The following is a 57,671-nucleotide window of genomic DNA, read 5'->3' on the forward strand; positions in this document are numbered from 1 at the left end:
ATTCTATGATCTGATATTGGTTTCCTTTTGAGGCGCCAATGTCTAAGATTACACAGTCAGAATTACCTTCTGTTAGAGCTTTTACACAATCTTCCACATTATTTTCTACCGATAATGAGATGTTGAAATTGCCTAAATAGTAGGAGAGTGCGCTTGCATGTTTCTCGTTTTCTTCTACAATTAAAACTTTTTGCGGAGATTTTTGTAGCGCTTCTTCAATCTTTTTGAAAACATCAGCCATCTGATCCAGCGCCATCGGTTTATTAATGAAATCAATAGCCCCTTTCATCAGGCTTTCCTTTTTCACATGTAAAACAGACATCATGTGAACCGGAATATGCTTGGTCTGTGGGTTTGATTTTAATTCATCCATCACTTGCCATCCGTCTTTTACAGGCAACTGAACATCCAATAAAATAGCTTCCGGATGATATTGAAGCGCAGTAGATAACGCATGGTCACCTCTTACCGCAACAACGCCTTTGTATTTTTGAAGACGAGCGTATTTCAATAATGCTTTAGCAAAATTAATGTCATCTTCAACAATTAAAATAACCTTGTCATCTTTAGAAATTGTATCACGGTCATCGGGTACATCTTCCGGAATTTCTAAGGTGTTGACAGGAAGGGTGTATTGAGCTTCACCATCATCAAGAATATTTTGAATTTCTTCTACATCTTCCCGAATCGTTTCCATTAATTGTTGATCAGTTTCAGGCTGAACGGCTTCAGAGATTGCTTTGATGGGAATAACCAGGCTAAACTCACTTCCTTCATTCACTTTGCTGGTCAACATTAATTCACCTCCTAATAATCGGGCGATTTCTCTACTTATGGAAAGACCTAAACCTGTTCCTCCAAATTTTCTTCGGGTAGAACCGTCTGCTTGTTGGAAAGCTTCAAAAATGATTTTTTGTTTGTCTTCTGCAATCCCGATTCCGGTATCTTTTACACTGAAAATAATGAAATCGTTATTCTTAGGATCTTTTTTAATGTTTAAATGAATGCTACCTTTCGTGGTAAATTTTGCAGCATTTGACAGTAGATTTCTCATGACCTGATCTACACGTAAACGGTCAGTTTCAATCGATTTTTCTACATTATTTTCTATTTCAACAGTAAATTCAATTCCTTTTTCTTTCAGAATAGGATTGAATAGGTTTTTTAAATCTTGTACCACTTCCTCAATCACGACATCTTCATATTCCAGTGTCATTTTACCTGACTCTATTTTTGCCAGATCTAAAATTTCATCAATCAAGGTTAATAAACTGCTTCCTGAACTCTGGATTACTTTAGCAGATTCTACTTGGTCTTCATTTAAGTTTTCATCAGGATTTTCAGCTATCAAACGGGAGAGAAGTAGAATTGAATTCAGAGGCGTGCGCAGTTCGTGCGACATATTCGCCAAAAATTCAGATTTGTACTTGGTGCTTAGGGCAAGTTCTTCTACTTTTTTCTGAATTTCATTGTTACGTTCTGCAATCAGGTGATTTTTATCTTCCAATAATCTTGAACGTTCTTCCAGTTCGGCATTGGCCTGCATCAGTTCTTCCTGCTGAACTTTTAATTCTTCTTCTGAAGCCTGTAGTTTTTGAGTCTGAGCTTCTAGTTCTGTGTTAAGATTCTCCAATTCAGAATGTTGAACTTGTAATTCTTCTGATTGTGCTTGGGTTTCTTCCAGTAATTGCTGTTCTTTTTCACGGCTTTTTCCAGCGCTTAAAGCAATCCCGATATTTCGGCTGCATTCCGCAAAATAATCAATTCTTTCTTCTTCAAAATTGGTTGTTGAGCCCAGTTCTAATACTCCGATTGTATTTCCATCTGCTACAATGGGAAGTAATAATATTCCGTAGATCTTTATTTTACTGCTGGCAAAAGTGACGGTGAAATCATCTTCGTGAAGATTGTTATACACCTGCATCTTTTCACTAACAAAGGTTTGTCCCACCATTCCTTCTCCTAGCTCAAAGGTCTTTTTCATATTGCTTTCCAGACCAAAGACGCTATTTAATTTTAAAATACCTTCATCAAAAAGATACAATGAACCATTGATACAGTTGCCGTATTCAATTAATTGAGCTAATGATTTATTGGCAACTTCTTTTACCGATTTATTACCAACCAAAGATTCATTTAATATCGCAAGACCTTTCTGGCGCCAATCGCTTTTGTTGATTTTGTCAAATGACTTTTTCAACGAGTCGGTCATATTATTAAGAGAGTCTACTAAATCACCCAAATCATCCTCAGAATGATCTGTGGCTCTTTGGCTGTAGTCTCCATTGGCCACTCTGTTGGCCACTTGCTGAATGGCACTTACACGTTTACTGATCTCTACATCTTTTGCTTTTAATTGTTTTTCAAGCTTATCTCTGCGGATCAAATCTGCTCGTAACTTTATATAGAAAAATAGAGTAACCACGATGGCTGCTAATGCAGAAAAGATAATGAATAAAACGGTTGTGTTAGAAGAACGGTTAAGATCTTTATTCTTGATAGCTAGCTGGGCTTCTTCATATTGCACAAAATCACGAACAAGCAAACGGCATTTATCCATGTATGTTTTACTCATCAACACCTGTTGCTGAGTCATCACAATACCTTTTCTCCTGTTTTCTACAAAAAGCTTTAGATTGCTAATATTGCTATCAACATTTTGCTGTAAACTATTTAAACGCTCTAGCTGCTGCTTATCTTTAAGATCTAATGCTTTGGCACGTTCGAAAGCTTTAGGATAATCTACTAAGCTACGTTTGTACGGATCTAAAAAACTTTCTTTCCCTGTCAGTTGGTAGCCTCTGTTTCCTGTTTCAGCATCTAAAAGAGCAATCAATACATCTTTTACAGCGGTCACAGAACGGCGGCTTTGGGATAAACTTTCCCTATGTTCCATCTGTCGTTGGATGCTTATATAGGAAGCGATTGAACTTGCGATCAAGATCAATAAAGATATGCCCACTCCAAACTGAAGATTTCTTATGATTTTTTTCGGCATGAAAATTAATTTAATGGTAACGTGAAATAAAATGTAGATCCTGCATCTACTTTACTTGATACTCCGATGTTTCCGTGGTGTTGCTTAATGATCTCTGAACAGATAAACAAGCCGATTCCCATTCCCTGAAACTGTAGCGAAGATTCTTCTACACGATAAAATTTATGAAATACGGCATCTTGTTTAAAATCTGGAATTCCGATCCCGAAATCTGTAATATTTACCTTGATTTCCTGTTCTTCTTCATCAACGAAGGTTGTTATAATGACTTGGTTGTTCTGAGGAGAATATTTGATTGCATTGGTAAGGAAGTTAATTAAAACCTGCTCGATACGGATCTCATCCAACGGAATAAGAATATCAGGCTTGATGCCGTGCCAGTCAATTTTTATCTGACGGTCTTCGTGCGTTTGTAATATGGTTTCAATCGCATTTTGGATAACATTCCCAATATTGGTAAGTTTTTTATTGATCTTTAGTTTGCCATTTTCAATTTTGGAAACATCCAATAAATCGGTGATCAAAGTATTCAGTTTTTCGATCTGATCCTGAACTTTAATCATGAAACCAGCCTCAGCACCTTCTTTGTCCAGCTTTAATTTACGGTCTAATAGTTGAACGTATGCTTTGATGCTGGTAAGCGGAGTTTTTAATTCGTGACTGGCAATACTCAGAAATTCGTCTTTTTCTTTTTCAACTTTTTTCTGATCATTAATGTCTGTAAAGGTTCCCACCCAGTTTTTTATCGTGTTTTCTTCATACACAGGCGTCACTCGGAGGAGGTGATAACGGTAATCGCCGGATTCAATATTTTTTATTCTGACCTCTAATTCCAGCGCTTTTGCTTTCTTTCTGCAACGCTCAAATTCTTCTTGGATATTGAAGTCATCGGGGTGTGTCTCGGGGAATTCCTGTTCAGAATCCGAATATTCATGCCACTTACGATTTACAAAATCTACAATTCCGTCTTCATTTAAAGTAAAAGCAATTTGAGGTAAAGATTCCAGCATCAGATGAAAATGATCGATCTGAGATTTCATCGTAACCTGAGATTCTCTTCTTCCTTTTACTTCCAGCTCCAGACTTTGTTGCGTTTTTTGCATCGCAATATTCTTTTCCTGAAGGTTATAGAAAGTCTTTACTTTAAGCAGTAGAATTTCCGGATCTATAGGTTTTGTTACGTAGTCTTTCCCTCCTGAAGCGTATCCGCGGGTGATGAATTTTTTTTCAGTATTTACGGCAGACAGAAATATGATAGGAATTTCCTTTGTTTTGCTGTAGTCCGCTAATGTTTCTGCAACTTCAAAACCATCCATGTCGGGCATTTGCACATCCAGGATGATGAGGGCGTAATTATTTTTTAGTGCTTTTCCCAATGCTTCTTCACCGGAACTGGCTATATCAACCTGAAAATCTTTAGATTCTAATAATTTTTTTAGGGAATAAAGATTATTTTGGTTATCATCAACAATTAAGATCATAGGAATGGAAAATCAATAATTAATTATGTTTACTCTTGTGTCAAAAATACTCACAAAATTCCGAAAAACATTTATTTTTTAACCATTTTATGCTTATGTACCACATATTTTGGGTTTTCGGTTAGATTTTCAGAAAAAAATTAATTATTGATTATGTAATGAATGGTTGTATTCCATTGGTATATTGCAAATAGTTTGAATTAAAACTATCGACATTAAAATTATGAAGGTTAAAATGCCGGAATTTTATATCTTTTTAGCGTGGTCGAGATGGAGTAGCGGGTGTTAATAAAGTAATAATAAAAAAATACCCCTTATTAAACTTTTATGGAGTTATATAAGAGGTACTATAGTAATAAAAATAGAGATTTATATTGAGTTTGCGATCAATTAGGCCAACCTTATCCTATTAAAAAAAATATCAAAAATCTTATGCTGCGAGCAGAATAATATAATGATAATAGCAGTGATTTGCGGTTGATGATCTCTGTAGAGATTTTATTTTTTAGTGAATTTTGATTTTGTAACTGATCCGTTATTATCTTCAATAGTGATGTAATAAACTCCAGTTTGAAGTTGGGTGATGTCAAAACTTTTATCTTTTAATTTTCCTTCTGCTACTTTTTGTCCTCCTGCAGAATAGATCTGAATTTTTTTAGGGTCTGCTTTGGTTACGAATTCTAAAGCTGTGTTTTTAGAGTTTACTACAAATTGGATATCTTTTGTAGTTCTAGAATAATCAGCAACCCCTAAAGTACTGGCATTGGCATTATATACTACATCTGTTACACTAACACTTGCAAATTTACTTGGTGAAGAGAATCTAACTGCAAAATATTGTTTAGTTGTAGCAGGAACCATAACCATCAAATGGTTGCCGGCAGTAGTTGAGGATGGGTTTGCTACAGTTCCAATAACTTGAAAACTAGTCATATCTGTTGGTGATGCCACTAGCCCTAAATCAACCGTTACGCCTGGAGGATTTCCTTGAGTTCCTATAACTCTAAAAGACAATGTTCCAGACCCGGTAGAAGGAACTACTTGTGGTGAGATTCCATAAGACTGAGTGTTGTCATTGTTAAAGGTGTCCAGATACAGGTAGTTAGCTCCTGATTGTTGTTCAATAGAAACAAGACTTCCTCCTACGGTTACTTTATTCCATCCTTTTTGTGGAATAGAGTTAGGTCCGGTTGTAAATGTACTGAAGTTTTCATTGATTGTACTTACTTGTGCACTTGTTGCAACAGCAGATAGTAATAGTGCACTTAAAAATAATTTTGATTTCATTTTTGTATGTTTTTAAAATTGTCTGACAAAATTAGAATTAAAGTTTTCAAAGATTAGAATCAATTTGATTAAAATTAAAATTATCTCATAAATAAAGCATTATTTATATTTTATAATTAAATATATTTTATTATTGTTAATTAATATAGTTTATTTTATGGGTTATTTTGTTTAATTATCAAGTTGGAATTGGTTTTTGTTATTAATAGAGAATATTTTTTCGTTTTTGTTTTAGTGATTGCTTGTGTTAGAGCTTGTGGTTTTGAAATTCTTATCTAGGTAATAGTGACTTGTTTTATTTTTTTATGATTTAAAATTGTTTTAGTTGTTTTATTTTTCATTTAAAGGCTGAAAATAAATTATAGAGTTTTTCGATAATCTTCAATTTATGTTGTTAATGTATTGTTTTTAAGTTAATTGAGTGTATTTCTATTCTGTTTAATTAAATAACTATAAAGTTGTTTAATTAAAAATTAATATTACCTTTGATCCATCGAAAACAAAAAATAAATACAATGAGTACTTTTACACTACCGCAGCTTTCTTATTCTTATGACGCATTAGAGTCTGTTTTAGATAAAGAAACAATGACTATTCACCACCAGCGTCATCACCAGGCGTATGTGGATAATTTAAATAAAGCACTGGAGCAATCTGATGAAAAAGATCCTGATTTGGAATCTATTTTACAGAAAGTAAGTGAGTATAGCCCGGCTGTAAGGAATAATGGCGGAGGGCATTTTAATCATTCTTTGTTTTGGGAAATCTTGTCTCCCCAACCTAAATTACATCCTGAAGGAAAACTGAGTGAGGAAATCATTAAAACTTTTGGGAGTTTAGATGATCTTAAAGCAGAAATGAAAAAAGCTGGTCTTGGGCAGTTCGGATCGGGATGGGTATGGTTGTATGTGAAGTTTAGTGGTTCTCTTGCGATCTGTTCTACTCCGAATCAGGATAATCCGATGATGGATATTCAGTCTGTTAACAGAGGTTTTCCTATTCTTGGAATCGATGTATGGGAGCATGCTTATTATTTATCTTATCAAAATAAAAGAGCAGATTATCTGGATCTATTTTGGTCGGTGTTAGATTGGTCTCCTGTTGAAACAAAATATGAAGAAGCGCTTTCAAAAATCAGATCATAAAATACAAATACTTTCTTTTAACATGAGTACTCCAATTTTCATCAATAAAGTAGAAACCTCTGGAATTATAACGATCGATCTTTTAGACTATAAACCTGAAATAGAAATTATAGCACTGGATATCAAAGAGTTTCTTTTCATGGGAATGATTGTCAAGGAAAAAGAATTTAAAGAATCGATGGCTGAGGCAGATTTTTCAATCTATAAAGGAAAAGCGGTTGCGGTCATCTGTTCTGAAGATGCAATTATTCCGCCATGGGCCTATATGATGGTAGCGGAAAAACTATACTTGCATGCAGTATATGTTGATGTAAATAGCCTGGATGGTATTTTGCTGGATTTCTGGAAGAAGAATTTGTTGAATGCAGATCTAAGCCAGTATAAAAATCAGAAAGTAGTGGTAAAAGCAAGAGCGGATATTGATCCTGCGCTTTATCTTTTGGTTTCTTTACGGCTGAAACCATGGGTTAAAAGTTTAATGTACGGTGAGGCAGGGATGCCAAAAGTTATCTTTAAAAATTAAAATAAATGAAAGCAATTATATTTAACGGAGCTTTAGAAAGAAGGTCACAGTCTACTTCGGGGATTCTCTCAAAATACTTTACAGATCAACTGGAAATGTTGGGGGTGGGCTATGAAATGTTTGCCCTTGCAGATTCAGGGATTCCGCTGTATGATATTTCTCTTACAAAAGTTCCTTTAGCAGTAGAAAGAATGGCGCAGCTTTTTCTGGATGCAGATATTCATTTCTGGCTGGCGCCTATGTACCACGGAAGTATTCCGGGGGTAATGAAAAACTGTCTGGATTGGCTGGAAGTGACCGCGGATCAGGATCAACCGTATCTTACCGACAAAACCGTGGGATTGGTATGTTGGGCAGATGGCTTGCAGGCGATGCAGGGGATTAATGCGATGGATGCTATTGCTAAATCATTGCGTGCATGGCCCCTTCCTTACAGTGTTCCTATGATCAGAACTTCATTGTTTGATCATGAAAATAAAATATCTCCAATGTATGCAGATAAGCTGGATAAACTGATCAATATTGCTACGACGAACAGGATTGAAAAAATAATTCACCATACGATATAAAAGAGATGTAAAAACTCATCTACGGTGTAATTATTGCTGGATAATATACTGAATAACAGAATTAAAAGATTGATGATATGGCCATAAAAATAACAGATGCCTGTATTAACTGTGGAGCCTGCGAACCTGAGTGTCCTAATTCAGCCATTTATGAAGGAGCGATTGATTGGCGATGGAAGGATAAAACAAAACTTTCAGGGAAAACAGTTTTTCCGGATGGTAAGGAAGTAGATGCAGATGCCTTTAATGAGGCGGTTTCAGATGATGTATATTATATCGTAGCCGGAAAATGTACAGAATGTAAAGGCTTTCACGAAGAGCCGCAATGTAAAGCAGTATGTCCGGTGGATTGTTGTGTAGATGATCCGGATCATCGCGAGACAGAAGAAGTACTGTTTAGCAGGCAGAAATTTTTACATCATGTATAAAATTATTTTTAAAATAAAGCGGGAAAGAGTCTGATTGTATGATTCTTTTCCGCTATTTTTATTAGTAAAATTGTAATCTGGGAACGCCGGTTATCAATCCTTAAAAGCAATACTATATTGAATTTTTAATATTCTTGTTATTTTTTTTCTATCGTAAGGCAATATTTTATGGTTTAAACTGTTTATGCTTATGACTGGATATTGCTTTGTAATTCATCACTGAAATACACTAACTTAAAACTAATATGAAAAATCTCAGACTAAGCGGGATTGTATCCAATTTTACTTTTCATCACAATATTATTGTTGATTTGCTTTCAGATCATACAATGATATTCTTTCCTATAAGATATACTTTAGCCGATGTTTTTACGTTTGATCACCATTTATAAGGCTACGACAGCTGGTGTATGGAATTTAATTTAAACATTTATTTCATTAACGAGCATTTCTTTCATTAAAAAAAGATTAATTTTTGATACCACACTACTTTTTATGATAAGTTGCTGTTATCTTTGCGCGCGGAGCTTCTGAAATAGAGGCTTAAGCGAAAAGAAAAGCTAATTAAATCACGAATTTAGGATTTTTCAACATAAGAAGTTTTTCATAATTTATTCCACATCCATAAACAGAAATTATTATAAAAAAAACTCTACTACATTAAACAATAAACTGAATGCAAACATCTTTTTTTAAAATCGCGGCTGCCTCAGCTGCGCTCTGTTTCAGTACTTTAGCTGTGGCGCAGCAAAAATACTCGGTAAGCGGAACGGTAAAAGACCAAAAAAATGGGGAATTACTGATCGGGGTGACGGTAAAAGTAGCTGAAGATCCTTCGATCAACGTGGTGGCTAATGAATACGGATTTTATTCTCTATCATTGCCTGAGGGAAATTATAAAATGATTATTTCATATCCCGGCTACAAAGATTTCGAACAAGATATAAAAGTAGATCAAAATATTAAGCTGGACCTTCCTTTGAATCAGGAAGATAAAAAAGAACGAACAGCGAATATTGATGAAGTGATTATTTCCGGAGTAAAAAAAGATAAAAATCTTTCGACTGCTCAAATGGGTACGGAAACATTAAGCATCAAAAACATAGAGAAACTTCCTGTTTTATTCGGCGAAAAAGATGTGATGAAAACCATCCAGTTATTACCGGGGATTAAAAGCAATGGTGAAGGAAGCAGCGGATTCAGTGTAAGAGGAGGCGCAACAGATCAAAACTTGATATTATTAGATGAAGCTCCTGTTTATAACGCTTCACATTTATTGGGATTCTTCAGTACGTTTAACAGTGATGCTTTAAAAGATGCAAGTATTATCAAAGGAAACAGTCCGGCACAGTACGGAGGACGACTTTCTTCGGTGATGGATGTTAAAATGAAAGACGGAAATAATAAAGATTATAACGTTAATGGAGGAATCGGTTTAATCAGCAGCAGGCTGAGTGTGGAAGGGCCTATTCAAAAGGAAAAATCGTCATTCATAGTTTCAGGAAGAAGAACGTATGCCGATCTATTTCTGAGAGGAACAGATGATTTCAAAGACAGCAAGTTATACTTTTATGATCTTAATTTAAAAGCCAATTATCAGATCAACGAAAACAACCGTCTTTACCTATCCGGATATTTTGGAAGAGATGTGTTGGGAATAGGAAAGACCTTTGCAACAGATTGGGGAAATACCACAGGAACGTTACGATGGAACAGCATTATCAACAGCAAATTATTCTCTAATACGTCATTGATTTACAGTGATTATGATTATAAAATCAGTCTGGAAAGCAATGACAATACATTTGGTTTAAATTCAAAAATTCAAGACTGGAACCTGAAACAGGATTTCACTTGGTTTGCAGGAAATAAACATTCGGTTCGTTTTGGTCTGCAGTCTATTTATCATACCATTACGCCAAGCAGCGCTTCGGGAACAAGCGTGAGCAGTTTTCCAAGAAATCCGAGAAAATCATGGGAAAATGCCGTGTACATCAATGATGATTTTAAAGCCACTGAAAAGCTAACCGTTAATTATGGGTTAAGACTTTCCGGTTTCAGTGTTTTAGGAGGCGATACATTTAATACCTACGAAAACGGAAATCTTACCGACAGTAGATTTTTAGAAAAAGGGAAATTTGGAAAAACGTATGTAAATCTTGAACCAAGAATTACGGCGAATTACAGAATCAACGAGGTCAGTAGTATTAAAGGAGGATATTCTAGAAATACCCAAAACTTACACCTTTTAAGCAACAGCAGCAGCGGAAACCCTACCGATCAGTGGATTGGAAGCAGCTATACCGTGAAGCCTGAAATTGCAGATCAGATCAGTGCAGGATACAGCAGAAACTTTAAGAATAACAATTACGAAGTGAATGCAGAGATTTATTATAAATCAATGCAAAATCAAATCGACTTTAAAAATGGGGCTCAGATCTCATTTGATACCGCTGCCGATGTAGAAAGTGAACTGCTTTTCGGTAAAGGAAGAGCGTATGGTTTAGAATTAATAGCGAAAAAGAAAAGCGGAAGATTAACAGGTTGGATTTCTTACACGTTATCTAAAACAGAAAGAAAAATTGATGGCATTAACGATAACGAATGGTACAATGCAAGAATGGATAAAACCCATGACCTTTCTATCGTTGCAACGTATGAACTGAATAAAAAGTGGTCGGTTTCAGGATTATTCCTTTACAGCACAGGAAATGCCGTTACTTTCCCTACCGGAAAATATGAGTTGAACGGACAAACGATATTCCAGTACAGCAACAGAAATGCAGACAGAATGCCGGCGTATCACAGAATGGATCTAAGTGCTACGTATGAACCGGACTCTAACAAACGTTTCAAAGGTTCGTGGTCATTCGGAATTTATAATGTGTATGGTCGTGAAAATGCTTACACCATTACGTTTAAAGATAATCCTGACAATCCTGGAACAACCCAAGCTATGCAGACCTCATTATTCCGTTGGGTACCAAACATCACTTACAATTTCAAATTTTAAATCATGAAGAATACATTTTTTATTATATTATCCCTGTTGGCATTAACGTCTTGTGAAAAAGAGATCGACCTCGATCTTGACGATAAAAGCGGAACCATTGTTATTGAAGGAAATATCACCGATCAGGCTGGACCTTATACCGTGAGAATCACAAAATCGGTGGCTTTTACACAAAATAATCAATATCCTGCGATTGCAGATGCTCAGGTTGTTTTAAGTGATAACACAGGACAAACCGAGGCCTTACATTATGTAGGTGACGGAAAATACCAGACGACTGCTTTTACGGCGGTAACAGGAAGAACTTACACGATGAAAGTACAGGCTGAAGGAAAGCAGTATACGGCGCAAAGCACGATGCCTGCGGTGGTAGCTTTTGAAGGACTTACGCAGGATTCTTTTGTTTTTGGAGGTGTAACAACATATACCCTTTTACCTGTTTTTACAGATCCTGTGGCATTGGGAAACCGTTATCTTTTTAATTTTACGGTTAATAATAAACCTAAAAAGACATTCAATGTATTTTCAGATAATGTAAATAACGGATTACCTAATCAGCGACCTTTATTCCTTCCTAATGATGACAGCGATAAGGCGGATGCCGTTAAAGTAGTGGTAGGAGATACCATTCATGTTGAAATGCAGAGTATTGACAACAATATCTTTACGTTCTACAGTGCGCTTCTTCAAATTACGGGAGACAATGGAGGTGGAGTTACGCCTTCCAATCCGCCAAGTAATATTAGCAATGGCGCTTTAGGATATTTCTCGGCACACACCTCAAGCACAAAAGATTTTGTGATTCAGTAGAAAATATTTCTCTTCAATTTTTCTGAATTGAAAAGCACACAATAATAAAATCCTGACTAAAGTTGGGATTTTTTGTTTTAAATAGGATAGGAATGGGTTGGGTAGAAATAGAAAATTCAATTTAATATTTTGTGGATACACATTTTATTTCAAAGATTAAAAGTTGATGAATAGTCCATTTTATCGACCTAGGAATCTGTAGCGTTAATAAAATGATTGCTGTGAACGTCAAGAAAATTCTTATGTTTGAAGCGCGACCTTACTGTTGAATCGGAGAACGAAATTAAATTTCGCGCAAGTTTTAGAATTTTTAGAGAATAGAAATTATTTTTAGTGAAAGATTCCAGTCTTGACTTTTTGGTCCGTTTGCGTCAAGGCAAAAAGACGATTAAAAAAGGAATTGTTAAGAATAAATTAAAGTATAAAATTAATTTGGAACGATTGGTTTAAAATGCATACATTTGCATCATGCCAAGGAATAAAGAATTTGACTATACAGAAAAATTAGAAGTAGTGCGTAACCTTTTTTGGGAAAAGGGCTATCACGCTACTTCAATGCATGATATTGTAGATGTTATGAAACTCAACAGAAGCAGTATTTATGATACCTACGGCAATAAGCATGATCTGTTTTTAAAGTGCCTGTCAAATTATGCCGAGTTTAAAGAAAATCAATACACAAAAGCTGCGTCTATTGAAGGGCGAGGAATTGAAGTACTAGAATATATAATTCATGATGTGGTAGACCAGACCTTAACGGATAATAAAGCCTGTCTTATTGTTAATACTATTTTTGAAATTGGCTCCAGCGATGATTCCGTGAAGCAACTTTTATTAAATACGGGAGCGTCTTTATACCAAATTTTAGAACATTCAATAAGGCAAGCTTTAGAAGAAGGAGATATTAAAAGTTCAAGTCAGCCAGCAGTTATTTCGCGGTATATTTTAACTTCTTTCAGTGCTTTTTGGAGTCATTATATATTAACCCAAAATAAAAAAGAAGTCATGGAAATGGTAGATTTTTTAATGGAGCAAATTAAGAAATAAATTTTTTTATCTTATTTTGGAACGATCGGTTTAATATAGGGATGATTTTTTACTTGGTGATGATCATAAAAAGGAAAACAGAAGAATATTTTTGTTGGAAATCGCAAAAGAAAATCCAAGATTTTCAGTAATACTTTAATGTCAAGCAGGACACGTTTTATCGAAGATAAAATCCTTGCACCTTAAAAGAAGTGTTTAAAATTAGCGCCTTTGCGATTTACTAACCGTATAACAATTACAATAAAATTTATTATAAAATGGAAAATAATAATGTATCTAAAGCTCAATCTTACTTTGAATTAATTAATAACGGACAGTTTAATACCCAGGCTTTTACTGACCTTTTCACAGTAGAAGTTGAAATATATTATCCGAAGTTTGGCTATGCTAAAGGAATGGAAGGTATCGCCAGATTTTCACAACACGTTAGAAAACTCATTAATGAGCTTCATTTTGAGATGGATAAATTTACGTACATCGCCAACGAAAAGTATGTGATTGTTGAAGGCGCAGAAAAAGGGATTACCCGTACCGGAATTCCGTTTCCTGATGAGATCGTTTCTCATGGAAAGTTCTGTACGGTGTTTGAGTTTGAAAACAACCGTATCAAAAGAATGCATTGTTATGTAGATCCTGACTTTGGGGGTGAAGATATTGAAAGAGCCCAATTACTCAATACAACAATAGAAGCGTCTCAAAAAGAAGATATTGAAACGCAAACCAGAAATATTGTCAACAATTTTTATGACATTCAGTTTGGAAGAACGGAAGGTAATCTCGAAGACTTATTTGCAGAGGAAATAGACTGGGATTTGCCCGGAAATACCGAAAAATTTGAGTGGGTAGGCAAGAGAACAAAAAAGAATCAGGTTGGAGAATTTTTTAAGTTATTGTATGCTAATGTGAAACCAGAAAAATTTGAGATCGATTTTATAGCGGTGAAAGGAGAAAATGCGACAGTAGTAGGAGAGTTATCTTCTAAAATACTAAAATATGACAAAGTGTTTACAACAGAATTTGTGGTTATTTTTAAAGTAGTGAATGGGAAAATTGTTAAATTCCATTTGTTAGAAGATGGCTATAAACTTAATGAGGAAATGAATTAGAATATTTCCAAATATCCTAATGATAAAAGCAGCCTTCAAAAAATTGAAGGCCGCTTCTCGTAACAATATAAATAGTTCGGAACTAAAATCCGGATTCCATTACTTTTAACAATTCTGTCTGCTGAATGAGATCATTTTTACTGCTGATGAGATTGTAATTCGCCTGCAACCAGCCATTTCGAACCAAAAAAAAAGTATAAGCATCCATCAAGCCTTCCTTGTATTTTTCTTCAGATTTCTGAAATGACAGTTTTTGATTTTCAAAATTAGCATCCAATAGATTATACTTCTCCTGAGCGTTTAGAAATTGAGCTTTAATTGAATTAATACTTTGTGTAAGTGTATTAATAACCATTTCTTTATCATAATTAGAATTAATGATATTCAGTTTGGTAATCTCTACATTGGTTTTCACCTGTAACTTATTGAAAATTGGGATACTGAGCCCGAAATTCAAAGACTGATTTTTATTTTGTGCCAACTGATCTGAGAAACTGGTTGTAGCAATATCATCTTTTCCCAATACTTTATTATAGAAACTCGACCAGCTATAACTCCCATTCAAAGTAGGCCAATAGCCAGATCTTGCGATATCCTCCTTTTTTTTCTGAGCATTGATTTCGGCGATGACCGATTGATACGCCGGATTTTTCGTTATTAAGTTTTGAGTGAAATTCGGATCCTGAAATTCTGTTTCTGAGAAAATATTTTCTTCATTGATGACAAAATCCAGAGAATCCGAACGAAGAGCGAGCGCATTGAAAAGATTGATTTTAGACAAATCACGTTGATTCTTTGCAGATACCCATTGTTCCTGTAAAGTTCCCAAATTAGCTTTGATGTCATACACATCACTTTTAGGTCGGCTCCCAATTTCTACTTCCTTTTCGGTTCGTTTGATCTGATCTTCAATTCCTGAAATTTGAGTTTGTAAAACATCCAGCCAGCTTCTGCTGTTTTGGTAGGCAAAAAACATTTGAATAACATTGAGTTTTACCTCATTTTGAGCCTGTTTTAGTTTGTAGGTACTTGTTTCTTTATTAAGTTTAGACAAAGAAATATTCAGGAAATTTTTCCAGTTAAGAAGCTCCCAATCTGCTCTTGCAGAAAACTGATCGTATTGGGTATTCAACGTTTCTCTTTGGTTACTCGACTGGTTAATGGAAGAACCGAAGCTGTAGCTATGATTTACGCCAGCTTCTACAGAAGGCAACAACATTCCTTTTGCGCCTGTGATCAGTCTTTCATTTTTTGTAACGGTAACGGTCGCCTGCTTGATCAACGGATGATTGGCCGAAGCATAATCGAGACATTGTTGCAGATTCCATGTTTGTTGTGCCGGAAAAAGGCCAACAAAAAATATGAAAATAAAATTTTTCATGAGTACGTTCTGATTTAAATAGATGAGTTGGTTTAAACTGTTAAAAAGATAACTGCATAAGGCACAAAAGCTTTTTGGAGATGTAATTATTAGAAAATAAAAATTCTCAAAAGAATACTATTTCACTCCGCTCAATACAATAAGATTTTACAGCTTATGTGATCTTATTTGCGGTCTGTTATTCAACTTAAAATACTAATATGTTAATCTTTTGTCTCTTTTGCGGTTAAAAACAATGAGGTCTATTATTCATACTTCAGATAGGTAACCAAGTTCACTTTTGTTGCTTTATAAGCTTTGATACTCACCACCGCAAACGTAAGAATAAGCAAGACACAGAAACTCACGATAAAAGGCCAGATTGGCATATCAATTCGGAAGGCAAAATCTTTCAGCCATTCATTCATCAGATAATAAGAGATCGGAATGCTTATTAACACAGCAGCTATGGTGATCCATAAGAATTGAAGTGTTAATCCAAAAATCAAAGTTCCGTCTGATGCACCTAATGTTTTTCTGATGGCAACATCTTTTAGTTTCTGTTCTATCATTAAAGAAGAAAGTGCGAAAAGCCCCAATAAAGCTACCATCAACACCATGGCATTCAGAATCGTAAATAAAGTCTGCTGTTTCTGGTATTCTTCAAAAGTTTTGGCAAATTTCTGATTAATAAAATAATAGTTAAAAGGATAGCCCGGTTCTGCTTTGGTTCCCCAGAATTTTTTAATTCTATTGACCGTAGCTTCAATATCATCCGGTTTTATTTTCACCTGAATATTGTATACATTAAATCTCATCCAATCTGTGTCTCTGTAGTGAAAAAATATCATGGGTCCTACCTCGTATTTAAGGCTCTTAATGTTGAAATCTTTAACAATTCCCACTATTTTATATTTTTTATTGTCAAACCCAGGCTGAAAACTACGTTGAAGAGTCTGTTCGTCTGTCCAACCAAATTTTCTTACAAAAGCCTCATTAACAATAGCATTGTTGATAGTATCAGAAGCTAAGGCAGGATCCAACCAGCGTCCTTTATGTAGTTTAACACCCATAAATTGAAGATAGTTGTAATCCATTGGTGCATTTTGAGCATTAATACTTTGCTGTTGGTAATCCATATTTGAAATACTGGTACGAACACTTGCTGCTACTGCTTCACAGTAAGAGGTCGCTTCTACGCCGTCAATCTTTGAAAGTTCAGTTTTCAGCCTTTCATATTTCAACCATGGTTTTGGAGTGTTTTCACTAAAATTGATCATCATAACTTGTTTTCCATTAAACCCAAGATCTTTATTCATCATATATTTGACCTGGCTGTTGACAATCAGTCCGCCAATAATAAAAAATGAAGAGATCATAAGCTGTAACGTAAGAATTCCGTTTCTAAGCCATATACCATGTTTGCTTCTTGCAAAATTTCCTTTCAATGTTTCAATCGCTTTAAAACTAGAAAGATAAAAAGCAGGAATTAATCCGGATAACAAAGTCACAATCATCACCATTCCTAATGAATAGGCGTAAACATGCCAGTCGTTCAGTTTTATGTCTTTATTGAAAAACTTATTGAAAGAGGGTAACAAGAGTTCAACGAGTGCCAATGCGAGCAAATAGGATAGGAGACAAATCATGAAAGTTTCCAGAAAGAACTGCATCATCAACGAAGATCTTGTTCCTCCGATAGCTTTTCTCACACCCACTTCCTTGGCTCTCTGTGATGCTTCTGCGGTTTTAAGATTGATAAAATTAATAGCGGAAAGAATAACAATTAGAACAGATAATGTAAATAAGATCATGATGGTTTTAAAATCTCCTGTTGCAAACCAAGATAATTTGGTGTGAAGTTTAAGACCTTCTAATGGAGTAAGTAACATGTCATTAGGACCATATAAATCCATATATTGCTGTACTTGCATTCCTGATTCCTTAGCCCCGATTGCTGCTCTTAACTGTAAGATATCTCTTTTAAATTTTTCCTGAACAACCAGAGGATCAGCTCCCTTTTTAAGCATAAAGAAACATCCAAAGTTATAAGTTCCCCAATTTTCTTTATCATTCTTCAGCTGTTGAGCAGCAGTGATCACAAATTCCGGTTTAATCTGGCTGTTTCCTTCCGGAAGCTCATACACTGCGGTAACAATATAATTTTTATTATCAAATTTTACAGATTCTCCGGCAGCATTGACTGTTCCAAATAATTTCTTAGCCGTCTGTTTAGAAATAGCAATGGAAGTATCTGTTTTTAAAGCATCTTTTGCTGACCCTGAAATAATAGTAAAAGGGAAAAAATTAAAGAAGCTTTCTGATGTCATAAAACCATTTTCCTGAAAAACAGAGGTATACTTTGTTGTCATTTTATATGCTGCATCAGGTTGACTGAAAAGAACATAGTCTTGTATTTCGGGAATTTTTTTCACGGCAGTATACGCCATGGGATAAGAAATATTTACGCCATACGATTTCTCTTTTGTATGATAGGTTTGAAATGCATAGATCTGATCTTTCTTGGGATTCCATTTTTCGTAGGATTCTTCGTCATTCCAATGCATGAGGATCAGCATAAATCCGGTAAGACCTATGGTGAGACCAAACAGATTGATGAGCGTAGATAATCCGTTTTTCTTATAGTTAATGAAAGCTATTTTGAGCCAGTTAGTGAGCATAATTGTAGTGTTGTAATTAATGATAGTTGATGAAATCCTGCTGATTTATTCAAAATCTTTGGCATCTGCTTTTGCAAATACATCCTTTCTTTGAGAAGCGTGCTCTTCATTAAAGATTTCGCCATCTTTCATATTGATAATTCTGGAAGCATATCCGGCATCGTATGAAGAATGCGTTACCATTACAATGGTGGATCCTTCTCTGTGAAGTTCTGCGAGAAGATTCATCACCTCATTTCCGTTGTTGCTGTCGAGATTTCCTGTAGGTTCGTCGGCAAGAATCAGTTTCGGTTTTGTTACCAATGCTCTTGCGACGGCTGCTCTCTGTTGCTGTCCTCCTGAAAGTTGCTGCGGATAATGTTTGGCGCGGTGAGCGATGTTGATTTTTTCCATAATCTCTTCAACTTTCCTTTTTCTTTCGGAAGAAGAAACGCCGTTGTAAATTAAAGGCAGTTCAATATTTTCATAAACGGTCAGTTCATCGATCAGATTAAAATTCTGGAAAATAAAACCGATATTTTTTTTGCGGACATCAGATTTTTTTCTTTCGCTTAATCCTATCATTTCTACTTTTTCAAATTGGTAAGAACCTGCAGAAGCAGAATCGAGGAGCCCTAGAATATTTAGAAAAGTAGATTTTCCACAACCTGAAGGTCCCATTATTGCTAGAAATTCACCTTCTTTGATGTTGAGACTCACTTCGTTTAAAGCATGCGTCTGTACATCTTCTGATTTATATATTTTTGAAAGAGTTTGTATATTGATCATTGTATGGTCTGTTTAATGGTTTTGTTTATTAAGTTGATAACAGCCTTTTAAAGCTTCATATAATAAAAGATTAAAAATATTATCTTTTTACTTTTTAATCGTAAGGATCTCATATTTTTTTAGATCCGAATAATCTGAAGTAATAACGGTCTCTCCGGCCTTCAACCCTGAGGTGACTTCATAATAAAGTGGGTTTTCTCTTCCCAAACTGATGGTTCTTTTTTCGGCTTTATTTCCTTTTACCACAAAGATCCATTTTCCGTTGGTGTCTTTGTAGAAATTTCCTTTGGGAATCATCATACTTTGGGTATCTGCCGAAAGCTTTAGTTTGACCCCGAACGTCATTCCTATTTTCAGGTTTTCAGATTTTTTATCTATAAAATTAAGCTCTGCTAAAAACTGTCCGTCTTTTACTTCAGGAAGAATTTTGGTAATGATCACTTGGTAAGGTTTGCTGTCGTTATCCAAAATTCCTTTGATTCCGTTTTGCAGTTTGTTGATGTAATATTCATCTACTTTAGCTACGAGTTTATACCCGTCCATTAAATCTATTTTTCCGATGCTTTGTCCACTTGTTAGATTTTGTCCAACCGAAATGGTAAATGACGAAAGTCTTCCGGAAGCCGGAGCGGTGATGAGAAAATTATTTTTATTGGAGCGTAGGATCTGAAGACTCTTTTCCATTTGTCCGATGGATCGGTTAATCGCCGACATCTGTGTATTTCTGGAATTCTTCTCATTAGAAAATCCTTTTTCTACAATAGATTTTCGCTGTTTTTGATAGGTGAGATTCTGCATGCTGATATCATAATCTGTTTTTTTACCAATCTCGGCATCATACAAACGTTTTTGAAGATTAAAGCTTTGTAATGCCGTATTGTAATCGTTTTGTGACTGTAGCAGTTCTTTATCCTGAGCCAATTCTTGATTTTTAAGTTCAAGAAGGGTGCTTCTCATTTGGCTGATCTGCTGCATAATCCCCGTTTCCTGATTCATATAATTGAATTCAGTATTGGGATTATATACCCTTGCAATAGGCTGACCTTTAGTGAGCATCTGCCCATCTTCTGCAAAAATTTCTTTAACAGCTCCGCCTTCCAGAACATTCACCAAAGAAGAATTAAGAGATTGGGTCTGTGCATTCACCATCAGCATGTCTTCAAAATTTCCTCGGGTTACAAGATCCACCTGGATGTCTTCTGCTGAAACATTATAGGTCTTTTTCTGATTGGTAATATAAGCACCAGACAATGCCAGTACTGCTATGAGTCCAAATCCGCCTACAACAAATTTTAGTTTTGATTTCTTTTTTACTATTTTCGTATCCATATTAGAGATAACTCATTTTATTACAATTAATTACACAATACGGATGCCAGAAGAATACAATCGCATAAGTGCCTGAAAATCTGGAGAAGTATTGTTCATGAGAAATTTGGAGTGTTCATTATCGGACACTTTCTGTACGGAAATGAACACTTTAATACCTATTTTTAATAAATAAAATAATAAGTCTGTTTAAACGAATTAAAAATTTAACCGCAAAAGAATCAAAAGCTATCGTTGATTTATTAAGGATTGGTTATTGAGAAAGGAAAAGTCTACAAAAGAATACTATTTCGACTCCGCTCAATATGCAAAGATTTTTAAAAACTTATGTGCTCTTATTTGTAGCTTAATACTCGACTTAAAGTGACTAATGTGTTAATATTTTGTCACTTTTGCGGTTGAAATAAAACATTTAAACAAGTTTAATACATCCATAAAAATAACAACATGCGTAAAAAAGAAGCTCATATTTTAATTGTAGATGACGACGAAGATATTTTGTTTTCTGCAAGGGTTTGGCTGAAAAAGTTTTTCTCAGAGGTCAGCTGTCTCAGCAAGCCTGCTCAGATCATGAAGTTTATGACTGAAAATCAGGTTGATGTCGTGGTATTGGATATGAATTTCAGAAAAGGGTTTGAAAGTGGCCAGGACGGTTTGTACTGGATGAATGAAATTAAAACGCTTGAACCTCATCTTCCTATTATTCTGATGACGGCTTATGGTGAAGTAGAGTTGGCGGTAGAAGCGTTGAAAAATGGAGCTTCGGATTTTATTTTGAAGCCTTGGAATAATGAAAAACTATACGCTTCGGTTAATCTTGCGGTAGATATTTCCAGAAAAAACAGAAAACTCAGCCAATGGGAAAATGTAAGTCAAAAGAATAATCAATATCAGTTGGACAGCCACTCCAAGAAAATGCAAGAAGTACTGGAGCAAATCCGAAGAGTAGCGCCCACCGATGCAAACGTATTATTGTTAGGCGAAAACGGAACCGGAAAATATGTATTAGCAGAATCTATCCACGAGCAATCGGAAAGGAAAAATGAACCGTTTGTGCATATTGATTTGGGGAGTATTTCAGAAAGTCTTTTCGAGGCAGAGCTGTTTGGTTATAAAAAAGGAGCGTTTACGGATGCAAATCAGGATTATTCAGGAAAGATAGAAAATGCGCAGAATGGAACAGTCTTTTTAGATGAGATTGGAAACCTGCCGCTTCAACTTCAAACCAAATTATTAAGCTTGATTCAAAACAGAAAATTATCGAGGCTAGGAGAGTCTAAAGAACGGATCCTTGATGTTCGCTTTATTTTTGCAACGAATGAAAACCTTAAAAAAGCGGTGGCTGAGAATCGGTTTCGCCAGGATTTATATTACAGAATCAATACGGTTGAAATTCAGATTCCTGCTTTACGGGAAAGACAGGAAGATATTGGGTTGCTAGCTCATTATTTTCTGGATCGCTATAAACAGAAATACCATCAACCCAACCTTGAACTCACGGATGACTTATTGTTGACTTTAAAAAACTATCCATGGCCGGGAAATATTCGTGAACTGGATCATTGTCTCGAAAGAAGTGTCATATTGTCTAATGACAACAGGTTGCAATTGTTGATGCCTCAGGTTGAAGAATACGAAAGCACTATTGTGAATCTCAATATCGAAGAAATGGAAGAAGTCCTAATTAAAAAAGCACTGAAAAAACATACCGGAAATATTTCTTTAGCGGCAGAAGACCTGGGACTTTCCCGCGCTGCGTTGTACAGAAGAATGGAGAAATTTGGATTGTAAAATTTCAACCACAAAAGTTTTATTTCAACACAAAAGTTATTTTTAAGTTAAAAACATACTGTTGAGAAGTTCTCTTAAGTTTTTTTGAAAATCTTTGATTTTCTTCTTATGTGAACTTTTATTTTCAAAGATTGTAAAAACTAAAGTATTCTAAAGTGATTAAATAAAGCTTTTGCACCTTTTGCGGTTAAACTAAAAAGCTTAAACCATTTTATTATAAACAAAATATAAAGGAAAATCATGATCAAAAATAAATATTCGTGGCTGATTTACAGTATCTTGGCAATCGCAAGTGGAATTATCGGATATCACTTTTTTTTAGAACAAAAATGGATCAATGTGATTCTTTTTGCTGCGGTCATGGTTGTTTTTGTAGCGTTAATTAATTCAGCCTCTGTTTATGAAATTTCAAAAGCAGAGAAGATAATTTCATCCATCCGAAGAAAAGATTTTTCATTATATCCAAAAGAAGAAGGGACTGAACTTCTGGATACCAGCATTGGTCTCTACTATCAAAGTAAGGAAGAGCAGTTTTCTTTATCTTCCTACAAATTGCTGTACGAAAGCATCCTGGATCATATGGAAACAGGCCTGATGATCCTCACCGAAAAAGAGGGAAGCTGGGACGTATTTTATGTGAATAATGCTTTTCTGGATATTCTGCAGGTTCCGAAATATAATGCATGGCAAATGTACGAATCAAAAGTTCCTGAATTTTATCAAATCATTGAAGATACTGGCTATAGCAGCTCTCAGGAGTTTTTTGATGTGTCTATCCGTGGGAATTCTACACAGTCTTTTTCTCTCAGAACTAAGAAAGTGAAAAGTACACAACATCAATTTTTCATTATCACGATGGAATCTTTGCAGAAAATTATTGAACAGAAAGAAAAACTGGCCTGGAATAATTTAATGAAAGTAATTTCTCACGAGCTTTTAAATACGCTAACTCCTGTGAACAGCCTCATCCAGAATCTTGAATACATCAGTAATCAGGAAACGATAGACGAGGAAGACCAACAGGAAATGAAGGAAAGTCTGATGATCATCAATTCTAAATCTAAGCAATTGTTGCATTTTGTAGATGATTATCGTCAGGTAGCAGAACTTCCTAAACCTGTGCTTGCTGCTGTATCGCTGAAAAAAACGATTGAATCTGCGGTCAGTTTTCTAAAAACTGAATTTGAAAAACAAGATATTCTGATGGTGTTGGAAATAGAGGATTTTATGGTTTCAGCGGATGAAAAAATGATCGAGCGGAGCCTTATTAATCTTTACCTCAATGCCATTTTTGCGGTTTCTGAAAAAGCAAAAAAGATCATCAAAACTACCGTAACTTCTCATAACAACAGAATTATTGTAAGTATTACTGACAATGGTTCAGGGATTACTTCGGAAATTAGAGATAAAATTTTTCTTCCGTTTTTTACAACCAGAGCCAATGGTTCCGGAATTGGATTGACCTTAACCAAAAGTATTATGGAAGCACACGGCGGATATCTTAATTACCAAGGGCTGGAAGAGGGGAGCAGTTTTGAATTGTGGTTCTTGAAATAGACTGAGTATTAAGGTTAAAGGACTGGAAGTTGGAAGAAGGGAGTTACTATTACCTTTATAACCTCCTCCTTCCTTTAAAATCTATCATTGCTTTCTTAAACGCTCTAACTCCAATACTTTATCCAAAGCTTGGTCTTTAAAAACTTCATTAGGATAAAAGCTATTATTAAAATCAGGATGTTTTCTTGGGTAATTCATTTCTATATTAACAGCAATTCCCGTTGCTTCATAGGCTTTTCCTTTGTTATCGGTATAAATTTCGTTGGAAAGGCTGAATTCCCAACCATTAGGAAGTTCTTTCCAAAGAATCTCTGAGAATATTCCTGAAGTTCTGCTTCCAATGCGGGTAATATGAGGATACTCCAGCGTGGCAAGAGCAAAAATTTCTGCAGCGCTTGCGGTGTTGGGACCGAGAAGTAAATATACGGGTTGGTCGTAGCTTTTTTTCGCAGGATACAACGTGTAATCTTGCTTCGGAGTAAATCCTGAACTGGTTTTTGCGGTAATGGAAATTACTTTCTTTTTAGATTTCACAAAATAACTTAACAGTTTTAAAGCAACCGTTTCATAGCCTCCGCCATTAAAACGAAGATCGATAACCATAGAAGTTGAACCCTCTAAATCATGGAGAACGGTTTTCATGATCTTTTCTGTTCCTGCTATTTCATCGTCAAACATTTGTTGAGGAGGTTTAGCTTCACTTATTTTATCGTACAATGCTCTGAATTCTTTTGAATTTTGCTGCTCTTCGGGAATATAATTGGCAAAATTATTCATATCGGAAATGATGATATAGCCCACTTTGCTGTCCTTTAAAAATCCCCATTGCAGAACACCTCCATTATATGATTTTAACCCTTTGATGTAGGTGTTTTTTACATCCGATAATAAAGCTTGTCTTAAATGTACAGTTCCTGTTGCGATTGCTATTGGTGCTGGTTTTTCCTTTAAATCATCAGGAAGATCAAGTCGGATATGTCCGTCCTTCATTTTTCCTACAATCTCTTTTAAAATTCCTGCAAATTCTTTATCGGTTTTAGCATTCTGAACCAACGGAAAGTATTGATCATAGATGGCTTTCCAATCGATTTTTCGTTCTTTGAAAAAGGCATAATTGTTTTGAAAGGTTTCCCAAAATACCTGAAAATTCTTAGGATAGGAGAGTTCCTTTTTCGTTTCTCCTGTACAGTTGGAAGGCAGTTGGTCAAGAGCGGTGAAATTATAATGAACGATTCCACCAGGGTTGACGATCAGTGCTCCTTTTTTCAAAGAAACTATTTTGAAACGGTCCTTAAAAACACCATCTATCATTGGTTTGCACGTAACACTATTGATATTGTAATAGGAATACGTGGAATCTTTTATGGTTAAAATCCGGTCATAGCCCTGCTGTAGCCAGACGGTATTGGATAATGATTTCGGAATCTCTTGGGCTGTTGCCGCACCTCCTGACAAAGCTAAGCTCAGTGAGAAGAAAATGTTTTTAGTATTCATAGGTTACTTAAAAGACAATTGGACGGACTTGGATGTTACATTGATTTTTAAATAATTAGCCCTAATCCAGATTTTTGATTAATTATTTTAATCTTACAACTTTACTGACAGACTGTTGTCACAACTCTCTATTACTTTTGTTTAAAATTATATAAATTATCAATGACTAACCCTATGAAATTAACCTCCTTAAGAATTATTACGAAAGACATCAAACCATGCGCTGAGTTTTATGAAAAAGCTATTGGGCTAACGGCGCAATGGTTTACAGAAGATTTTGCAGAACTTTCTACAGACACCATCACGATTGCGATAGGAAGCATTCGTACCATGAAGTTATTCGGTGAAAACCTAGCATCATCGGCAGGCACCAAAAATACGATTATAGAATTTCGTGTTGCCAATGTTGATGAAGAATATGAAAGAATTAAACAAATTACCACCGATATTATTCAAGAACCTACCACAATGCCTTGGGGAAATCGCTCGTTGCTATTTTCAGATCCGGATGGGAATTTAATTAACTTTTTTACGCCCGTGAGTGTGGAGGCGATTAAGAAGTTTAGTTAGAGTAGTAATTTTTATTTGAAGAATTTAATGAAATCTACTGCTTTAAGAGAAGCAGTAGGTTTTAGTTTTTGTGACGTTATTAATTCTGTATATTTGAAAGTAAGGAAATTACTTTTCTTTAAAAAACGAATCTAACCATACAATCTATTCACTCATGAAACCTGAAATGAAAAAATGCGATGAATGTGAGAGTGATTATTTTGTAGCTAAATCTCCAATGGCAAGTCTATGTCCTGAATGTGCTCACATTCTCTATAATTATCCAAACTGTTCTCACATTTTCGAAAATAATCGATGCATTATATGTTATTGGGATGGAAAAACCAGTGAGTATATTGAAAGCTTAAAGAAAAAGCAAAATAAGGATTTACTTCTGTAATATTTTTATTCATCTCCTGTCATTTCGACGGTAGGAGAAATCTGTTTTTATAGGGATATTTGAATGTACTGGAGTATAATAGAATGAAAATATAAACTTAATTATAATATTTCAATGTAAAGAGAGAAAATACGTATTTTAAAAGTAAAAGCCCCAATAAAGAGGCTGTTTTATTTAAAAAATATTTGTATCATATTATATCCAGACCTTTACATTAAGTAATAATTTACAGCAGGCTAACGGTCTGCTCTTTTTTTATTTGATAGTCAAATAATTTTTAAACAACCAACTTTGGTTAGGGATTAATTTTGTAAAATATTAAAAAAAAGTTAATAAAAAAAAGTTAATATTTAGATTATATGTATTATCTTCACTTTATTAACACCAAATTAGATATTTTTATGAAAAAATTAATTTTCACATTTATTTGTGCAACTACATTAGTTTTGACTAGTTGCTCAGAAGATTCTCATCAAGAAAAGGAAGTTCAAGGTCAGAATCAAGGGGTAGCAGCGAACAGGTCTCTAAACAGAACTCAGCAAGAAATCGAAAATCTTCTCAAACATTTTACAACAAAGGATTATCATTCCTCTGTTTCGGGCTTAACTAAGGAGGAAGTGCAAAAAGATATGGCAATGAAATTACTGCCAAAATGCAAACAACTTCTTATGGAAAATGGATATACGGAAGATGCTATTAATAAATTTGGCAACGATTACAAAACTATTATACTTACAGCACTTAACTTAAAAAAATAATTATGAAAAAGATCCTTTTATCACTTGCGCTTGTATTTGGCGCAGTTAATTTTGCAATGGCAGTCCCAACCTTTTATTATAATTTTGGAAGTTACGACGTAGAAGGCTTATATGTTTATTATTCAAGTCCAGCTAATGGAATGGGTTGTTACGATGGAGACGTACTTCCGTTGAAACTCACAAGTTCAAATGTTCTTACACATATGTATACTGGCGTTGTAGTTCCAGCTAACCAACTTACACATGCATACGTATGTGGTTCATCACCAACGCCGGTATGCAGTACTACAACGGATGTCGTATTTAGAGGCATGAGATTTTATACTACAATAAATAATTTTGCCGGGATGGCAGGAGCAAGTTGCACATATTTTACTCAGGTTCCAACACCTAACGGATGGAAAATAACAATGCCAGGTTTACAAAGTTTAACATTTATAGACCTAGGGTTCATGACACAATATATTTACCAATAAGAAAAAGAGAGATCATACTCTCTCTTTTTTTCTATTTATTCTGAAAAAAACTCAAATTTTTAATACAATAAGAAATCCATTATTGCCTAAATTGGGTTATTTACGTTTTTAGCATGTAATGAAGATTTTTATCCTGAAGTTGATAAGATGAATGAAATCAGGACGGCAACTGTTGGGAATGGTTCTGGGAATGCAGACTTAAGGTGCCTACGTTCACGTTGAAGATGAAAAAGAATATTTTTTTTTGATTATAAAACAAATCCTCGAATAATATCGGGGATTTTTACTGTACATACTTTTTATTTTCCTCTAAGAAATAAGGCTTACTTTTTCTCTTCTCCAGACTCTCACAATTTTCTGAGAGCTATGAATTAAAATTATTGGGAACAGCTGAAACAAAAATAAGGTTTGATAAGATTATAAGCTCATCTTCCTCAATGCCTCCATCGCTTTCCCAGCATCCTCTTTTCCTACAAAAATATGATCATGAAAATAGGCTGCAACTACATTACAGCTTATATTTTCGTGTTTTAATGTATTAGCAAAAGCGGCGGTTAATCCTACTGCTTCCAATGATGAATGTATGTTGAGGGTAATCCAAGAAGAGATATAAGTGTATGCGAAATTCCATTCATCAGCAACCGATTTTTCCAAAACGACAGTTATTGCTTCAGTTTCCCGAAAGAAAAATAAGAGTTTTTCCATATTTGGGATTTGGTTGAGGTTTTCTATGGTACAGAAAACATAGTTTCCTGAATTCAATACAGGCTCCATATTTTGGAGGAGTAGGGCTAAATCTTTTTCTCCTGACATCTTTTTTTCTACAAAACTAGAGGTTCTGTTTCTGTATCTATTTATCAATTGATAAAAAATAGATTTTTTTTTGGTGTCATTGCGAGATTGCTTTGTTCCTCGCAATAACAGAAAATAAGCGACCTAGGAAATGGAGGCGTTAAGAAAATAAGCTATGCGAACGTTAAGAAAATTCTACTGTTTGAGTGCGTGACGAATGTACAACCGAAGAACTCATATCGCTATCGCACGAGTTTTAGAATTTTTAGAGAGCATAGGTTATTTTTAGCCGGAGTTTCCCAGTCTTGAACTTTTGGTTCTTTTGCTTCAAGGCAAAACGAACAAGAAAATAAAATAGAGAAGTGATTGGAAACCAAAGGTGAAACAACTCAATACAATAATAAAGATTATTTCATTTTTCTAACAGCAAGAAAGCTGTTTTAATAAGCTTTTTAGATTTTCCCTTTTAACCGTTGAGATCCTTCCAGGATGACAAAATGGGTGTTATAGTTTGTGGATTAAATGTTTTTTATAAGAGATTGCTTTACTTCGACAGGCTCAGCACAGGCTAACTTCGTTCCTCGCAATGACTGAAAAAAATAGTAGTAAAAAGGCGACCTAGGAAATGGAGGCGTTAAGAAAATAAGCTATGCGAACGTTAAGAAAATTCTACTGTTTGAGTGCGTGACAAATGTACTACCGAAGCACTCATATCGCTATCGCACGAGTTTTAGAATTTTTAGAGAGCATAGGTTATTTTTAGCCGGAGTTTCCAAGTCTTGAACTTTTGGTTCTTTTGCTTCAAGGCAAAACGAACAAGAAAATAAAATAGAGGAGTGATTACAAATCAAAGGTGAAACAACTCAATATAATAGTAAAGATTATTTCATTTTTCTAAAAGCAAGAAAGCTGTTTTAATAAGCTTTTTAGATTTTCCCTTTTAACCGTTAAGATCCTTCCAGGATGACAAACTGAGTGTTAGAGTTTGTGAATTAAATGTTTCTTATAAGAGATTGCTTCGTCACACCGCTCCTCGGAATGACTGCGTGAGGCTTGTTTATAAAGGATTAAAATAATTAGGATAAAAAAATATTTCATTAAATAGACAGACTTGTATATTTAATAATTATATTTGCATCATGAAAAAACAAAGAGGTCAAACAGTGACCGATAAAATAATAGATACAGCCGAAAAACTTTTTTATAATCAAGGCTATAATCTGACGGGCATTAATCAAGTGATAGCGGAAGCTGATATTGCTAAGGCATCCCTGTACAAACATTTTGAATCTAAGGCTGATTTGCTATTGGCGTATATCCAACGCTTTCACCAAGAGTGGCTGGAACGGATTGAAGCAAGAATTAATAAAGTACCAGATCCTAAACAGAAACTGTTGGCCATTTTTGATCACATGAGTGAGCGCCAATTATACCGTGAATATCAAGGATGTGCTTTTGTAAAGGCTAATAATGAGGCAGGACAGAATGATGAGCGAGTGTTGGCTGAGATTCAAAATGCGAAGAAAGACTTTAAGGCACTTATTGAAAAATTAGTCATCAATTCCGGACATAAAAAGATGTTGACGGATCAAGAACTTACCGAAATGATCTTCCTAATGACTGAAGGCGGAATCGTTGCTGCTTCCATTTTTAAACAGGGCGAAGATCTTCAGTCTGCAAAAAAAATCATTGAAAAACTGATCTAAATGAACGAGATTAAAAATAAATGGCTGGAGCTTATTATCGTGCTTTCAGCGCCATTGCTTTCTGTGATTGATGTATTTATTATCAATATTGCGATTCCGTCTATTAAAACAGGAGTTCACGCAACCGATGCTGAGGTTCAGTTGGTGATTGCCGGATATTTGTTGGGGTATGCGGCCTTTCTGATTACCGGAGGCAGGGCAGGCGATCATTTTGGACGCAAAAAAGTATTCTTCTGGGGAATGTTTGCTTTTACCATTGCCTCGTGTTTGTGCGGATTATCAATGACTCCGTTTCAGCTTAACCTTACCCGATTTCTACAAGGGCTGAGTGCCTCATTTATGGTGCCTCAAACGATTGCTTTTATCCAAATTCTTTTTACAGATAAAAAGAAAGAGCGAAAGCGGTGGGCTTATTCGGAATCACTTTGGGGATCGCAGCTATTATAGGGCAGGTATTGGGAGGTTATTTATCAGATACCCATTGGGCTATCGCAGGATGGAGACTGATTTTCTTTATCAACCTTCCTATTGGAATGGTTACTTTATGGGCTACTCATCGCTATGTAACCGAAACAAAAGGCAATCATGGGAGTAAGTTTGATTATGTAGGCGTACTGATTTTAACATTGGCTTTAGTATGTCTGATCTATCCTTTAACACAAGGTCGTGAAGCAGGCTGGCCATGGTGGAGCATCTTGATGATTATTCTGTCACTGGTTCTGTTTGTCTATTTTATGTATGATCAAAAAAAGAAATTGCTTACCAATAAAAATCCCCTTATTGATGTCCGTTTATTTGAGATTAAGGATTTTAATATTGGATTAATCGCTGTGCTGTTCCACTTTATGTTGCATACTTCTTATTTGCTTCTTAGTGCAGTATATCTGCAAAATGGATTGAAGATTTCCGCATTACTCAGCGGACTTTATTTTATTTTCCCCGGGATTTTATTTATTTTTTCTTCGCTGATTGCGTCAAAACTCATTGTTCGGTTTGGAAAGAAAGTATTGCAGGTTGGTGTTATCCTTCTGGCCATAAGCTTTTTACTTCAGGTCCAATTATGGAAACCCGGGGTAGATCGTTGGATCATTATTGTATTAATGGGAGTTTGGGGGCTAGGAAACGGTTTGGTGTTGCCCTCCTTATTAAATATCGTACTTAAAAGTGTACCCGCTGAACATGCCGGAGCTGCCGCAGGCATTTATTCTACTTTTCAACAGACTGCATCAGCATTAGGAATCAGTATTATTGGCGGGATATTTTTCTATTTTTCCCAAGAAAGCTGGCAAACGGCTTATAAAGCTGGAGTTATAGCGATATTAATCTGTGTACTTCTTGTAGGAATTATGCTTTATATATTGCCGGAAGAGAAGGGTGTGGAGCAAAAACAGAAATAATGAACTTGCATTTTAGCCACTAAAGTGATCAAAAACTTTTAAATCATTTACACCTTCTTATAAATTATAAAAGGACAAATCACTGATTTGTCCTTTCTTGTTTTTATTAATCGTATTTTATTGATATTGTTCAACTTTTGCTTTAGGTCTGTATTTCTTATCCAGTTCACGAACAAGATCCATTGTTGTGGATGATAAAACATATGCATTCTTATCTTTTTTCGACGCTTTATCATAGAGATAAATAAATTGAAAAGGATCTTCAATATGTTTAGTGAGCTCTTTTTTATAGCCTGCTTTATAGATAATGTCAGACATATAACATCCCGGAACATGGCCACTGGTATTCCCAATATTAATCAGCTTATTCATCTTTAATGCAGATCGGTCTAATGGTTTTACAGATAATAGAGAATCAATATTTTTAATGACTTTCGCTCCGTCTGCAATAAATTCTGCACGTGTTTCTCTCTGAAATTCTAATAATTTCACTGCATCTTTTCCTTCATATATTTTATCTGTTAGATCTGCACTGCCTTCATTCAGGATTTTTTGAAGCAAATTGACAATCACGGCATCTTGATTTTCCACTTCAAACATAAGTTGAGGTCTCAATACATGATGAAACTCGTGGCCTCCCATGGCACCCATCTTATTGGCATCATGAAAATAGGCTGCCATAAGAGAATACACCATCCAGCTGCTTTCTATATGAGCATCATTGTGTATCGGAATAATGGTAACCTTATAATTGGGAGCTTTTTTTTGATATTTCTTAGGCAGCATTTGATACGTGTATTGATAGCAAGTTTCAAAATAGCTTTTAGGGTCTTTTTTAATATCGGTGAGGTATTTTTTCATTTGATCTTCGTTCACCTTATACTCATTCACTATATAAAACCACCAGTTATTCATAGGGTTTTTCAGTCTTTGCTGTAATGCAGCGGCATTTTTGGGCATGTAGACGATCTCCATGATTTTTCTGTAATTATTGATATAGGTACTGTCGACTCCCTGATCGTTTAAATACACCTGTATCGCTTCATTTTTTAAAAACTGATTCCAGGTTTTCTTGTCGAGCGGTTTGTTATTTTTTAAGTCTTGAGTAATTTTAAAATATTCCCAGCAAGAAGTATCATCAAAGGTTTGAGAGTACACCATCTGAGAAGATAGAAAAGCAAATAAAGTAAATATAATTTGTTTAATCATGGATTTGTTTTTAGTGAAAATTATTTGGTTAAAGTACAATAAAGTAGTGTTACTGTACTTATTTAATTTAATAAAATAGAAAATTATACTTACTATTAGAGTAAGGTCAAAATAAATTGACATTTAACTTTGATGGGTCTCATATTCATCTGAATATTGCTGGTCTTCATTGAATCAATAAGTTGATCTTATTCTTTTTACCATAAACCTTTTTATTTTTAATTTCTATTCCCGCTTTTAGCCTGTCTGGCAGCTTCGTTATCTTTCAGGTTAAGTCGATAAACGAGGGTCAGTCGATATCGGGCTGCATTAGGAATACTGGTCTGGCTGATCATATAATCTGATCCTGTGGTGATGCTTTTTGATTTTCGAAGATCAAACAGATTACTGACATCAAACATTACGGTAGCTTTATCTTTGAGGAAAGTTTTGCTACATCCAAAATCAATACTGTGAAGAGCCTCTGCGCGGGTTTGTGCCGTGGCGTTGGCACCTCTGAAATTGTACAAGGTCTGAAATGCCAGTTTGTCCTTTAGTTTTAACTGTGCGCTTACACGGGCGGTGAAGGTATTGCCTGAATAATCGAAATTCTGATTTTGATATACTCCTTGTTCAGAATAATGAAATACATTAAGTTCCGTGTTTACTTGCAGCCATTTAATGGGAGTATAGAGCAATGAGAGTTCAAAGCCACTGCGTATTTCTTTGCTAATATTAATAGGCATGGTGATGAACAGGCCATCTGCATTTTTATAGGTGTAATCTTCTATCATATCGCTGGTATTCTGATAATAAAATGAAGGGTTAAATGTAAGCGTCTTCCAGTTTTTGAGGAAAGCGAGTTCAAATACATTGGCGTAAGACGGGTTAAGGTCCGGGTTACCAATATAGCGGGTGCTGAGGTCGGTTAGTTCATTAAAAGGATAGATCATTCTAAGACTAGGCCTATTGATTCTTTTGCTGTAACTTCCTTGTAAGGTTGCGCCTTCTTTAAAAAGATAACTGATGTTGAGCGTTGGGAATAATCGGTTATACTTCTTTTTATTGGTATAACTGCCGATTCGGTCTTCAATGCCAATTCGGGTGAGTTCTCCACGCAGACCACCCTGATAGCTAAAAGCACCTGCCTTACCAGAGAATTGTACATACCCACTCCCAATCAATTCTTTGTATAGTAAATGGTTGTCTATCTGGTCTACGGTTTCCCAACCAGTTGAGTTTTGCTGTTCTGCAATAAAGTCACTGTTTACTCTTCGGTCTTCTGCTTTTAAACCAAATTCGAAGGTAGAGTTGCTGTCTAGTGGCTGCACCATGTCTGCTTTAATCATTAAATCTTTACTGCTTCCATCCGATATTGTTCTAATCATTGGTAAATCAATTGAGATCGGTGAAGTTTTACTGGTTGCCAGATTCCATTCCTTGTCACTGTTCCAAAAATCATATTGCATATCTACCGTCAGCTTTTTGCCTGCTTTGTCGAACGTTTTGGTATAATTAAATTCAAGCTGATTATAGCTTCGTTTTTCCCATGATTCACCATTGCGACTCAGGCTACTGTCCAGAATACCATTCTTATCTGAATATAGATAGTTGAGTTGGGTTTTGTCATGGTCGTGGGTAGAATTTCGAAGGAAAGCTGCCGTAATACTGTTGTGGTCATTAAACTTAAAGTCGGCACCAAAATAAAGCAACTTGGCGTTATCATGTCGGTTCTCGTCCTGTCGTTGATTCAGGTAAACAGGCGTACTTGACAGTCCGGTAGATTGTTCCATCGTATAGAGGCCTACATAGTCTGATAGCCTTACCCCATAGGTGGCAAATAGGTTAAGTTTATTAGATTTATAGTTGATACTGGGAGTCACTCGGGTTTCATTAGGACTACCGCCCACTAAGCGTATTTGCCCGCTGAATCCTGCTTTCTTATTTTTTTTCAGAATGATATTAATAATTCCCGCTGAACCCGCTGCATCAAACCTGGATGAAGGATTTGTGATTACTTCCACGCGCTCAACCTGATCTGCAGGCAATTGATCTAGTGCATTGCCTTGGGTTAATCCGGTGCGACGCCCGTCTATTAAAACCAGTACATTGCTGTTACCTCTTAGGCTGATGGAGCCGGTTGGAGTAACACTTACTGAAGGCACAATATTCAGTAAATCAGTTACAGCTCCCGATTGGGAGAGGATATCTTTGCCAACTTCAAATACTTTTTTGTCGATTTTTAAACTTACTGAGGGGCGTTGTCCGGTTACTGTTACTTCTTCCAGAAGCTTTCCATCAGGTTGTAAAGTTATGGCTCCAACGTTCATTTCCTTATCAGCAATGATTTGTATGGGTTGAGTGATGGTTTTAAAACCGATAAGACTATAAATGAGGGTGTAATTTCCTTCAGAAAGATTCTCTAGCCGAAAGATTCCTTTAGCATCCGAAATACCAACAGCAATAGGTTTATCATCAATTTGCTTAAGTGTTATCGTTGCGTAAGGAACAGTGATGTCCGAATTTTCGTGAATCACACCGATAATTTGTGCTTTTTGGGCAAAAGAATATTGAGCAGGTATAATGATCAAAAAAAATAATACGAGTTGTTTCATGGTGTAAATTTAAAACGTGGATATACGTCTGCTTGCTAAAAATTTGTGAACGACTCTACAGACTTTCCAACAGCCATCAGGTTTTTCAAATTACCTTGTATATTTACATTATGCATAATTTGATGTTTTTGTTGATGCTGTTCAATGTACTCACGGCACCTCTCATCCGTAATGAAGATCTAATACCTGTTTATAAAATAGGGGATGATCCGGCATGGGCATCTAAAAACTATAATGATCAAGATTGGTCACCAACCAGAGGCAATACATCAGACAAGATATTTTGGTCACGAACGCATCTTGATCTTGGTGATGTAGAGGACAGATTACTTCCTCTTGGGCTTCAGGTAGAATCTTTTGGTGCTTTTGAAGTCTATTGGGACGGGGTATTGATTGGTAAAAATGGAGAAATGCAAAAAGAGGGTAAACCTGAAATACCCGGAACGGAGTGTAGCTATTACAGTATTCCCGATAATTTGGTTTCGCCTGGTCTTCATACGGTTGCTATGCGGAGTTCGCAGACATTACTTCCTCATATACAACGCAGTATCTCATTTAAAGTAGATGGTTACGCCACATTGTTAACCGAACCGCTCATTACCATGTCTTATATGAATCTGATGGCGGGTGCTTTTCTCATTGCAGCAGTTTATTACTTTTTTATCTATTTGAACAGCAAGCGCAGACAACGGGATGTTCTTATTTTTGCGACGATCTGTTTTTTGTTTTTTGCGTTACTGATTATAGAATATTTGAAGTTTCATGTGGTAATTCCATATTCTAAATTTTTTATTCGCCTGGAAGTTATAGGCTGGCTGACTTTTGCTAATGCGCTGTTGGTTCCTTGGTATTTTATTATTCAGTTTAATTTTAAAAAGGGAAAATGGCTCATGGCAGCTCTTTTAGTAACCTTGCTATTGCTTTATTGGTTTAATTATAGGCATTATGATCTCACGGCTCGGCTTTACAGTTTAGCCATGTGGGTAGCTGCTTTCATTGTGGTGCTGAATGGTATTATTCAAAAGGAAAAAGGAGGTTTTATTGTGTTGGCAGGTCTTTTACTGAGTGCGTTGGTTAATAATTTTGTGGTGTATGATTATGGTCTGTTTATCAGTTTTACCATCATTGTATTGTGTATGCTTTATCTTCATTCCATTCGTACAAGTGTTATCGAAGCGGAACATCAAAATGCTGTTTTGCTATCCTCAAGGCTGCAGCTGGAGTTACTTAAAAAGAATATTCAACCTCATTTTTTAAGAAATACACTCACTTCAATGATGGATTGGGTAGAAGAATCGCCAAAGGAAGGAGCTCGTTTTATACAGGCACTGGCTGCAGAATTTGATATCATGAACGAGATTGCTGAACAAACCCTGATACCCATAACAAAGGAACTGGAACTCTGTCGGCAACATCTCTCGGTAATGGGCTTCCGTAAAGAAATTAATTATACTTGGGAACAGTCCGGAATAGATGAAACACAACGAATACCACCTGCTATTATCCATACGTTGTTAGAAAATGGCATTACCCATAGTGAGCCGCTGCCGGGAAATACGGTTAAATTTGCCCTTTATTATTCTTTGACCAATAATGTGCATCAGTATATTTTTGAAACCACCGCAGAAAACCGAAAGGTAATGACCAATAGGGCGGGCGGAAATGGATTTAAATATATCAAAGCACGTCTGACTGAAAGTTATGGCTCCAATTGGACGTTCGATTCGGTTTCTACAGAAAACGGTTGGGTATCAACCATTCAAATTTTACGATAATGAATATACTCATCATTGAAGACGAAGCAAGGATTGCCCGCCGTCTGCAGCGTATGACCGCTGAATTCTTCACAAATAAACCTGCTCATATTATCATTTGTGATTCTCTGCAAAAAGGGCTTGATCAAATTATACATCAAACTCCGGATTTATTATTGTTAGATCTTAATCTCAATGGTGATAATGGTTTTGAGGTATTAGAACAGATGGTAGCGGCTTCATTTCATACAATTATCGTTTCTGCAAATACCGATAAAGCAATCACTGCTTTTACCTATGGTGTACTGGATTTTGTCCCAAAACCTTTCGATCAGGAGCGGCTTTTTCAGGCACTGAATCGGTTTGTTAATCCTGTTTTGAAATCAGATGGCATCAAATACGTAGCGGTGAAAAGGGCCGGGCAAATTCGGTTGATTAATATTGCCGAGATCATCTACGTCAAAGGAGCGGGGATTTATACAGAATTGCATCTTAAAAATGGGCAGCAGGAACTCCACGATAAATCACTTGAGCTTTTACAACAGCTTCTTCCGGACGGATTTGAAAGGATTCATAAATCTTACTTGGTTAATTTCCAACAGGTCGAAAAGATCCTGATTAACCCTGGTACCCGATACGGAATCCTACTTAAAACAGGGGGAATACTGCCGGTAGGACGTTCAAAATATAAAGAACTCAAAGATAAAATGATTTGATATTTAAGGTCTTATATTTGATTTTAAAAATGATCTTTCCGTAATTTTATTCTTTCTGATGTAATCTTAGGAAGTAAGACTTTCATGATCCAATATAAATCGTACTATTTTTAGGAGTTAATTTATTTCCATTAATTGATGAGATAATTAACACAATTTTAACTTCTATTATTAAATATTCAAGTACCTATTTCCGCACAGAAAGCCGTACTTTGCAAGTCTAATAAAACAACGAAAAGATGGGGTTATTTGATATGTTTACGCAGGAGATCGCAATGGATCTTGGAACCGCTAATACGCTGATCATACATAATAACAAGATCGTCATTGATCAGCCTTCTATTGTCGCTATAGACCGTACTACAGGAAAACCTATTGCAGTGGGTGAACAAGCCAAACTGATGCAGGGGAAAACCCATGAAAATATTAAAACAATACGCCCATTGAAAGATGGAGTAATTGCAGATTTTCATGCTTCTGAACATATGATCAAGGAATTTATTAAACAAATTCCGGGAATTAAAGGAAGATTTATTCAGCCCGCGCTGAGAATTGTTATATGTATTCCTTCGGGAATCACTGAGGTGGAAAAAAGAGCAGTAAAGGATTCTGCATTAAAAGTGAACGCTAAAGAAGTGAAATTGATTTATGAACCAATGGCAGCAGCTATTGGAGCAGGGATAGACGTTCAAAGTCCTGAAGGAAATATGATCATCGATATCGGTGGTGGAACAACTGAAATTGCGGTTGTTGCCCTTGGAGGAATCGTTTGCGACAAATCTTTAAAGATTGCAGGAGACGTATTTACCAATGATATTTCTTATTTTTTAAGATCATACTACAACTTATATATCGGCGAAAGAACAGCCGAAAGAATAAAAATTGAGATAGGTTCTGCATTAGAAGAACTGGATTATCCTTTAGAAGATATTGCCGTACAGGGAAGAGATATGATCACAGGGAAACCGAAAGAGATCATGGTGAATTACAAGGAAATTTTCAAAGCATTGGACAAATCGATCATGAGAATTGAAGATGCTGTAATGGAAACACTTTCTTTAACACCACCCGAATTGGCAGCAGATATCTACAAAACAGGGATTTATCTTGCAGGAGGAGGAGCGTTATTAAATGGATTGGCAGATAGAATACACAGAAAAACAGGATTGCCTGTTTGTGTTGCTGAAGATCCTTTAAGAGCGGTTGTTCGTGGAACCGGTATTGCGCTTAAAAATATAAACAAGTTTAGATTTTTGATGAGTAGCTAAAACGTTGTGGCAAAGGAGAGAATTTACTTCTCAAAATTGTTACATCCCATGTTTTTGATACCGCCTTAATCTACAGTATATTAATAAAAAAATCACATCAGCTATTTTTAGTTGATGTGATCTTTATGGATTTTTGTGAGAATAGATATTGTCAAATTTTTTCTATATATTTTTAGAATAATGAAGGTGTTATGTATTGATGATCCGCAGAAAATGTTTACAACGTAAAATTTCTATTTTAACAATATAAGAGTAAAACTGTTTTGTCCAGCATTAGCTCTGCTGTCGTAGGAAGTACATCCACCACTGTAACGTACAATCATATAATAAGTACCTGCCTGTAAATACCCAATATTAGATGAATACATAAAGTCATACAAAGTTCCTGAAGAAAAATGGGCATCCTGTGAAGGATAGGCCGCATTGGTAGCAATAGTTTGACTAGTACTTAAATTATAAGCAATGTATGATCCACAAGACGTAGGTGCTTTATCTACAATCAATCGGGGACTAATGACATAGTATCCGGGAATGGTTACGGTAGCAGAAGATCCCATGTAAGTATAAGCTGTACCAATAGCTGATGAGGTACCTATTGTAGAGGTAATAACAACGGCAGGCGAAGTGTTTTGCCAGGTTCCAATTCCTGTAGGATTTGATACAAATATTTTATTATTTCCTTCTGTTCCGTCTGTAATTTTAAGAGCTCCACCCGTTGTTTTTACAATGTCCATTTTTCTCGTAGGAGCTGTGTTTCCAATTCCGATATTTCCAGAAGAAGATACTACAAAGTCATTGCTTTGCTGTGTTAAAGAAGGAATGCCTGTTGATGGATTATCTTTAGCGGCGTCAATATTGAAAACTGCCTGAGGATTACTTGTATTGATGCCGATCTGGCTAAATGCTGAGGCCGAAAATAATAATGCGGTTAAAATAGTTATGTTTTTCATATTCTTATTTTAATAAAGTAAGAGCAAAATCATTTTGTCCCGGTGTTGCTCTGCTTTTAATTGAAGTGCAGGTTCCGTTATAACGCACTAGCATATAATACGTCCCGGCAGCTAAATACCCTACATTGGTAGAATAAATAAAACTATTGATGGCACTGGGCGCAAAATGTGCTTCCTGTAAAGGGAACGCAGCGTTAGCTAAAGCAGTAGTACTTGTACTTAAATTATAAGCGATGAAATTTGAACAGTTGGCAGGAGTAGAATCAGTAATCAATCTGGGGCTAATAAGATAGTACCCAGGTATTGTAACCACTGCTGAGGCTCCCAAATAGGTAAGTGTTGTTGCAACAGTTACAGAGCCTCCTGTATTGGAATTAATAATAACTGCAGGCGATGAGTTTTGCCAGGTGGCAACACCATTGGCATCTGATACTAAAATCTTACCGTTTCCTTGTGTCCCGTCTGTTATTTTAAGGGCGCCGGCAGTTGTACTTATGATGTCTACTTTGGTGCTAGGGGTGGTGGTACCAATACCTACGTTTCCTGCAGAAGTTACTGCGAAATCATTAGCTTGTTGCGCGGTTGTAGGAACTCCTGTTGCAGGATTATCCTTACCGCCGTCCACATGAAATGGTGCTTGTGGATTACTTGTATTGATTCCTATTTGTGCAAATGCTGATGCGTTCCCTATTACCAAAAGTAATAAAGTTATTGTAGTTTTTTTCATGTTTAGTTATCTCATTAGGTCAAAAGAATCATAATTATCAGTTAGAGGTATGCGTTGCATTGCAACTGATGATAATTATTGGGATTTAGCTTTTATTTTGCTTGGGTAAATGTATTAATATAATAATAAAAAAAGTAATCAATTTTTATTATTTATATATTAAAAATCATTAATAAAGATTAAATGATTAAAAATTTAAAATCATATTTTGAAAATGTATTAAAAAAAATATTTATCAGTTAGATCGGTTTTAAAAGCTGTTTTAGGAATTCAGAGAACCAATATTAAAAACCCTTTTATAATTAGCCATTGGCAGATATTGGTTATCTTTGCGTACTTTTTAAATCCATTATGAACTCTCCAGATTATATTGCACCTGAGCAGTTATTGAGCATACTTTTCAAGTCACCCAATGCGACAGCTGTATATACTGGCGAGGATATTACCATTGTTAGCGCCAATGAGGCCATGCTGGCATTCTGGGGGAAAGACAAAAGCGTTATCGGCAACAATTTCTTTGATGCCCTTCCTGAGCTTTCTGGGCAACCGTTTTTAGATATTTTAAAACAGGTATGGAATTCGGGGGAGACCTATATCGCAAAAGATTATCCTGCCATTCTTAAAGTGGATGGTATTCTTCAGAACTTTTACTTTGATTTCGAGTATAAAGCGATCCTTAATGAGCAGGGCAAAACATCTTACATTCTTCATACGGCATCTGAAGTGTCAGAAAAGATGGAAGCAAGAAAGATGGTCAAAGAAAAATCGAAGGCAGAACAACAGCTGACCAAAGATTTAGTAGATCTGAATGAAGAATATTTGGTCGCAAATGAAGAGCTTTTATTGATTAACGATAAGCTTGAAACCGTTAATAAAGAATTGGTTTATTTTAAAAATCAATTACAGGAAGTCAATAATACCTTACTTGAAAGTGAAAACCGTTTCCGGTCTCTGGTAGAATATTCACCCGTTGCAATGGCATCGCTAAAAGGAGAAAATTTTACGGTAGATGTTGTGAATGAGGCAATCCTTCAAATTTGGGGAAAAGACCGTTCAGTGGTTGGTCTGCCTTTGCATAAAGCTCTTCCTGAAATAGAAACTCAACCATTTTTAGGTATTCTTAAAGAGGTATACGAATCTGGTAAAAATTTCTACGGACAGGAATTGAAAGTAAAACTGTTGGTAGATGAAAAACTGACCGATCGTTATCTTAATTTTGTTTACAAACCAATCTCCGACTCAGAGGGAAAGACTACCGCAATTCTTGTGGTGGCTAGCGATGTGACCGATCAGGTAAACGCAAGAGAAACCGTTCTTGAGATGAATACCCGTTTGCAGATCGCATTGGATGCAAGCAGTCTGGGATCTACAGAGGTAGATCTTGCTACGGGTATTATGCAGAGTAATCCTCAGTTTAAGCGCAATTTCGGATTCTCAGACGATGAAGAGTTTGCGTATTCCGATTTGTTTGAAGCCATGCTTCCTGAACATCGAGAAAGGGTGAGAGGTTTGGTACAAGAAGCCATCAGGACAAATGGGATTTATAAAACAGAATATCCTGTAAAATGGAGAGACGGTTCCCTACATTGGATTCAGGCACACGGGCGCCCGAGATATGACAAAAACGGAAAAGGTGACCGAATGGTGGGAATGACTGCTGATATTACAGATAAAAAACTTTTCGAACAACGAAAAGATGATTTCTTAAGCATTGCAAGTCATGAATTAAAGACGCCTATCACGTCCCTAAAAGCTTCACTTCAATTGTTGGATCGAATGAAGAATAAACCATTTTCAGAAACACATGTCAGACTTATTGAGCAATCCGGAAAGAGTGTAGAGAAAGTGGTCGTACTTATTGACGATTTACTGAATATGAGCAGAATGAGTGAAGATCAGTTGAGACTTGAAAAGACAAAATTCAACCTCTACGATATGCTTTCTATGACCTGCAACCATGTAAGAATGGAAGGTAAATATGACCTGATTATTGAAGGAGATAAAAATCTGGAATTGTATGCAGATGAGCATAGAATTGATCAGGTGGTCATCAATTTCGTAAATAATGCGGTTAAATATGCACCGGAATCTAAGGAGATCCACATTATAATAGAACCACAGGGAAATCAGGTAAAAGTTTCGGTAAAAGATTTTGGAAACGGAATTGATGCAAAGATTCTTCCTCATCTTTTTGACCGTTATTTTCGTGTAGACCATTCAGGGAAAGCCTATTCAGGACTAGGGTTGGGGCTGTATATCTGTTCAGAAATTATCCGGAAACATGAAGGAAAGATTGGTGCTGAAAGTACAATCGGGGAAGGAAGTACGTTCTGGTTTACCCTTCCTGTTTAATTTTCAAGACTAATTTCTATTAGTTAATCATCCTATTAATTTGATAATTGTTCTTCGAAGTCTTCTGATTTCGAAGCTTACTTCTTTTGTTTCTATTGAATTCAATAATAACACTCAACTGTTTATCGATTATAACGTAGTGTTTAAAGGTGTTTCTTTTTAATAAAGAATAAATTTACGTTGATTTGTAATTAAACAATAATATTACAATTGAAAAAGTTAATTTAACGGAAAATTTTCAAAAAAAATAAAATCACGAGAAATCAATTATTTCCAACTGTTATAGTATCATAGGTGGTGTTTTTGGATTTTTAATTTCCTGCCATTTAACAAAAACAAAAATTTGAGATGAAATAATTGTTTTTAAATGTAACTAAATCGATACTCCGGTTGTCATACAGGTAACCAAAAATACGTTTTAAAAGTACGTACCATAATAGAAACTAAATGAAAAAGTATACAGTCTGCATTGTAATGATCATCGCTTTGGCCTCTCAAAGTCTGAGTGCACAGATCAAAACGGTTAAAGGAAAAGAGATATCTGCCCAAGAAATTGATACATTCATCAAAAACCAGATGGATTCGCTTCAAATTCCGGCTTTATCTATTGCTATTATAAAAGATAATAAGATCGTCTATTCTAAAGCGGCAGGAACTAAAAATACGCAACAGGAACCTGTTGAAAACAATACGATTTTCGAGGCTGCATCCATGACAAAACCTATGTTTGCCTATACAGTTCTACAACTTGTTAAGAAAAATGTTCTTAGTTTAGATACGCCATTGTATACCTATTATCCTTATCCAGATATTGCTTATGATGATCGGTATAAGCTGATAACGGCGAGAATGGTGCTAGACCACACCACAGGATTTCCCAATTGGCGAGAAAACAATAAGCTGGCGATTCATTTTACGCCGGGGACTAAATTCGATTATTCAGGCGAGGGATATGAATATCTTGCCCTTGTCATAGAGCATATAACGGGGAAGAAAATTGATGCCCTTATGCAGCAATATACCTTTAAGCCCTTGTCTATTAAAAATTCTTACCTTACGTATAATGAGTATGTGGGTCAACATTTAGCAGACGGAATAAAAGGCGAGCACGACAGAGGTAAAAATGATCCGTATTTGCAGCCGCATGTTCCTTACAGTTTATATACAGAGCCTACGGAATACGCTAAGTTTGTGATTGAACTGATCAAAGAAAGCCATAAGCCCAACAGCATATTTCAGTCTATGGCGACTTCACAGATAGAAATTCATGAAGAAGATATGGATCCGAAAGTAAAAATGAATATGGGGTTAGGTATTTTTATTGAAAAGACTCCTTACGGGTTAAAATATTTTCATGGGGGAAGTAATGGAAACTGTTACAACTCCCTTTTTCAGTTTTATAAAGATTCAAAAGTAGGATTTGTTTATTTTATGGCCGGTTGCAGACAGGGTGATTTCGCTAAAAAAATAGATCAATTTATGCTTAATGGAAAATAATTAATTAAACTAATAAAAAGATTAAACCGCAAAAGATACAAAAGCTATTATTGAATCATTTAAAGTTTAGCTCTTTTGAAAGCTTTGTTTTCAAAAGAATAATATTTCGACTCCGCTCAATATGCAAAGATTTCTTTAAGCTTATGGGTTCTTATTTGTATTTCGTGATTAACTTAAATAAATAATATATCAATCTTTTGTCTCTTTTGTGGTTAAATTTTTAGTCTAAAAAAATACTTCATATCAATGATTTTAAACATATTTTAAAGAAAACTATATCCTATTTAGTGCATAATTAATCATAAACTGATACTTTTACAGTGAATTAGTTGATGGGAATTTAGAGGAACGAATTATTTTAATGAATATAAAAATGATCAAAAAGCCTTTACACAATTTCCATATTCCTGTAATGGGATTAGCGTATACGATAGATAGTCCTATCCGTGTCGCACAATACGGAATTTCTTCCGTTGTTTCTATAATTGATGATGAGATTATAGAGAAAATGAAAAACTTTTATAATGAGAAATTCAATTTGAATTATCTAAGTATTTCAACAAAAATAGACGACTACCGTGCCAAAAGAATTACTGCTTATCTGGACATGGTGGATGATATCGTCAATGAAAAGTTTGATGCATTCAAAGAAGAGATTACGAAGAATACCACCGCTTTGAAAAACTTTGCGGATATGCTTCCCAATACCTCAGAGCTGAAAAACGGGTTGCAAAATCTGCTGAATCAAAAGGAAAGTTTTACGACTTCCATTAAGCATTTTATTGAGAAAAATCTTACTCCGGGGAGTATAGATGTCAATATCATGACGAAAGTGGATAAGGATAACTTCAAAAAAAATGAGCAATTGCCTGTTATCTACAATGATGCTCATGCTTCTTTGCGTGGTTTTGCCAACAGTAAACTATCTTCCTCGGTTGTCCTTTCCGCTGGAATGAATCCCCGTTTGTACAGTTATATCGAAGAGTTTAATGATTTTTTTCCTGATGAAAATGGTTTTCTGAAAAAGAAAATTATTCTGAAAGTCAGTGATTTCCGCTCTGCAATGATTCAGGGGAATTTTTTGGCTAAAAAAGGACTTTGGGTTTCTGAATACAGGATAGAATCTGGTCTGAATTGTGGCGGTCACGCTTTTGCCACCGAAGGTTTATTGCTGGGCCCTATCATGGAAGAATTTAAACAGAAGAAAAATGAACTGATTGATTCTGCACATGCTTTAATGCTTAATGCCTTACAACAAAAAGGGAAAATAAGTGTTTCTGAACCCTTGGAAATGAAAATTACCGTTCAGGGTGGAGTAGGAACCTCAGAAGAACATGATTTTCTTTTGAAAACCTATAACGTAAATAGTGTAGGTTGGGGCTCACCATTTTTACTGGTTCCGGAAGCGACTTCAGTAGATGATGAAACGAGAAATCTACTTTTACATTCTAAAGAAAATGATTTCTATTTAAGTAATCTTTCGCCTTTGGGCGTGCCTTTTAACACCGTCAGAGGAACTTCCAACGAAATTTTTAGACAAAACAAAAATAGCAAAGACCGATACGGAAGTTCGTGTCCTAAAAAATTATTGGCGTTGAGTAAAGAATTTTCTGCTGAAGGAATTTGTACCGCTTCAAAAAAATATCAGGATATTAAACTTAAAAATTTAGAAGCAGAGAAACCAGAGATTACGCCGGAACAATTCCAAAAAAGAAAAGAAATCATCACAGAGAAAGCGTGTTTATGTGTGGGATTGGTGAATGCTGCTTACATGGAACAAAAGTTGGAAATAAAAGGAGAAAAACAAGGCGTTGTGATTTGTCCGGGACCGAATTTAGCGTTTTTCGATAAAGAAGTTTCTCTTTCGCAGATGGTACAGCATATTTATGGAAATGCCAATGTTCTTCCCAATAATGATCGTCCAAATATGTTCATCAATGAGTTAAAAATGTATGTGGATCACCTGAAAAAAGAAATTGCTGATTTCTCGGGAACGCTCACCAAATCACAGGATAAGAAATGGAAAACCTTTAAAGAAAATCTTTTCGAAGGGATTTCGTATTATGAAAATCTGTTGGCTCAATCAAATTTCTTTCAATCAGAATTACATACAATTAATAATCAGCTTCAACACTATAAAATAATGCTTTCAGGGATTGAACTTCCAATATTTGAAAAATAATATAAGATCTTATACTTTAAGTCTGTTTAAACTTTTTGTTTTAACCACAAAAGAGACAAAAGTCATGATTGAGCCATTTAAAATTTAGCAATTTTGAAAGCAAAAGCCCTCAAAAGAATAAAAATCCAAGATTTTTTAAAAACTTATATGTTCTTATTTTCTGTTAATTATTAACTTAAATAAAATAATATGTTTAATCTTTTGCTTCTTTTGTGGTTAATAAAAAGTTTAGACAAGTTTTTATCAAAAAGCAAAACCTTCAAATTTTAATTTGAAGGTTTTTGAATTTCCCATTTAAAGTTCTTATCATTGCACCCATGAAAAAGATGATGTGTGTTGTTGTGTTATTTTTCACGTCTATGTGCGTGTTTTCTCAAATTAAGGCAAGAATTATTGGCATAAAAGACGGAGATACTGTTGTTGCTTTGTTGGCAGATAAAACTCAGGAAACGTTACGTTTGGCAGAGGTAGATTGTCCCGAAAAGAAGCAGCCTTTTGGTAACAATGCGAAACAATTTACAAGTTCAAAAGTCTTTGGTAAGGAGGTTATATTTTACAGAGTGACTAAAGACCGATATCGAAGAACAATCGCCAAAATATTTTATGATAATAATAAATATCTTTCTGCGGAAATTATTAAATCCGGTTATGGATGGTGGTATTTTAAAGCGTCTAAAGATCTTCAGTTACAGGAATATGAAATGCTGGCCAGGAAAAAGAAACGTGGCTTATGGGCAGATAAAAACGCTATGTCTCCGTGGGATTTCAGGAAAATGAAAAAAGAGCAATCAAAAGCTGCTAAATTAAAAGGAGAAAACTTTTATCTATCAAATTAAAAATAAAACCTCCGAATTTATTTCGGAGGTTTTGGTATTTAAAAATTAACTTTCTGTAAGTCCTTGTGTCACATCTAGACCTTCCTTGACATCTAAACTTTGAAACTTTTGTTGTAGTTGCATGGTTTCAGGGACTTTTACCATAGAATTGACCGTAACGTGAGGCCAGTTAATAGGTTGTGCAGATCCTGTAGCCGGGAAAACCAGATTGATCGTTTGTGAATATTGCAATATCTGACTTGGATTTCCTTCGCTGTCTACAATATCCTCAATCCAGAAAGTAGCATCCATTTTTGTGGCGTTTACATTGGTCTGGATGAATGGAATATTTAAGATTCCTCCGTTAGCATCCGGCGTGTCGGTAGACATTTTAATAACAGTCATATTACTTACGCCGCCTGTTCCTACTAAACCTTGCAATGTAGATTCAAGGAAAGCATTGGGGTTGACCTGATTAAATGGTGCAAACTGCGGTTTTCCGGTAATCTGATCCGAATATCCCAGCTGAACAATTCTTTCACCATTCAATAAAGTAGGAATTGAAGAAGCCGGACTAAAAAAATCTGTTCCCGGAGTACCCTTTTCAGATGAGCTTCCAAGGGCCAATAATGAATTTCCGTGAGGAATGGTAGACATTCGTGCAATGGTATATCCTCCGTTGGGCTGACCTAAATTTAAAAACAATCCGGTCTCCACATGAATCGTAGATCCTGCAGGAAAACCACGCTCGTTGCAAAAACTACTGTCACAAGCGCTTACAATTTGTTGCTCATACAAAAGGCCAAAGATCATTTGTTCTACTTGCTGTCCTTTGACAACAGGACCACGATTTCCGGCCTGTATCACAACCGGATTAAAGGTTAATGTTTCGGTGTAAGGAATGACTTCAAAAACAAATCCGTTATCCTGTCCCGGAACTGAAATAGTATTCCAACCCGCTGATATATCCGATGCGGGAACGTCAACGTTTTTCCAGGTTCCTACAAGAGGTGCCAAAGCACCAAGATCCGAGGCAGAAACTCTTTCAAGAGGAAGGACTTGTGCGCCTAATGTTAATCCTCTCATTTTGCTTTCTAAATTCATGATTTTTAGTTTTTAGGGTTAAGAATTTTTAGAAAATTTTCTTGCTAGCCTGTAAGTCATTGCCATAGCGGTATACGTAGGATTCCAGCTACCGCATGTTGGGAAAATAGCACCGCCTAAAACGTATAAATTGTCTGTCTCATGCATTTTTCCGTATGAATCTGTCACAGAATCTTTAGCGCTGTTGCCCATCCACATCACTCCAGCCTCATGAATAAGGTTATAGTCTCTAATGTTTGCCATATCGGGTTTTTGAGAAGACCATGTTTTATTGTCGCTTTGTAAATATTCGGCTTTGGTTCCGTTGCCCATTACATCTGCTACCTGATAAATTACGCGGTCTACCTCATCCCAAACTTCGGATTCTACTTTGGGTAATGAAAAATTAATCTTGGTAATTCCTTTTTGTAGATCAATATAGTTGGTAGATGCAGCAGTTCTTTCGCCCTTAATTTCAGCCATACATTGTAAAAGGAAATAAACATAATGATCATCCATGTATAGATCAAGGTTAGTAGGATCGGGGATTACCCGGTAAAGATCTTCTTTCTGTTCTTTGCCTTTCGGATTGTAAATACATGAAATATGGGTATGAAACTCTCTTCCCAACGTCATTCCTGAAAGATATAAAGCGGCAACCTGCAGCAGATCATTGCTTACTCCGGCTGCTTTTTTAGGAAAACGAACCAAGATCTGCGAACGCATATGCCCGATAAAGTTTCTTCCTAACAATTTGTTTTCAGGGAAAGCAGGCTTCACTAAGGTTATAGGTTCTATCACTCCAATAGACAAAATAACTTTTGCTTTTTTTGTGCTGATTTCTCCTTGCGTTGTGCCGATATGTGAAATTCCTTTTTTATCTCTTTTTAATGATGTGGCTTCACAATTGACAAGAACATCAATGTGACCTTCATATTTTTGAATATCATCCACCAAAATATTAACGGGTGAAAAACGCTGCCATGATTTATTGGAATTTAAAGTGGCCATTGCGCCGTCCAAAGAAGAAGCTCTGTCGTAATAATCACTTGTCGGGATTTTATCTAAATTTTTAAACAATCGTTCACGCATTACTCTATGAAAATCTCCGGTATATCCATTGATTTCAATGGTGGTAGAACGGCCGATGAATTGATCTACAAGATTCCATTCCAGTTTTAATCCTTCAATCACGTCTTGAGGCCAATCGGGCATTTGTGCTGCAGAAGGTTGTGGAACCCAAGCATTCCAATACAAGGCTCTTCCTCCTAAAAAAGGAATCTGACCATGAATATTGTATTTTTTATCAGACATCTCCCAAGGTTGGGCGGTGGTATCGTTAAATACTGTTTGATAGGCTGGAGGTAAATTCTGATAATGCTCAGGAAGCAATAAGTTTCCCTTTTCCAATACAAGAATTTTACATTTCGGTTCTAGTTCCAACATACGATGAATAAAAGTTGTTCCGTAAGCACCGCCTCCTATGACAATATAATCATACGCTTTGCCTTTTATTTTTTCCAGATCAGTGAAATAAATGGCATCTAATTTTGATAAATAGCTCATCGTTTTAGTTTTAAATATAATAAGCGCGTGTTTGAGTAGCCGCAGGAGCAGACATACTTGTACGCACTGCAAAAGCGGGAGTGTCTCCGATCAGGATTTCCATGTCTTTTTTCATTTGATGATCAGATTTTCCGTAGGTCATCTGCACTCGTTTTTTACTTTCCTTTTCATTTAAAAAGTGAAGGCAAGTCGGTTGTAAGATGTTCCAACGACAACCGATTAATTTCCCTTCAAACTTCCCGTATTCGGTGATAGGAGAGAAGGCAGCCATTTCAGGAATAAGATCTGCAACATCTGCCACACAAGTGAAAATTGATTCTTTAGCATTTTTAGGATCGTTACAAGTGACTGTCCATTTATTTTGACCGGGAACATTCAGTGAAGGAAGATTGGTGGTAAATGTTGTTTTGAATTTTGGTTCGCCAAACAATTCTATTCCGGCTTTAATGGCCATATCAGCATCACAAGGAACCCAAACGCGTTTGTGTCCCATTAATTTTGTCTGCTCTTCACCGCGAAGATATTCTTCCGCGGTTACAAATGCTACGGTATCTTTTTGAGATTCAGGATAAGAAACGATGTTCAATTCAATTTCCTGAGTCGTGCTGGATCCGTCAGGAAATTGCCCTGTATAATTCTGAAAATTGAAACTTACCAAAGCTTTTCCTTTGAAATCTGCGGCAATCAGTCCTGTGTTTTCAAGGTATTTCAATACTTTTTTTCGGTCTATAAGAAAGGCAACCTCAATGTTGAATAGGGTAGCGTAATAAAATGGTAATCCAAATCCTTTTGGAATTGGAGGTAATTGATTTTTCATGGTAATACGTTTTTAGATTTTTATTTTTTTAACTTAATCATTCAGCGGTGTTTTCCAGTATGTTTGTCATGCTGGAAGCATCTAGGCTCGAATCTTTCTAAACTTTTCTAATACGATATTCAGACCCCTACAGGATGATAAGCTTCGTGGATATTCTTCAAATGTTTAAATGAAAGACTATAGCCCTAGCCGTGATTGCAACGGCATCCTTTTTGGTTGCGGCCGGAGCGCAGCGGAGGCCGTAACTAAAAAGATATAGTGGAAAGCAGGAATAAGCTTCTAATAAAAAATAAAGTTTAATTTGTTGATTTAAAACCTTATAGGTTTCATAAACCTATAAGGTTGAGTAGTGTTTGTTTGAATTAATAAGATTAAATCAAAATTTTATTCTTTATGATAAGGGCATCCTGAAGGTGGATTGGCGATGCGCTCAGAAACTGCAGCAGTTGTTGTCATATTCATTGCAGGAGGTGCATTGAAAAATTCCTGTTCGATTATTTTCCTCTGATCTGCAGGAATATCCTCGATTTTACGAAGTGTATTCACCTGAATATGAGGCCAGCTTGTGGTACCGCCATCATTTCCGAAATCAAATTCGAAAAATATAATTTGTTCGTATTGCAACTGAAGAATTTCTTTTCCATCTTCAATTACAGTTTCAATCCAAAGATTAAAATCTATTTCAACGGTCGGTACAAAACGATTAACAAAAGGAACGTTTAGAATTCCACCCTGCGCCCCAGTTTGCATTTTTGATGATAATTGAACAAGGACATAATTGGTAACATTTTGTCCGCTCAACGTGTCTCTTAATCTCATATCCGGTCTTACGCAATAAGGATATAGCTCATCTGCCAATATTCTCTGCGTATAAATTTTGTTTGAACCAGGGTCGGTTTTATCCGTTAAAGTCTCGTGAACCCAAGCCGGAGCAGGTTCGTCAAGGTTAATAGGACCTCCCGCACCTCCCATAGTTGGTGAGATCGCAAGATGAGGAGGATTCCAAGTTGCAAGACCTGTAGGGAATTGCGGAGCGCCCTCTCTAAGGTAATACACTTCATTATCTTTACTTTCAGGGGTAATATCTCCCAATACGGTAATCGTGCTTCCGTGAGGGATAACTCCACTTCTTGAGATCGAATAATCAGGAATAAAATAAGGACCTTTGATTCCATCCATTGGTTTTATTTCCTGTGCCGGAATAATTTCATAGTATTGCTGTCCTTCTTTTAATTCGCTTAAAAGAATATAGGAAGAATGGCCATGTTCATCTTTTACCTCAACCAAGGGCTCATTTCTGTATTCTCCTTTATATCCGTATTTTTCAAAATCATCCTCAGAAAAAGCGTGAATTCCACGGTCTCTTTTGATGGTTTCTTCAGTTGCAGCATAATTGTAGACATCACTCAGCCACAGATACATCCCGTTTTCTTCGTGAATTCCGGCGTATTGTAAACCTGGATTTCCTTCTACTTTATTTACACTTTTAATGGTTTGATCGTATTTTACAGCACCACAAAATAATTCTGTTGCACCACCACGGTTACGAACACCACCGGGAACAATTTCGAATGTTAATTTTTCGATATATTCTTCCGTATCAAAACTGAATTTTCCAGGAACTGTACTCGGATTTGTACCTGGAGAAGGCATAATCGTCGTGTGAATTCCACTTCCTAATGATGGACGGTCGATATTTTTATTGTAATTGGCATTGTAGCTTACCCATGTTCCATTTAATGCTTCTAAAACACCATACTTTACATTATTCGCAATGTCCTGTAAATTTTCTTCTCTAAAAGGAGTTACCGGATCGTCGATTAAAAGTTTCGAGTATCCTTTCATTAAATTGGCAAGATAACCTTGCTGATCCTGACTGGGTTGTGGTGCTCTTAAAAATTCACTTCCTTTTTCAAGACTTTCCTTTTCTCTTTTTAACATGATATATTGTTTTTATGGTTATTAATTAATGAAGTTGCTTAAACTCTCAAGATTTAACCGCAAAAGATGCAAAAGCTTTTATTGATTTATTAAAACTGTTATTTAGAAATCAAAAGTTCATCAAAGCATAAAAATCAAAGATTTTTAAAAACTTATGTGTTCTTATTTAAGCTTTAATAATTAACTTAAAATAACTAAAGTGTTCATCTTTTGTTTCTTTTGACTCCGTCGAATCTTCGATTTGTGGTTAAAATTAAATAGGGTTAATTGCTGGGATATTCGAACGTTGGACCTGCGTTGTATTGAGAGTCCAATGGCTGGCTCATCAGTCCCACAGCCTGCTCTTTCAGCGCATACATATACATGATCGATTTTTCTAATTCTTTTGCATCCCCTTCTACAGCTGCCTGAATGGCGTCTAATAAATTTTTATACGTTTGGTTAAATGCTTTTCCTTGTGCGTATAATGGCGGATTCGATTGATAATCTGCAATTTTAGGATTCGGCTTCATCGGGTAAGCAGCGCTCCATTCTACAGGTAAAGCTTTTCCATTGGGTGGAGTAGTAACAGGCATCATTCCGTTTTCATCCATAAAGGGTTCGTATTTACCATCTAAATAATAATGTTCATGGAAGATTTCTTTAAATCTGAAATAATGCGCCAATTCCATCCCTTCTTCAAACTGAGAAGGATCTACATCAAAAATGGATTCATCTGCACCTTCTCCCTGACCTTTAATTTCCTGGAAAACCGCAATTACACCTGATAAAGCTTCAACAGCGTGTAATTTTCCACCACTTCCGTAATACTGTTCCGGACGAATTTGTTTTGCTGGATTTCCTGTAAAGATTCCTCCTGTATTCAATTCTTCAAATGTTTGAGGTAATTTTCCGTTGGCTTTGTAATAAGCAATGATTTGGAAAACAACAATGTAAAAGAATAACACATCGTAATATTCACCAATGGTGTGAACATTTTCCATAATGAAAGTCTTCATATTCTCCAGCGTCCAGTGGTTGCTTTCCTGTACAGATGAACTTTTAAGGAATGATCTGTTTTCTTCAATATGATCATATACCGGCGCTTTTACGAAGGCACTGCTCGGACTTTCAATGGCAATAAATGTAGCAATACTGTTTGTAGAAAATGTTTCTAAGCCGACGAAGAAATCCACGTTCATCGGTAATTTCATCGGGTAGGTAGGATAGTTTTGAGGCTTGTTTACTGAAGGTATAATATTCACGGCATTCATCACATTACAAACCATGATCATGTGAAGCATTTCTTCCACCGCAACACTTCTGATGATTTGTGAAGCCAATACATTTTTGCCATCTTTTATAGAATACAAAGCGGTAAGGTAAGGGGGAATTGTTGAATGCTCAATAAGAATAGCGGTCTGCAAAAGATCTTGTAAAGCAGAACGGTAATTCATGTTTAACAATCCGCTTTTTTTCGCTGAAGGAGCTGTTTTTGCCTCTAATTGGTCAACATTTATTTCCTGAAAAGTAGGGGATCCAAACTGAGAACTTAGGTAATCATTAAATTCATTAATCTGATCATTCAGTAATAAGTTGGTTAGTGTTTTACTGTGGGATTTCAGTCCTTCCAACCAATCTTCTTTGCTTATTGTGGTGTCGAATAATAAAGATTGTAAAGAGATTTCTTCTTCAACGATGGTATTTTTACTTAATAAAGAACCTTTTAATAGAGTTTGTTCAGGTTCTGCTTTATTGATTAGTCTTTGTCTCATGGTTTCAGTTTTTAAATTTGTTTTCTAAATCACTCAAAATAGATTCTAACGAACGAATCGTGAATGCTGCTAAAGTTAAAGTTGGGTTTGATGTTCCCAGTGTCGTCATATTTCCTGCGCCAACAATGTATAAATTCGGGTGATCCCAAGATTTACAATAGCTGTTGGTTACAGAGTCATCCGCATTATCGCCCATTCTGTGAGTACCTACAATATGGCCTGCTCCGTTATAAGAATATCGTACGTTGTTGTACATAAAAGTATTTTTGTCTGCCTCAGTATACTTTGTGAAATCATCAATGCCCAATCTTTTAAACATTTGGTCAGAAGCTAATTTGGCTTGCTCCATCGATTTCATTTCGTACTCCGTTAATTCATAATGAATAACAGGACGGGGAATTCCCAACGCATCCAAATACTGATCATTAATGGTCACTCTGTTGTTCGGATTGGGTAATTGTTCAATCTCGAAATGAAATAAAACCTGTCTTGAAAGTCTGTATGTTAAAGCTTCTTTTAATTCCGCTCCAAAAAGACCTTGTCCTAAAAACTCTGAAAGATCTGATCCCGGAGAAAATGTAGGCCAGCTCCATCCCCAATTGTCTAGCGGAGAGATCCAGGCTGAAAATTCACTTCTGAAATTACCATCACGGAAAGACGAAATATTGGTGGTAGAACCTGGGCCTCGGTACGAATAAATTGGTTCCGGGAATAGTCCCCAAGTCAACATCACCATGTGATCCATTAAGTTTCGTCCTACCTGATCGCTTCGGTTGGCAACAGTTTTTTCAACTTTTTGTCCGTTTTCAAAAACGGTATATTTTGAATTCAATAAAATCTTTGGATTTTCAAAAGCATTGGCGGCAAGAATAACAATTGAATCGGATGTGTCAATTACTTCTTCCACAAAATCGGTCTTCTCTTTAGAAAAATATTTACGAAGGTGAATTTTTGAAATTTTCTCCTGATCGTTTTGGTCAACGCTTACTTTATATACAACACTTTGAGCTTGAATATCGATGTATTTGTGTTTTTTAAGGTTCTCGTTTTTATTCACCTTATACAACGCTTTTTTCAATGTTTTCAACGCATTGTATTTTGCCTGAACCGGACAGATCGGAACACACGAAGCATTTCCTTCACAACGCTCTCCCATGTAAGGATTCCAAACAGAGCCTAACGCTTTATATTCTTCGTTTTCAATATTATTTAATGATAATTTATATCCTGAATCTGTAGAATTTGCTTTAATGATTTTTGCTTTTCCATACGACAGATTAGGAGTAGAATTTCTTCCCTGAGGAGACGGAACCATGGTTAATGGAAAGTCTTCAAAATTTAACTGAACACTGGTTCCTTTAAGACCATTAATGATTTTCTGATCCATATAACTTTGAGGAATTTCATCCATCGGAAAAACATAGTCTTTGCCGTAATAATCTTCCATGCTTTCTGAAATAGGATATTCTTGTGCTGCCACATTTCCTGAAACCCCGATTTCAAATTCGGCCATTTCATAATAAGGCTTTAAAGCATCGTAATCGATTGGCCAGTTGATTCCCGTTTTTACATCAGAATCCGGTTTGTTGATTTCGATACCGTATTTTTCAGTGAGTCTGAAATCATTCGGAAGCATTCTTGGCGTGGTTCCCAACCAGTGAAGCGTTGTTCCGCCACCCACTCTGATGGCATCACTTGCAAAAAGCATCGGACCAAACTGAACTAAATATCCATTCTTATCCGGAAAGGGGAGCGTAATCTTTTCCATATCCAAAATATCCGGTGATGGCGCCTGTTTTAAATTCGGGTAAGGAGAGTTTGGAACTTTAGCCTCTTCCATATAAAACTTACGGATGTACTCGTTATAGGTGGTCAATGATGAGGATGAATCCAGTTCTATTCCGGCTTCCAACCCAGCTTCATACATTAAAATGGATAGTTCTCTGGCATTATTAGGATTATCTATCTCTGCACGGTAAACCATTTTACCTTTTTCGGTATCAAAAACATGATCGGTCAAAAGTTTAGCGATCAATGATCCTGCGATGCCCGTTCCTACGATAATCACATCTTTTTTGAATTCTATATTGCTCATGAGTTGCTGTTTACAGGTTGAACGGCCCAAGATTTAAACCCAGGTTGTTTGGCTCCCGGTGGATGAGCATGCATGACATTCCAAACCAGACTTTCTTTATATGATAAGTCATTCACATAAGCGCCTTCCCAAGTTCCCAAATACCACATCGTGATAATGCTGCTGGACATCTGCTGCATTCCCGGATCTGCCATAATTTCAGACTGAATAGCATTTCTTAATTGATCTTGACTGATAGAATTTTCAAGAACAGATTTTGCAACATTCAGAAATTCTAAAAAAGTAGCGGTTTCAATCTGTCCCAATATATGTCTGTAATAAATTTCTGCTAGGCCGGTGGACTGCAACTCGTTCGCAGAAAATCCGGTGAGAGATCCTGAGATCGACATAAACACGTCATAGTAGTAATCATCGACGTTAAGGATTTTGTTAATAATCATTTCGTTTAAATTTTGATGGTTGATGTTTTTTTATGAATAGCGCATCATTTTATAGGATGATAGGTTGTTCATTGACTCTAATTATCAATTTTTGTTTATTCAAAAGTAGAGCGTTGAAATCGTTTTAATTTCAGTATTTATACTTAATTTATATTTGGTGAATGTTATTTAAAATGAGTCTAGATAAGGTTTGTGTTCAATTTTTAGTACAATTTTCAAGGATAAATAACTGAGCAAAAAAGATGAAAGGATTAGCAAAACTTTTAATTGCAGAAAGGTTTTTATGGATGATAATGTTTATTGTCTCATTTGTAGAAAATAAGTAAATTGGCTGAAAGAATATTTATATATGATTTTACAAAAACTAAGCATCATCATTATTACCACTTTTTGCCTTGCTGCTACGGCACAGACAGGCAAAAAGCAAATGTCCAAACTCATTCATG

At 35.8% G+C, this 57,671-nt stretch carries 44 protein-coding genes (2 of these 44 running past the window's edge); 24 read left to right on the plus strand and 20 right to left on the minus strand.

Going from position 1 to position 57,671, the window contains the following annotated elements; translation table 11 throughout:
• From AMQ68_RS12240 to AMQ68_RS12250, 3 genes are all read right to left on the minus strand, one after another.
• A protein-coding gene (locus AMQ68_RS12240) for a response regulator (protein WP_054510915.1) crosses the window boundary here: on the minus strand, window positions 1-2,998 show its 5' portion. The gene continues 611 nt to the left of window position 1, outside the view; the window shows 2,998 of its 3,609 coding nt (coding positions 1-2,998); it begins with the start codon at window positions 2,996-2,998; the stop codon falls past the left edge of the window.
• Between the two features lie 5 nt (window positions 2,999-3,003).
• Window positions 3,004-4,479, minus strand: coding sequence for a response regulator (locus AMQ68_RS12245; RefSeq protein ID WP_054510916.1), 1,476 nt, complete (start codon window positions 4,477-4,479; stop codon window positions 3,004-3,006).
• 498 nt (window positions 4,480-4,977) lie between these two features.
• Window positions 4,978-5,766, minus strand: a complete 789-nt coding sequence (locus AMQ68_RS12250; protein WP_054510917.1) for a T9SS type A sorting domain-containing protein — start codon at window positions 5,764-5,766, stop codon at window positions 4,978-4,980.
• Between the two features lie 515 nt (window positions 5,767-6,281).
• Here AMQ68_RS12250 and AMQ68_RS12255 point away from each other — a divergent pair.
• The 8 genes from AMQ68_RS12255 (at window position 6,282) to AMQ68_RS12290 (ending at window position 14,407) form a co-directional block, all read left to right on the plus strand.
• A complete protein-coding gene (locus AMQ68_RS12255; RefSeq protein WP_054510918.1) occupies window positions 6,282-6,911 on the plus strand; it encodes a superoxide dismutase in 630 nt (209 codons plus the stop codon).
• On the plus strand, window positions 6,880-7,434 hold the full coding sequence (locus AMQ68_RS12260) for a DUF2480 family protein (RefSeq protein WP_241775116.1): 555 nt from the start codon (window positions 6,880-6,882) through the stop codon (window positions 7,432-7,434). The genes AMQ68_RS12255 and AMQ68_RS12260 overlap by 32 nt, the downstream gene beginning before the upstream one ends.
• 5 nt (window positions 7,435-7,439) lie before the next feature.
• Window positions 7,440-8,003 carry an NADPH-dependent FMN reductase gene (locus AMQ68_RS12265; protein WP_054510919.1) on the plus strand — a complete coding sequence of 188 codons (564 nt, stop codon included), beginning with the start codon at window positions 7,440-7,442 and terminating at the stop codon, window positions 8,001-8,003.
• A gap of 77 nt (window positions 8,004-8,080) precedes the next feature.
• Window positions 8,081-8,431, plus strand: a complete 351-nt coding sequence (locus AMQ68_RS12270) for a 4Fe-4S dicluster domain-containing protein (RefSeq protein WP_054510920.1) — start codon at window positions 8,081-8,083, stop codon at window positions 8,429-8,431.
• Window positions 8,432-9,107: 676 nt separating this feature from the next.
• A complete protein-coding gene (locus tag AMQ68_RS12275) occupies window positions 9,108-11,444 on the plus strand; it encodes a TonB-dependent receptor (protein ID WP_054509045.1) in 2,337 nt (778 codons plus the stop codon).
• 3 nt (window positions 11,445-11,447) lie between these two features.
• The gene (locus tag AMQ68_RS12280) at window positions 11,448-12,254 is read left to right on the plus strand and encodes a DUF4249 domain-containing protein (protein WP_054509046.1); all 807 of its coding nucleotides are present in this window, start codon (window positions 11,448-11,450) and stop codon (window positions 12,252-12,254) included.
• Window positions 12,255-12,722: 468 nt separating this feature from the next.
• Window positions 12,723-13,301 carry a TetR/AcrR family transcriptional regulator gene (locus AMQ68_RS12285; protein ID WP_054510921.1) on the plus strand — a complete coding sequence of 193 codons (579 nt, stop codon included), beginning with the start codon at window positions 12,723-12,725 and terminating at the stop codon, window positions 13,299-13,301.
• Window positions 13,302-13,558: 257 nt separating this feature from the next.
• A complete protein-coding gene (locus AMQ68_RS12290; protein WP_054510922.1) occupies window positions 13,559-14,407 on the plus strand; it encodes a nuclear transport factor 2 family protein in 849 nt (282 codons plus the stop codon).
• A gap of 82 nt (window positions 14,408-14,489) precedes the next feature.
• Here AMQ68_RS12290 and AMQ68_RS12295 read toward each other — a convergent pair whose 3' ends face one another.
• The 4 genes from AMQ68_RS12295 to AMQ68_RS12310 all read right to left on the minus strand — a co-directional run bounded on the left by AMQ68_RS12295 (window position 14,490) and on the right by AMQ68_RS12310 (window position 20,545).
• A complete protein-coding gene (locus AMQ68_RS12295; RefSeq protein WP_054510923.1) occupies window positions 14,490-15,788 on the minus strand; it encodes a TolC family protein in 1,299 nt (432 codons plus the stop codon).
• A 245-nt stretch (window positions 15,789-16,033) separates the two neighbouring features.
• Entirely contained in the window at window positions 16,034-18,448 is a 2,415-nt protein-coding gene (locus AMQ68_RS12300; RefSeq protein WP_054510924.1) for an ABC transporter permease, read from the minus strand.
• Between the two features lie 45 nt (window positions 18,449-18,493).
• Window positions 18,494-19,216: an ABC transporter ATP-binding protein gene (locus AMQ68_RS12305; RefSeq protein ID WP_054510925.1), complete on the minus strand. Its 723-nt coding sequence runs from the start codon at window positions 19,214-19,216 to the stop codon at window positions 18,494-18,496.
• Between the two features lie 87 nt (window positions 19,217-19,303).
• Window positions 19,304-20,545 (minus strand): efflux RND transporter periplasmic adaptor subunit, encoded by a 1,242-nt coding sequence (locus AMQ68_RS12310; RefSeq protein ID WP_054510926.1) that lies wholly within the window; start codon window positions 20,543-20,545, stop codon window positions 19,304-19,306.
• 447 nt (window positions 20,546-20,992) lie between these two features.
• Between AMQ68_RS12310 and AMQ68_RS12315 the strand changes: the two genes are divergently transcribed.
• Together AMQ68_RS12315 and AMQ68_RS12320 are read left to right on the plus strand one after the other, a co-directional pair.
• A complete protein-coding gene (locus tag AMQ68_RS12315; protein ID WP_054510927.1) occupies window positions 20,993-22,336 on the plus strand; it encodes a sigma-54 dependent transcriptional regulator in 1,344 nt (447 codons plus the stop codon).
• Window positions 22,337-22,576: 240 nt separating this feature from the next.
• Window positions 22,577-23,893: a PAS domain-containing sensor histidine kinase gene (locus AMQ68_RS12320; RefSeq protein ID WP_123905686.1), complete on the plus strand. Its 1,317-nt coding sequence runs from the start codon at window positions 22,577-22,579 to the stop codon at window positions 23,891-23,893.
• A gap of 84 nt (window positions 23,894-23,977) precedes the next feature.
• Here the strand turns inward: AMQ68_RS12320 and AMQ68_RS12325 are convergent, their stop codons facing one another.
• Window positions 23,978-25,387 carry a S41 family peptidase gene (locus tag AMQ68_RS12325; protein ID WP_054510928.1) on the minus strand — a complete coding sequence of 470 codons (1,410 nt, stop codon included), beginning with the start codon at window positions 25,385-25,387 and terminating at the stop codon, window positions 23,978-23,980.
• A gap of 162 nt (window positions 25,388-25,549) precedes the next feature.
• Between AMQ68_RS12325 and AMQ68_RS12330 the strand changes: the two genes are divergently transcribed.
• The 3 genes from AMQ68_RS12330 to AMQ68_RS12345 all read left to right on the plus strand — a co-directional run bounded on the left by AMQ68_RS12330 (window position 25,550) and on the right by AMQ68_RS12345 (window position 27,570).
• A complete protein-coding gene (locus AMQ68_RS12330; protein WP_241775117.1) occupies window positions 25,550-25,957 on the plus strand; it encodes a VOC family protein in 408 nt (135 codons plus the stop codon).
• A gap of 780 nt (window positions 25,958-26,737) precedes the next feature.
• Window positions 26,738-27,094 carry a hypothetical protein gene (locus tag AMQ68_RS12340; RefSeq protein ID WP_054510930.1) on the plus strand — a complete coding sequence of 119 codons (357 nt, stop codon included), beginning with the start codon at window positions 26,738-26,740 and terminating at the stop codon, window positions 27,092-27,094.
• Window positions 27,095-27,150: 56 nt separating this feature from the next.
• A complete protein-coding gene (locus AMQ68_RS12345) occupies window positions 27,151-27,570 on the plus strand; it encodes a hypothetical protein (RefSeq protein WP_123905687.1) in 420 nt (139 codons plus the stop codon).
• A gap of 417 nt (window positions 27,571-27,987) precedes the next feature.
• Here AMQ68_RS12345 and AMQ68_RS12350 read toward each other — a convergent pair whose 3' ends face one another.
• A complete protein-coding gene (locus AMQ68_RS12350; protein WP_054510932.1) occupies window positions 27,988-28,383 on the minus strand; it encodes an ACT domain-containing protein in 396 nt (131 codons plus the stop codon).
• A 1,118-nt stretch (window positions 28,384-29,501) separates the two neighbouring features.
• On the opposite strand from AMQ68_RS12350, the gene AMQ68_RS12355 reads away from it, so the two are divergent.
• Genes AMQ68_RS12355 through AMQ68_RS12365 form a run of 3 tightly spaced genes read left to right on the plus strand, consistent with a single transcriptional unit; the run spans window position 29,502 to window position 31,465 of the window.
• Window positions 29,502-30,068: a TetR/AcrR family transcriptional regulator gene (locus AMQ68_RS12355; RefSeq protein ID WP_054510933.1), complete on the plus strand. Its 567-nt coding sequence runs from the start codon at window positions 29,502-29,504 to the stop codon at window positions 30,066-30,068.
• Entirely contained in the window at window positions 30,069-30,515 is a 447-nt protein-coding gene (locus AMQ68_RS12360) for an MFS transporter (RefSeq protein WP_054510934.1), read from the plus strand.
• The gene (locus tag AMQ68_RS12365; protein WP_123905688.1) at window positions 30,473-31,465 is read left to right on the plus strand and encodes an MFS transporter; all 993 of its coding nucleotides are present in this window, start codon (window positions 30,473-30,475) and stop codon (window positions 31,463-31,465) included. The genes AMQ68_RS12360 and AMQ68_RS12365 overlap by 43 nt, the downstream gene beginning before the upstream one ends.
• 117 nt (window positions 31,466-31,582) lie before the next feature.
• Here AMQ68_RS12365 and AMQ68_RS12370 read toward each other — a convergent pair whose 3' ends face one another.
• Window positions 31,583-32,674 (minus strand): DUF5700 domain-containing putative Zn-dependent protease, encoded by a 1,092-nt coding sequence (locus AMQ68_RS12370; RefSeq protein ID WP_054510936.1) that lies wholly within the window; start codon window positions 32,672-32,674, stop codon window positions 31,583-31,585.
• A gap of 218 nt (window positions 32,675-32,892) precedes the next feature.
• Window positions 32,893-35,268 carry a TonB-dependent receptor gene (locus AMQ68_RS12375; RefSeq protein ID WP_054510937.1) on the minus strand — a complete coding sequence of 792 codons (2,376 nt, stop codon included), beginning with the start codon at window positions 35,266-35,268 and terminating at the stop codon, window positions 32,893-32,895.
• 134 nt (window positions 35,269-35,402) lie between these two features.
• On the opposite strand from AMQ68_RS12375, the gene AMQ68_RS12380 reads away from it, so the two are divergent.
• The 3 genes from AMQ68_RS12380 to AMQ68_RS12390 all read left to right on the plus strand — a co-directional run bounded on the left by AMQ68_RS12380 (window position 35,403) and on the right by AMQ68_RS12390 (window position 39,006).
• On the plus strand, window positions 35,403-37,043 hold the full coding sequence (locus AMQ68_RS12380; protein ID WP_241775118.1) for a histidine kinase: 1,641 nt from the start codon (window positions 35,403-35,405) through the stop codon (window positions 37,041-37,043).
• Window positions 37,043-37,738 carry a LytTR family DNA-binding domain-containing protein gene (locus AMQ68_RS12385; protein ID WP_054510939.1) on the plus strand — a complete coding sequence of 232 codons (696 nt, stop codon included), beginning with the start codon at window positions 37,043-37,045 and terminating at the stop codon, window positions 37,736-37,738. The genes AMQ68_RS12380 and AMQ68_RS12385 overlap by 1 nt, the downstream gene beginning before the upstream one ends.
• Window positions 37,739-37,977: 239 nt before the next feature.
• The gene (locus tag AMQ68_RS12390; RefSeq protein ID WP_054510940.1) at window positions 37,978-39,006 is read left to right on the plus strand and encodes a rod shape-determining protein; all 1,029 of its coding nucleotides are present in this window, start codon (window positions 37,978-37,980) and stop codon (window positions 39,004-39,006) included.
• Window positions 39,007-39,239: 233 nt separating this feature from the next.
• Here AMQ68_RS12390 and AMQ68_RS12395 read toward each other — a convergent pair whose 3' ends face one another.
• Together AMQ68_RS12395 and AMQ68_RS12400 are read right to left on the minus strand one after the other, a co-directional pair.
• Entirely contained in the window at window positions 39,240-39,956 is a 717-nt protein-coding gene (locus tag AMQ68_RS12395) for a hypothetical protein (RefSeq protein WP_054510941.1), read from the minus strand.
• A gap of 4 nt (window positions 39,957-39,960) precedes the next feature.
• The gene (locus AMQ68_RS12400; RefSeq protein WP_054510942.1) at window positions 39,961-40,683 is read right to left on the minus strand and encodes a hypothetical protein; all 723 of its coding nucleotides are present in this window, start codon (window positions 40,681-40,683) and stop codon (window positions 39,961-39,963) included.
• Window positions 40,684-41,034: 351 nt separating this feature from the next.
• Here AMQ68_RS12400 and AMQ68_RS12405 point away from each other — a divergent pair, with 351 nt between their 5' ends.
• The 4 genes from AMQ68_RS12405 to AMQ68_RS12420 all read left to right on the plus strand — a co-directional run bounded on the left by AMQ68_RS12405 (window position 41,035) and on the right by AMQ68_RS12420 (window position 47,550).
• Entirely contained in the window at window positions 41,035-43,035 is a 2,001-nt protein-coding gene (locus AMQ68_RS12405) for a PAS domain S-box protein (protein ID WP_054510943.1), read from the plus strand.
• Window positions 43,036-43,482: 447 nt separating this feature from the next.
• A complete protein-coding gene (locus AMQ68_RS12410) occupies window positions 43,483-44,532 on the plus strand; it encodes a serine hydrolase (protein ID WP_054510944.1) in 1,050 nt (349 codons plus the stop codon).
• 373 nt (window positions 44,533-44,905) lie between these two features.
• Complete coding sequence (locus tag AMQ68_RS12415) at window positions 44,906-46,714, plus strand: hypothetical protein (RefSeq protein WP_054511119.1); 1,809 nt, start codon at window positions 44,906-44,908, stop codon at window positions 46,712-46,714.
• Between the two features lie 281 nt (window positions 46,715-46,995).
• Entirely contained in the window at window positions 46,996-47,550 is a 555-nt protein-coding gene (locus tag AMQ68_RS12420) for a thermonuclease family protein (protein WP_241775119.1), read from the plus strand.
• 45 nt (window positions 47,551-47,595) lie between these two features.
• Here the strand turns inward: AMQ68_RS12420 and AMQ68_RS12425 are convergent, their stop codons facing one another.
• The 7 genes from AMQ68_RS12425 to AMQ68_RS12455 all read right to left on the minus strand — a co-directional run bounded on the left by AMQ68_RS12425 (window position 47,596) and on the right by AMQ68_RS12455 (window position 57,225).
• Complete coding sequence (locus AMQ68_RS12425; protein WP_054510946.1) at window positions 47,596-48,633, minus strand: heme-binding protein; 1,038 nt, start codon at window positions 48,631-48,633, stop codon at window positions 47,596-47,598.
• 18 nt (window positions 48,634-48,651) lie between these two features.
• On the minus strand, window positions 48,652-50,178 hold the full coding sequence (locus tag AMQ68_RS12430; protein WP_054510947.1) for a GMC oxidoreductase: 1,527 nt from the start codon (window positions 50,176-50,178) through the stop codon (window positions 48,652-48,654).
• A 10-nt stretch (window positions 50,179-50,188) separates the two neighbouring features.
• Window positions 50,189-50,995: a hypothetical protein gene (locus tag AMQ68_RS12435; protein ID WP_054510948.1), complete on the minus strand. Its 807-nt coding sequence runs from the start codon at window positions 50,993-50,995 to the stop codon at window positions 50,189-50,191.
• 384 nt (window positions 50,996-51,379) lie between these two features.
• The gene (locus AMQ68_RS12440; RefSeq protein WP_198408885.1) at window positions 51,380-52,936 is read right to left on the minus strand and encodes a peroxidase, FMP-type; all 1,557 of its coding nucleotides are present in this window, start codon (window positions 52,934-52,936) and stop codon (window positions 51,380-51,382) included.
• Between the two features lie 263 nt (window positions 52,937-53,199).
• Window positions 53,200-54,690 (minus strand): ferritin-like protein, encoded by a 1,491-nt coding sequence (locus AMQ68_RS12445; RefSeq protein WP_054510949.1) that lies wholly within the window; start codon window positions 54,688-54,690, stop codon window positions 53,200-53,202.
• 4 nt (window positions 54,691-54,694) lie between these two features.
• On the minus strand, window positions 54,695-56,785 hold the full coding sequence (locus AMQ68_RS12450) for a GMC oxidoreductase (RefSeq protein ID WP_054510950.1): 2,091 nt from the start codon (window positions 56,783-56,785) through the stop codon (window positions 54,695-54,697).
• A complete protein-coding gene (locus AMQ68_RS12455; protein ID WP_054510951.1) occupies window positions 56,782-57,225 on the minus strand; it encodes a hypothetical protein in 444 nt (147 codons plus the stop codon). The genes AMQ68_RS12450 and AMQ68_RS12455 overlap by 4 nt, the downstream gene beginning before the upstream one ends.
• 349 nt (window positions 57,226-57,574) lie before the next feature.
• Between AMQ68_RS12455 and AMQ68_RS12460 the strand changes: the two genes are divergently transcribed.
• A protein-coding gene (locus tag AMQ68_RS12460) for a glycoside hydrolase family 88 protein (RefSeq protein ID WP_054510952.1) crosses the window boundary here: on the plus strand, window positions 57,575-57,671 show its 5' portion. 1,094 nt of this gene lie beyond the right edge of the window; 97 of the gene's 1,191 nt are visible here — the first part of the coding sequence; its start codon is at window positions 57,575-57,577; its stop codon lies off the right edge, out of view.

It is taken from the genome of Chryseobacterium sp. ERMR1:04, from assembly GCF_001297705.1.
Classification (GTDB): Bacteria; Bacteroidota; Bacteroidia; order Flavobacteriales; family Weeksellaceae; genus Chryseobacterium.

Bases quoted from the DNA above. Each gene is read 5' to 3' on its own strand.
- AMQ68_RS12440 (WP_198408885.1), bottom strand. From the start codon at position 52,936: ATGTTAAAAAGAGAAAAGGAAAGTCTTGAAAAAGGAAGTGAATTTTTA.
- AMQ68_RS12290 (WP_054510922.1), top strand. From the start codon at position 13,559: ATGGAAAATAATAATGTATCTAAAGCTCAATCTTACTTTGAATTAATT.
- AMQ68_RS12295 (WP_054510923.1), bottom strand. From the start codon at position 15,788: ATGAAAAATTTTATTTTCATATTTTTTGTTGGCCTTTTTCCGGCACAA.
- AMQ68_RS12425 (WP_054510946.1), bottom strand. From the start codon at position 48,633: ATGAATTTAGAAAGCAAAATGAGAGGATTAACATTAGGCGCACAAGTC.
- AMQ68_RS12385 (WP_054510939.1), top strand. From the start codon at position 37,043: ATGAATATACTCATCATTGAAGACGAAGCAAGGATTGCCCGCCGTCTG.
- AMQ68_RS12400 (WP_054510942.1), bottom strand. From the start codon at position 40,683: ATGAAAAAAACTACAATAACTTTATTACTTTTGGTAATAGGGAACGCA.
- AMQ68_RS12250 (WP_054510917.1), bottom strand. From the start codon at position 5,766: ATGAAATCAAAATTATTTTTAAGTGCACTATTACTATCTGCTGTTGCA.
- AMQ68_RS12315 (WP_054510927.1), top strand. From the start codon at position 20,993: ATGCGTAAAAAAGAAGCTCATATTTTAATTGTAGATGACGACGAAGAT.
- AMQ68_RS12435 (WP_054510948.1), bottom strand. From the start codon at position 50,995: ATGAAAAATCAATTACCTCCAATTCCAAAAGGATTTGGATTACCATTT.
- AMQ68_RS12350 (WP_054510932.1), bottom strand. From the start codon at position 28,383: ATGTCAGGAGAAAAAGATTTAGCCCTACTCCTCCAAAATATGGAGCCT.
- AMQ68_RS12355 (WP_054510933.1), top strand. From the start codon at position 29,502: ATGAAAAAACAAAGAGGTCAAACAGTGACCGATAAAATAATAGATACA.
- AMQ68_RS12310 (WP_054510926.1), bottom strand. From the start codon at position 20,545: ATGGATACGAAAATAGTAAAAAAGAAATCAAAACTAAAATTTGTTGTA.
- AMQ68_RS12325 (WP_054510928.1), bottom strand. From the start codon at position 25,387: ATGAATACTAAAAACATTTTCTTCTCACTGAGCTTAGCTTTGTCAGGA.
- AMQ68_RS12245 (WP_054510916.1), bottom strand. From the start codon at position 4,479: ATGATCTTAATTGTTGATGATAACCAAAATAATCTTTATTCCCTAAAA.
- AMQ68_RS12370 (WP_054510936.1), bottom strand. From the start codon at position 32,674: ATGATTAAACAAATTATATTTACTTTATTTGCTTTTCTATCTTCTCAG.
- AMQ68_RS12450 (WP_054510950.1), bottom strand. From the start codon at position 56,785: ATGAGCAATATAGAATTCAAAAAAGATGTGATTATCGTAGGAACGGGC.
- AMQ68_RS12360 (WP_054510934.1), top strand. From the start codon at position 30,069: ATGAACGAGATTAAAAATAAATGGCTGGAGCTTATTATCGTGCTTTCA.
- AMQ68_RS12410 (WP_054510944.1), top strand. From the start codon at position 43,483: ATGAAAAAGTATACAGTCTGCATTGTAATGATCATCGCTTTGGCCTCT.
- AMQ68_RS12265 (WP_054510919.1), top strand. From the start codon at position 7,440: ATGAAAGCAATTATATTTAACGGAGCTTTAGAAAGAAGGTCACAGTCT.
- AMQ68_RS12330 (WP_241775117.1), top strand. From the start codon at position 25,550: ATGACTAACCCTATGAAATTAACCTCCTTAAGAATTATTACGAAAGAC.
- AMQ68_RS12345 (WP_123905687.1), top strand. From the start codon at position 27,151: ATGGCAGTCCCAACCTTTTATTATAATTTTGGAAGTTACGACGTAGAA.
- AMQ68_RS12305 (WP_054510925.1), bottom strand. From the start codon at position 19,216: ATGATCAATATACAAACTCTTTCAAAAATATATAAATCAGAAGATGTA.
- AMQ68_RS12320 (WP_123905686.1), top strand. From the start codon at position 22,577: ATGATCAAAAATAAATATTCGTGGCTGATTTACAGTATCTTGGCAATC.
- AMQ68_RS12375 (WP_054510937.1), bottom strand. From the start codon at position 35,268: ATGAAACAACTCGTATTATTTTTTTTGATCATTATACCTGCTCAATAT.
- AMQ68_RS12430 (WP_054510947.1), bottom strand. From the start codon at position 50,178: ATGAGCTATTTATCAAAATTAGATGCCATTTATTTCACTGATCTGGAA.
- AMQ68_RS12390 (WP_054510940.1), top strand. From the start codon at position 37,978: ATGGGGTTATTTGATATGTTTACGCAGGAGATCGCAATGGATCTTGGA.
- AMQ68_RS12415 (WP_054511119.1), top strand. From the start codon at position 44,906: ATGATCAAAAAGCCTTTACACAATTTCCATATTCCTGTAATGGGATTA.
- AMQ68_RS12395 (WP_054510941.1), bottom strand. From the start codon at position 39,956: ATGAAAAACATAACTATTTTAACCGCATTATTATTTTCGGCCTCAGCA.
- AMQ68_RS12405 (WP_054510943.1), top strand. From the start codon at position 41,035: ATGAACTCTCCAGATTATATTGCACCTGAGCAGTTATTGAGCATACTT.
- AMQ68_RS12280 (WP_054509046.1), top strand. From the start codon at position 11,448: ATGAAGAATACATTTTTTATTATATTATCCCTGTTGGCATTAACGTCT.
- AMQ68_RS12340 (WP_054510930.1), top strand. From the start codon at position 26,738: ATGAAAAAATTAATTTTCACATTTATTTGTGCAACTACATTAGTTTTG.
- AMQ68_RS12255 (WP_054510918.1), top strand. From the start codon at position 6,282: ATGAGTACTTTTACACTACCGCAGCTTTCTTATTCTTATGACGCATTA.
- AMQ68_RS12270 (WP_054510920.1), top strand. From the start codon at position 8,081: ATGGCCATAAAAATAACAGATGCCTGTATTAACTGTGGAGCCTGCGAA.
- AMQ68_RS12455 (WP_054510951.1), bottom strand. From the start codon at position 57,225: ATGATTATTAACAAAATCCTTAACGTCGATGATTACTACTATGACGTG.
- AMQ68_RS12300 (WP_054510924.1), bottom strand. From the start codon at position 18,448: ATGCTCACTAACTGGCTCAAAATAGCTTTCATTAACTATAAGAAAAAC.
- AMQ68_RS12445 (WP_054510949.1), bottom strand. From the start codon at position 54,690: ATGAGACAAAGACTAATCAATAAAGCAGAACCTGAACAAACTCTATTA.
- AMQ68_RS12380 (WP_241775118.1), top strand. From the start codon at position 35,403: ATGCTGTTCAATGTACTCACGGCACCTCTCATCCGTAATGAAGATCTA.
- AMQ68_RS12275 (WP_054509045.1), top strand. From the start codon at position 9,108: ATGCAAACATCTTTTTTTAAAATCGCGGCTGCCTCAGCTGCGCTCTGT.
- AMQ68_RS12285 (WP_054510921.1), top strand. From the start codon at position 12,723: ATGCCAAGGAATAAAGAATTTGACTATACAGAAAAATTAGAAGTAGTG.
- AMQ68_RS12260 (WP_241775116.1), top strand. From the start codon at position 6,880: ATGAAGAAGCGCTTTCAAAAATCAGATCATAAAATACAAATACTTTCT.